The sequence below is a fragment of the Pseudomonas parafulva NBRC 16636 = DSM 17004 genome, from assembly GCF_000730645.1.
GTDB classification, from domain to species: domain Bacteria; phylum Pseudomonadota; class Gammaproteobacteria; order Pseudomonadales; family Pseudomonadaceae; genus Aquipseudomonas; species Aquipseudomonas parafulva.
Map to the genome: position 1 here is coordinate 1 of NZ_BBIU01000039.1, position 57,225 is coordinate 57,225.

Below are 57,225 nucleotides of genomic sequence, written 5' to 3' on the forward strand. Positions count from 1 at the left end.
CCGCAAGTCCTTCGTTCGGCCTCCTGAAGTCGCGAAGATCAAGATCAAGATCTACAGCAACAGCAACAGCAACAGCAACAGCAACAGCAACAGCAACAGCAACAGCAACAGCAACAACAGCAACAACAACAGCAACAGCGAACTTAAATATATCCATGCACTGACTCGACGAACTCGGATGCTAATGCCTCTAAGCGCGCGATAGTTCAGGCAATACAGATTGCGACTTCAGGAGGCCGGAGGACGGGAGCCGGCGGCTTTGGTTACTTGGGCCAAGACCCAAGTAACCCGCCGTAAGGGCGGAAAGGTGACTATGCGCCACCCGCGCAAAAGAATGTCTGCGCGGGATAAGCGCCCCTCCAATCAGTTTGGAAGCTTGTAAGCGATGATGTAGTCACCCATCTTGGTACCCAGCGACCCATGGCCACCCGCAGTCACCAACACATACTGCTTGCCGTCCTTGCCCGTGTAGGTCATCGGCGTTGCCTGACCACCCGCTGGCAGCCGCGCCTTCCACAGCTCCTTGCCATTGTTCACGTCATAGGCACGCAGGTACTGGTCCAGCGTACCGCTGAGGAAGCCAACGCCACCGGCAGTTACGATGGAACCACCCATGCTCGGTACACCAACCGGCAGGCCGATCGGCACAGGAGTGCTGTCACGGGTGGTGCCGTTCTTGTGTTTCCAGACCACCTTGTTGGTGAACAGGTCAATGGCAGCCACATAGCCCCAGGCTGGCGCCTGGCACGGTACACCCAGCGGCGACAGGAACGGGTGCATGGTCACGGCGTAGGGGGCGCCGGCGTTAGGCTGCACGCCGCTGGTTTCGCTTTCGCGCTTGCTGCCCTCGGCCACGTGCTCGCGTGGAATCATCTTCGACACGAACGCCATGTAGTTAGGCGTGGTGAACAGCAGTTGACGTACCGGGTCGACCGACACGCTGCCCCAGTTGAACACACCCACGTTGCCCGGGTAGACCAGGGTGCCCTGCTCGGACGGCGGCGTGTACTGGCCTTCGTAGCGCAGCTCGCGGAACTGGATGCGGCACAGCATCTGGTCGAACGGCGTAGCACCCCACATGGCCTGCTCGGTCAGCTCAGGGCCCAGCAGGTTCAGGTCCGAACGGGCCTGTGTGGGCGAGGTGTGATCGCCCTTCACCGCACCTTGCGGGGTCGGGATCTCACGGATCGGCACAATCGGCGTGCCATCACGGCGGTCCAGCACGTACAGGCTGCCCTGTTTGGTCGGCACAATGATCGCGGGCTTCACGCCATCGTCAGTCTTCAGCTGGACCAGCGTGGGCTGGCTGCCGACGTCCATGTCCCACAGGTCGTGGTGGGTGAACTGGTAGTTCCAGCGCGCCTTGCCGGTGGCGAGGTCCAGGGCGACGACACCGGCGCTGTACTTCTCGGCACCCGGGGTACGGTCCGCGCCCCACTGGTCCGGGGTCTGGTTGCCCAGCGGCAGGTAGATCATGCCCAGGTCTTCGTCGACACTGGCGATCGACCACATGTTGGCCGAGTTGCGGCTGTAGGTCTTGCCCGGTGCCAGTGGCTTGGTGTCGTCCGGGTTGTTGCTGTCCCAGTTCCAGACCAGGTGGCCGTCGTGTACGTCGTAGGCGCGGATCACGCCCGATGGCTCGTCGACCGACTCGTTGTCGGTAACGTGGCCGCCGATGATGACCAGGTCACGGGTAATGGCTGCCGGCGAGGTGGAGTAGTAACCCCCCGCGGTGAACGGCCCGATGCCTTTGGTCAGGTCGATGGTGCCCTGGTTGGCGAAGCCCTCGCACACCTTGCCGTTGTCGGCGTTGATGGCGATCAGGCGGGCATCGGCGGTGGGCAGGTACAGCCGGCGCGGGCAAGCCTGGGCCACGGCCTGGCCGGCGTCGGTGATCTTCGGCGCGGGGCTGCCGTCACGGCTTACGTAGCGGTTTTCGTCGTAGTACGAAACACCGCGGCACGTCATGTGGGCGAAGCCCTTGAAGGTGCCGACCGGGCTCTTGACCTGCGGGTCGAAACGCCAGATTTCTGCGCCGGTGTCCGGGTCCAGCGCCAGCAGGCGGCTGTGTGCGGTGCAGGCATAGAGCATGCCGTTGACCTTCAACGGGGTGTTCTGGTTGGTCAGTTCCACCGGGTCGTTGTCGGTGGGCAGGTCACCCGTGCGAATGCGCCAGGCCTCTTCCAGGCGGTAGGCGTTTTGCGCGGTGATCTGGCGCAGCGGGGAGTACCGGTCGCCGTGCTCGGTGCGCCCGTACGCCTGCCACTCGCCATCGGGCATGGCAGGGGCATCGCTGGCCATTTCACTGCTGTCGCGGCCCAGTTCGCCAAACACTTCACCGGGGTGGGTGAACTGGCTGGCCACGGCGCAGGCACCCGAGGCGATCACGGCAACGCTCAGCAGCGCTGTGTTGGCTTTGCTGGCCGGGCCGATCAGCGGGCGGCGGGCCCAAGGCAGCAGCAGCACCAGGCCGATGGCGAACCACAGCGCCAGGCGCGGCACCAGTTGCCACCAGTCCAGGCCCACTTCCAGCAGCGCCCATACCGTGCTGCCCAGCAGAACCAGGCCATACAGGCCCAGACCGATACGGCGTTGGGCCAGCAGCAGAATGCCCGACAGGGCGAAGCCGATACCGGCAATGAGGTAATACAGCGAACCGCCCACCTGGCTCAGCTTGATGCCGCCGGCCAGCAGCGCCAGCCCCATCAGTAGCAGCAAGACGCCGATCAGGCGGGGTAGCCAGCGGCTTCCACTCTTGGCACCTTCAGTGCTCATCGTATGTTCTCCGTTGAATGAATTAGGGTTAGAACGTGCTCTGGATCTTCAGGCCGCCGACCACCGCATCGTCCACCTGGGACACCCCGCCTGGGTGGCGGATGTACTGCAGGTTGGGACGTACGGTGAGCCAGTCGGCCAAGTGAATGCCGTAATACAGTTCGGCGCTGTATTCAGTGTCTTGTACCGGGAGGAAACCCGGGTTGGCGTAGTCGTCCACCCCTGCGGCCTGGTTGGCCAGGCGGGCATTCTTGCGGTAGGCGGGGTTGACGTGCACGCGGGCCAGGGCGAAGCCGACGTCGTCCTTGGCGCGGGCGTCGAACGGCCCTTTGAATACCAGCCCTGCCTGCACGTAGTTATCGATGGCATTGGTTTTCTTGTCATGCACCGTGGCGTTGGCGAACAGGCTCAGGCCACGGGACTGGTCGCTGGCCAAGGCAGTGACCTGCTGCTGGGCGCCGAGCCAGAACCCGTGTTTGCTTGAGCTGCTGCGGTAGGCGGCCCCACTGAGTGCTGCCGGCCTGCCGTTGTCGTCTTTGTAAACATCCTGTGTATTGGCATTACTGTAGTAGTAGCCAGCGCGATATTCCCCTTTCAAGCCTTGGATACGCGGGCTCCATACCAGTTCGATCGGCATCACGGCGCCCTGGGTGCCGCTGCCGCTGAGCTTGAAACCATTGCCGGATTCGAGGTTGGAAGGGTTTTGTTCGTACACGCCCACCTGGGCGAACAGGGCATCGCCGAGGTTGTAGCGCACACGCAGTGCCCATTGGCTGACCGGCCAGTTGTACCAGATGCCCCCCACCCAGTTACCCACTTGCGAGCCACAGAACGCCAGGTTCTGGAAGTCGCACGGGAAGCTGTTGAAGTCTTCGCCCTCGCCAAAGCGGCCGAATTTCACATCCAGTGCACCGTCGAAGTACTTCTGCCGCAGCCACAACTGCGTGAGGCGCCAGGTTTCCCCACGTCCCCAGACTTCCTGGGCCGACGTGAAGCCACCGACGCGGGGGTCGTTGATGCGGTCATTGCTGATGTTGTCACCGTGGCGCTCGGTGACGGTGAGCTGGAATTCGGCGTCTTTCCAGCCCAGCACCTTGTCCAGGTCCAGGTGGCTACCAAAGGTGAACTGGTCGCTGTAGCGCGCGGTGCGGTCGTGGTCATAGCCGCCGTGCAGGTTGCTGCCCATCTCGCCGGTGTAGCCGAAGGTAAAGTCGTAGCCTTGCTCCAGCAGGGCGCTGCGGGTACCGCCCCAGTCGCCGAACATCCAGGGCGAGTCGCTGGCGAACATATCGCCGGCACAGGCTGGGGATACCGATGCAGCCAGGGCAAGGGCGATGAAGCAGGGTTTTGGCAGTTGAAGCATGGGATAGCGCTGTCTTCTGATTATTGAAAATACGGCAAGCGCATCGATGGCGGTGATCCATCGATGGAAATGGCGTCAGGGAGGTTGGGTGAAGCGATTCAGCTTGCGGCGGGGAGGATATAGAGGAAGCGATCAGAAAAAAAGACAAATTGTCGCAGTGCATTGTTGCCTGCTGGGTAATAGTGGCGTGAGCGGGGCTGCTGGGCAGCCCCTTCTACACTGTCAGTACCGTCAGAACGTGGTCCGTAACCCCACCTCCACACTGCGCCCCGGCGCCGGGGCGATGTCGCGCAGGATCGAACTGGCGTAGCGCACCGTCTGGTCGGTGAGGTTCTCGCCACGCACGAAAGCCAGCCACTGGCTGTGGCCGATATCAAAGCGGTAGCCCACGCTGGCGCCCAAGGTGGTGTAGCCATCGGTGCTGGTTTCGTTGGCCGGTTTACGGTGCTGCGAAGCGGCATGTTGCACGTCCACCCGCGCCTGCCAACGGTCCAGTTCCCACACCAGCCCGCTGTTCAGGCGCAGCGGCGCAATGCGCGGCAATGGCTGACCGCTGTCGAGGTTCTTGGCCCGGGTGTAGTCCCCCGACAGTTCCAGGGCAAAGCTGCCGTAGCGGTTCTGCGCCAGTTGCCAGCGGTCCTGGGCCTCGATGCCGTAGAAGCGCGCGCGTACGCCCTGGTACTCGTACTCCGGGAAGCCGCCGTGGTCATGGTCGTGATCATGGTCATCCTCGCCATGATCATGGTCATGCCCCTCGCGCAGGTTGCCTGTGCCAATCAGGCCGATGTAATTGCGAAAATGGCTGTAGAACACGCCCACGCTGCCCTTGTGCGTGCCGTTGTCGAAGCGCAGCGCCAGGTCGGCTGAAATGGCCTTTTCCCTGTTCAGGCTGGCGTCGCCCACTTCATAGGCGCCGGTGGCAACGTGAGCGCCATTGGCGTACAGCTCGTAGAAGGTCGGTGCCCGTTCGGTGTAGCCGAGGTTGGCCGCCAGCGACCAGATCGGGTCCAACTGGTACACGGCACCGGAAGACAGGCTGAACGCATTGAAGCTGCTGGCGCTGTCGGCGTCGGTGAAGTTCTCGTTCCCTTTGGCATCCGGGTCCACGCGGGTGTGTTCCAGGCGTGCACCCACACTCAGGTCCAGGCGTTCGGTGGCTTGCCATTGCTCCAGCAAGAACACCGCCAGGCTGTCGGTGTTGGTGTGCGGGACGAAGGCTTCCTCGCCCAGTGCCGAAAATTCGTTGCGGCTCACCTGGGCCCCGACCACCCCTTCTACCGGGCCCAACGGCTGATGACGGGCTTCGATACGGGCTTCGTAGCCCTTGTTCTTGAACGTGGTGTGCACTTCACCTTCTTCGATTTCGCGGTGCTGGTAGTCGGTGTAGCCGGCATCGACCTTGACCGAGCTGAACGGGCCTTCCAGGTCGCGCACTTCTGAGGCGAAAGCGTAGTGATCCTGCTGCATGTCCAGGCGCACGCCGGGTTCGGCAACCGACCCGTAGTTGCTGTCATAGCGGCTGTAGGACAGCCCGGCGTAACCGTGGTCCCAGTGGTAGGCACCGCCGAGTGCGCCGCCGTCCTGGCGGCCGTCGCTGTTTTCCAGACGGTGCTTGCTGCCGGGGTCATCGGCATCGCGCACCTTGGCACTGCGGGCGTAGCCCGGAATGCGCAGGTCGTTGAACTGGCGGCTGTTGGCGTCGAGGTGCAGGGCGAAAGCACCGTTCCCGGCCTCCAGCTTGCCGGCGCTGCTGCGGGTGGTGTCTGCACCGCCATAGCGCAGCTCACCGGCCCCCTGGATGCCGTCGATGGGGCTGTCCGGGATCCGGTTGTCGAAGGTGTTCACCACGCCGCCGATGGCGTTGCCGCCATACAGCAGTGCAGCAGGGCCGCGGACGATTTCGATGCGATCGACCGTGACCGGGTCCAGCGGCACGGCATGGTCGTAGGACAGGGAAGAGGCGTCCAGAGCACCCACGCCGTTGCGCAGAATACGGATGCGGTCGCCATCCAGGCCACGGATGACCGGGCGGCTGGCACCTGGCCCGAACCAGGTCGAAGCAACCCCCGGTTGCTTGTTGAGGGTTTCCCCCAGGCTGCCATGCTGCTGTTGCAGCAGGTCGTCGCCTTCGAGCACGGTGCTGGGCGCCGCGAGCTGGCGCTTGCCCAACGGGTTGGCAGTAATGACCTGGGGAGCGAGTTCCACAGCCTGGCTAGGTGACGCGGCTAACCAGAGCGCGACGGCGAGAGGGGAGAGGCGGAGCGGTGAGTACAACATGGGAAAAGAGCGTTCCTTGGCAGAAAGATTGTATTGTTACTATATAACATACGTATTTCAGCACAGAGATTTTGCCAATGGCCAGTGTTTTTCTGCCTTTACTTGCGGCACACCCCACCCTGGGGTGGTGTAAGGTGCGCATCTTTGTACCGGAGCACTGGCATGAGCACGGCCCAACACAACGCGCTGCACGGCAAGACCCTTGAACAGATCCTCACCGAGCTGGTGGCCCACTACCAATGGCAAGGCCTGGCCGAGCGCATCGACGTGCGCTGCTTCAAGAGCAACCCCACGATCAAGTCCAGCCTGACCTTTTTGCGCAAAACCCCCTGGGCTCGGGAAAAGGTCGAGCAGTTGTACGTGAAACTGCAGCGGCAAGCTTGAGGTGCCTCGCCGTCCCTGGTTGACCGGCATCGCGCTGCTCGGGTGGTTCGGCCTGGCCGTGCAGGTATACCTGGTGTTGTGGGGGCGCTGGCAGGCGCAGGCCAGCCTGATCGGCGGGCTGATCAACGTGTTCGGGTATTTCACGGTGCTCACCAACCTGCTGGTGGCCACGGTGCTCAGCTATGCGGCATTTGGCCGTGAGGGGGCATGCAAGCGGTTTTTCCTGTCACCGGTGGTGGCATCGGCGGTTGCGGTCAGCATCCTGCTGGTGGCCTTGGCCTACAGCATCCTGCTGCGCCACCTCTGGCAACCAGAAGGCTGGCAGTGGCTGGCGGATGAGCTGCTGCACGACGTGATGCCCGCGCTGTACACCCTGTACTGGTGGTTCGAGGTGCCCAAAGGCACCTTGCGCGTGAGGCATCTGGCCGCCTGGGCGGTGTACCCGGCCGTGTACTTTGTCTACGCGCTGTGGCGGGGGGGGGAGATCGGGGCTTACGCCTACCCCTTCATCGATGTAGCCAGCCTTGGCTACGGCCAGGTGCTGGTCAACGCTCTTGGCGTGTTGGCGGGGTTCTGGGCGATTGGCCTGGTGCTGCTGGCGCTGGACCGGTGGCGCCAGTGAAGCGCCCGGGCGCGTCAGGCATCGTCCGCAGTGCCGTCGGCGCGCCAGTAGGCAGCCGCTTTGAGCGCATCGTCGGGCACGCCTTTTTCCAGTAATGCCGCCTTTACCTGACGGGTAAGGGCCTTCTCCAGCGCGACCCACGCGTACACGCGGCCCTCGGGCAGTGGCATGTGTTGCACCCGTGCAAGCACGTCGTCCTGCCCGCGAATCAGCCACTGCACGTCTACCTGGGCCTGGCTGGGCAATGGCTGCTGCTCATGGACGTTTTCTACCTGGATGACGGCGACCACGCGACGCCCTGCAGGCAGGCCTTCGAGGCGACGGCCGATGGCAGGCAGGGCGGTCTCGTCGCCAATCAGCAGGTAGCTGTCGAACATATCCGGCACCACCAGCGAGGCACGTGGCCCGGCGATATCCAGGTACTGCCCTGTTGTTGCCTGGGCTGCCCAGGTGGAGGCCGGGCCATCGCCGTGCAGCACGAAGTCGATGTCCAGCTCGTTGGCCACCAGATCGATGCGCCGAGGGGTGTATTCGCGCATGGTTGGCCGGGCGCCGCCATCACGGGCCATTTCGCGGGCTTCCAGCGCCTGCTGCTGTTCGGGTGTTTCGGCAAACAGCAGCTTGATGTGGTCGTCGCTGCCCAGGCTGGTGAACCCCTGCAGTTCTTCACCGCCCAAGGTGATGCGGCGCATCCGCGGGGTGAGTTCGGTCACCCGCAGGACCTGCAGGCGGCGTTGGCGGATTTCGTGGTTGACGCGGTGGATGGTATCACTCATCTGAGGTCTCCCTGGCAAACTCGGTGGGCCCGCTGGCGATGGCCTTGGCGGTGTGGTTGAGCAGGTCGCGGACACGTTCGATTTCATCGGACGTCCAACGGCCATGGTGCATGTGCAGGGCATGGCGCAGGTTGCTGACCGCCTCATGGATTTCGGGCGGTCGGTCATGCCCGCGCAGGGCGCGCTTGCTCACCTCGATGCGCATGCGCACCCCTTCCAGGGCCACGGCCTGCTCGACGAGTGCGTCGCGGCCAGCATCGGTGATGACGTAAAGGCGTTTACTGCCCTGGGGCTGGCCACTGATCAGTTCGGCTTCTTCGAGGAAGTTCAGGGTGGGGTAGATCACCCCCGGGCTGGGCGTGTAGCTGGCGTCGAACAGCTTTTCGATCTGGCGGATCAGGTCGTAGCCATGGCCAGGCTGGTCAGCCAGTAGCGCCAGTAACAGCAGCCTCAGATCGCCGGGTGCGAACACCCGAGGGCCGCGTTCGCCACGGCCGGGTCGTCGGTCGAAAGGATCATGGGCAGGTTCGCGCATGGTCGGGGCTCCCTGTTGAGATATATCTCAAGATAGTACTCAAGATAGATCACAGGCAAACCCTGAATGCTGATGATTATCATCTATTGAATCGATGATTTAGCGTTGGTGGGTAGGTTGGCTGCCAGTTCAGGCGGCTTGCACTCATTGGGGTTACCCGGCTGCAGATAGGGCATGAGGATAGGCGCCATGCCTTTCAATACCTGTACCGGTAGCGCCGAGGTGAACTTGAAGGCCTCTGCCGATCGCCCCGGTACGAACGCCGTCAGGGTACCAAAGTGGTTGTCGCCGAGGAAGAACACGAACGTTGCGGTGCGGTTCAGCGAGCGGGAGCCGATCAGGCGGCCGCCGGCACCGAAGCTTTCGATGCGGTTGTCGCCGGTGCCGGTCTTGCCACCCATCACGAGTGGCGTACCGTCCTGCAGCTTGAAGCTACCCGAGATACGCCGTGCAGTCCCTGCATCCACTACCTGCGACATGGCACCCTTGAGTGCTCGCGCCACTTCCACGGGCAAAATCCGAACCCCACGGTCTGGGTCGCTTAGCAGCTTGGTTTCATAGGGCGTGTTGGCGGCAAAATGCAGCGTATCGATGCGCAGCGTCGGCAGGCGCACGCCGTCGTTCTGGATGATGCCGACCAGTTCGGACAGCGCCGCAGGCCGGTCACCCGAGCTGCCAATGGCGGTAGCCAGGGACGGTACCAGGTGGTCGAACGGGTAACCCACGCGCTTCCAGCGCTGGTGAATGTCGGTGAAGGCTTCGATCTCGACCATGGTTCTGATGCGGCTGTCGCGGGCGCCCTGGTGGCGGCTCTTGAACAGCCAGCCGTACACTTCCTGGCGCTCGAAACGGCTGGCGTTCAGCATCTCGCTCAAGGTCGAACCGGGGTTCTTCAGCAGGTAGCCCAGCAGCCACAAGTCCAGGGGGTGCACCTTGGCGATATAGCCTTGGTCAGGCAGGTCGTACTTGCCAGGCCCATAGCTGTCGTACATCTCGGCCAGCCGGCCGTCGGTAAGCTTGCCGAGGGCTGCCTTGTCGCCCTTCAGGTGGGCCCGTACAAATGCATTGAAGGTTTGCTGGCCGGCTTCGGGGAACAGGTAGCGGTGAACGGCCGCCAGGCGCTGCGGCGTTACGCGCATGCTGTCGAGGAAGGTGTCCAGGCGTTGCTGGGAGGTTTTGCGCTGGTACTTCTTCCAGAAGCGCATCAGGTAGTTGCTGCCTTCCTTGTCGGCAAAGCGGGCCAGGTATTCCTGGCGGCGCGGGTCGGCATCGTCCTTGAGCAACGGCACCCGGTTGTACGGTTGCTGGTAGGTCACATAGCGCACCACGTCGCGCATCAGGCGGATGAACGGCAAGTTGATCGATTCGCGCAGGGCGTCCTTGAGCGTAGGGATCCGGCCGTTGTCTTCCTTGCGGAAGTTGTTGAACACATGCATGCCGCCACCGGTAAAGAAAGCTTCACCGGTACTGGCGGAGTACTTGCGCTCCAGCGCGGCATCGAGCATGGCATCCAGGCTCTGGTTTCTGCTGTTCTGTGCCAGCCAGCCCAGCGACCACCGGCTGATGCTGTCCAGCTCGGCAACGTCCACTTTGTTAAGCGCTGCCACCGGCTTGCCGGCGTACTTGTCATGCAGCTCGGCGATGATCTCCAGATAGGTGGTGAGCACCCGCAACTTGGCGGTGGAACCCAACTCCAGCTTGCTGCCCTCATTGATGTCGAAGGGCTGGTTGGTGCTGTCGGTCTGCACCCGCACCCGTGAACCGTCGGCGGTGCGTTCGAACAGGGTGAAGCTGTAGCTGACCTGGTCGGTGGTCTTTGCGGTGAGCAATCGTTCGCCGATCAGGCCGATCTGCCCGGCGAAGACGGGGTCGGCGAGGTTTTTCAGGTATTGGCTCACCTGGATCTGCAAATCGGCCTGCAAGGTGCTGGTGGCCGACAGGTCCAGGCGGTCAAGGTCGTAGAGCGGGCGGTTGAGCATGGCTGCCAGGCGGTTACGGGCCAGGCTGATGCCCTTGTTGGTGACGATCGGTACGATGGTGGGTTGCGCGACCCAGTCCCGGTAAACCGCCTTGCTGGCCAGTGCCGCATCGGCAAGCGGTTGCTCGATGACGTGGTTGGCTGCCAGTACGCGCACATGGGCATCGGTCAGGTCAGCCAGCTCATTGCGGCCTTTGGACAGGTAATGGGACGGGCGCCGCTGGGCGATCATCAGCGACAGCACCTGGCGCAGGGCCAGGCCACGGGCGGCCAGGCTTTGCGGGTCGGTGGTGGTGGCCGCAAGGGCTTGGTTCACCTGATCGAAATCGGCGCCGTACCACACCCGCAGGCCCTCGGCCATGCCATGCACCTCACCGTGGCCGGGCACTGCGGACAGGGGCACGCTGTTGAGGTAGTCGCGCACGATACGCTGGCGCGCCTCGGTAGTGTCTGGCCCACCTTGGTAGGCGCGTACGCTGGCCGAGATCATCTGGCGGATTTTTTCCGCACCGGACACCGTCAGCCCGTCCGGCGAATGGCGGTACTTTTCCAGCTGGGTGGCCAGGGTACTGCCGCCGGCCGACTGGCCAGGCAGGGCGAGGTAACGGGCGATCTGGCTGTAGGCCGCCTTGGCGAACCGTGGCCAGTCCACCGCCGGGTTATTGCGTGGGTCCTGGGTGTCGAGCAGGTCGCGGTTTTCGATAAACAGCAGGCTGTTGACCATTACCGGTGGAATCGCCGCGAAATCCGGGTACAGGTGTTGGGGGTACTTGTACTCGTAGAGGGTATCGCCCCGGCAGTCGGTGATGGACAACCCTGCCTGGACCTTCTCGATATACGGGGCGAACAAACCGTGGTCAACGTAATTGACAAGGGCCGGCGAGAACCTCACCTGTTCGCTGATCAGGTAGTCACGCTTGAGCAACCGCGGCAAAAACTCGCCCAGGGCGCTGTAGCCCAGGCGCTTGTCGAATGGCCCTTCACCTGGGTAAACGATGGCATCGCTGGGGCCTGGCTGCAGCGAGTAGGTGAGGGTGCTGGCCAGTTTGGAAAACTCGCGCGACTGCCACTCGGAGGTACGGAATTCCACATAGGCGGCGTAGCCGACGGCACCCGCCGCCACCAGCAGGATCAGGATGATCAACCGCCACCACAGCCGGCGCTGACGGGGGGATTTGGGGGGTGGCGTCTCGGCAGGAGGTTGTTCGGGTGCTTCCGTTGTGCTTGGATCCGTTTGCCACAGTGCGCCCATAATCTTCTATCCGGCCAGGTATTTACGTCTTGCTTGACTCAAGCTTAGACGTTGAGCGGGTCATGTGAAAAAAATGTCGATTCGACCTGTACAGCACCCCACCGCACAGGTCGGGGCATTCAGGCCGCCGCTTCGCTGTGAGGTTCGAAACTGTCGGCCCGGGCCAGCTGCCACATGCGCGAATAGAATTCGCCATCGACGTCGCCGGTCAGCAACTGGCCTGGCTTAAGGAAGACATGCATCTGCGAGAACAGTTTGATTTCAGTGGCCGAGATGCGCCGTACCAGGTGCTTGGCCTCCAACTGAGCCGGGTGCTCCAGGCCTGCTGCGGCCAGCATCTCGGCCAGGGCGCGCAGGGTATTGCTGTGGAAGTTGAACACGCGTTGCGCCTTGTCGGGCACCACCAGTGCACGCTGGCGCAGGGCGTCCTGGGTGGCGACGCCGGTGGGGCACTTGTTGGTGTGGCAGCTCTGCGACTGAATGCAGCCGATGGCAAACATGAAGCCGCGTGCGGCATTGGCCCAGTCGGCGCCGATGGCCAGTACGCTGGCGATGTCGAACGCGCTGACGATCTTGCCGCTGGCGCCAAGCTTGATCTTGTCCCGCAGGTTCAGGCCTACCAATGTGTTGTGCACGAACAGCAACCCTTCGCGCAGCGGCACACCGATGTGATCGGTGAACTCCACGGGCGCTGCACCCGTGCCGCCTTCCTTGCCGTCCACCACGATGAAGTCGGGGAGAATGCCGGTTTCCAGCATGGCTTTGGCGATGCCCATGAATTCCCACGGGTGCCCCAGGCACAGCTTGAACCCCACCGGCTTGCCGCCTGACAGCTCGCGCAGTTGGGAAACGAACTGCATCATTTCGATGGGCGTGGAAAACGCACTGTGGCGCGACGGCGAGATGCAGTCCTCACCCAGGGGCACCCCACGGGTTTCGGCGATTTCCTGGGTTACCTTGTGCTTGGGCAAAATACCGCCGTGGCCGGGTTTGGCACCTTGGCTCATCTTGATTTCGATCATGCGCACCTGCGGGCTGCTGGCCTGGGTGGCAAACCGTTGCGGGTCGAAGCGCCCGTCCGGGGTGCGGCAACCGAAGTAGCCACTGCCCAGTTCCCATACCAGGTCGCCACCGTGTTCGCGGTGGTAGGGGCTGATGCTGCCTTCGCCGGTGTCGTGGTGGAAGTTGCCCAGTTTGGCGCCCTGGTTCAGGGCGCGGATAGCATTGGCGCTGAGCGAGCCGAAGCTCATGGCCGAAATGTTGAAGATGGACGCTGAATAGGGCTGGGTGCACTGGGGGCCACCGATGTCGATGCGAAAGCTCGCCGGGTCAGCCAGGGGGGCAGGGCGCATGGAATGGCCGATGAACTCGAAGCCCGAGGCGTACACGTCGATCAGCGTGCCGAACGGTTTGTCCGACGCTTCGTTCTTCGCCCGTGAATACACCAGCGACCGCTGTGCGCGGGAAAACGGCAGGGCGTCGCTGTCGGCTTCCAGCAGGTACTGGCGGATCTCCGGGCGTATGCCTTCCACCAGGTAACGGATGTTGCCCAGGATCGGGTAGTTACGGCGCACCGCATGACGCTTCTGCAGCAAGTCGAACAGCCCGATCAGGCTGAGCACCGCCGTGGTGAGGGTGAAGGGCCACAACCATTCGTGGTGCATGAATGGCAAGCTGGCCAGGGTGAACAGTACGCAGGCGGCAAACACGGCATAGCGGCTGAGAAGTGACAGGCTCATACAGGGTCCTTGTGATGGCGCGGTCAGGCTCAGGGCCTGGGTTCAGCACCGACCATAGCCAACTTGCCCGCCGCTGCAAAGGGCATGTCGCGCAGCAGCAACTGCCGCCAGCCTTCCTGCTGCGCTGCCGGCGCGTCGACCAGGCAGGTGTAGCGCTTGCCCACACGCACCGCCACGGGCACACCGTCGCGGTACAAAAGCCGGTTGCCGCCCACGGCCGGCACCTTGGCGCCGGGCAACAGCGACCCGATCAGGTTCAGCGGGTCACTGGCGCTCACCACCTGCAACGTTCCCTGGGCCTCGCGCCGCCGTACCTGGCGCAGCACTGCCACTGCCTCGGGCAGGGCAAACTGTTCGCCCGCCAGCCCGGCGATAAAACGCCCGCCACGGATCTCGCCACGTGCCTCCAGGCGGTGATAGCAACGCAGCAACTCACGCCAGGGCGGCAGCACATCGCTTTCGCGCTCCAGCAGCCGCCAGCAGATCACCCCATAGCGTTGCAGCAGGGCGCGCGCGATGCTCTCCAGGCGTTGCTGCTGATCGGGCAGGGCATCGCTTCGACGCAGCAGTGCCCAGCGCCCGGCATAGGCCATGCTGGTAGAAACTGGCACGTGGCCGAAACGGGGGCGTCGAGCGCTGCGCCTGGCGGTGGGGGTGATAAGGCTGCGCAGGCCGGTGAAGCTATCAGCGCCCACCAGGCCGGCACCCACCAGTTCCTGCAGCGCTGCTTCCAGTTCGCTGGGCAGTAGGCGCGCCTCTTGGCTGAGTTCGTCGAAAAACAGTGCGCCGTGGGCTTTCAGTGCACCATGCACCTTCTGCGCCCGTAGCCCCAGGTCATCGACGGCGACGGTGGGCGCAAGACTGCGCCAGGTGTTCACCTGCTCGCGCGGCAGCAACACCAATGGCGTGCTGGCAAGGGTGCTGCCCGACACCGTCGCGGCCAACCGGCTCCAGGCAAACTGGCCGCTGCGGCAGGCATCGTCGAGCCAGTGCGGGGTGTAATCCTGGATGCGGGCGGGCAGCACATCGGCTTCCCAGGCTGCAGCGGCACTGGGGAACCCCTGCAGTTGAGCCAGTACCTGGGTGACTGCCTGCGGGCCGCGCAGCCGCTGTTCCGGTGCCAGGTGCTGCCAGTCGAACAGAAAGCGCATGAAGTCCTGCAGGCTGACCGGTTCTATTTCCCGCCGCAGACGCTTGACCGTGTAGCGGTGGATACGGGCCAGCAGGTGGCGTTCGCACCACTGCATGTCATCGGCACCTGGGTTGAAATGCCCACGCAGCACATAGCCTTCGCTCTCCAGGCGGGCCAGCGCCTGTTCCATGTCGCCCGCCGGCTTGCCCAGCGGCGCAGCCAGTTGCGCTGCGGTGCTCGGGCCGTGGCCGCTCAAGCGGGCGCGCAGCAGCTCGCTGAGTGCCTGCTCCGGTGCTACCGGTTCATCGAAACCCGGCAGCACATCGGGTGCAGGGGTGGGTTGGCAGCCTGGGTAGACCGCTTGCAACAGGGCCAGCCGCTCGCGCGCCAACCACAGTGATTGGCCTTCCAGATACAGGGCGCGCCCGGCTTTGGCCAGCTGTGCCAGCAGTGTGCGCCAGCGGGGCTCAGCCTGGGCTTCATTGCAGTGAATGGCACCCAGGCTCATCAGCGCCTCGTGCATTTCATCGGCATTGCCGGGCTGCGGCCACGCCTCGGCGGCGACTGCGGCGATGGCATCGGCGTCCAGCGCGCCCAGGTCGTGCGCGCTGGTCACATCGCTCCAGCGCCGGTTGAGCACGGCCTGGGTGCGTCGCTCCTCCAGTGGGGCGTCATCCAGAAACGCGTAGGGCCGGGCATTGAGGATGGCCGCTGCCAACGGTGACGGGGCGGGCAAGTCGCAGCTCAACAGGCGCACGGCGCCTTGCTCCATGCGCTGCAACAGCGCCAGCCAGCCGTCACTGTCCATGGCCTCGTGCAGGCAGTCGTCCAGGGTTTGCTCGACCAGTGGGTGGTCAGGCACCTGCCGCTCACCGGCCAGGTTTTCCAGGCAGGCGAGCTGGTCGGGGAACACGGCCGCTATCAAGTCCTCGCTCTTCATGCGCTGGACCTGCGGCGCCACCTTGCGCCCCCCTGCAAAGCGCGGGAGCGCCATGGCCACCCCGGCATTCCAGCGCCAGCGCACGCCGAACAGCGGGGCATCGAGCACGGCCTGCACCAGCAGTTGCTCGGCACTGCGGCTGTTGAGGTAGCGCCATACATCGGCCAACTCGAAACTGTGGCCGGCAGACAACGACAGCACAATGGCGTCCTCGCTGGCGGCAGCCTGCAGTTCGAAGTTGAAGGTGCGGCAGAACCGCTTGCGCAGCGCCAGCCCCCAAGCCCGGTTGATGCGGCTGCCGTAGGGCGAGTGGATGATCAGTTGGGTGCCGCCAGACTCGTCAAAAAAGCGCTCCATGATCAGCGTGTCGCGCGATGGCAATGCCCCGAGCACATCCCAGGTGCGGCCGAGGTAGTCCAGTAACTGCTGCGCACAGGCCTCAGCCAGTTCAAAGGTGTGTTGCAGCCAGGCCTGCACAACGAGCGTATCGCCTTCAGCACGCTGCAATTGCTCGTCGATCTGCCCTTGCAGCCTGGCCACCGCTGCGGACAGTTCGTTGCTGCGCCCCGGTGCTTCGCCCAGCCAGAAAGGGATGGTCGGTGGCAGGCCATGGGCATCTTCCACCCTCACGCGCCCGGCCTCGACCCGGAGGATGCGATACGACGCATTGCCCAGCTGGAAGATATCGCCGGCGATGCTCTCGACCGCAAAGTCTTCGTTGACGCTGCCGATGTTCAGCGCCTGGGGTTCGAGCAGCACCGCATAGTCAGCGTTATCGGGGATGGTGCCGCCGCTGGTCAGTGCAGTCAGCTGGCTGCCGCGCCGCCCCCGTAGCATGCCGCTGACCGCGTCACGGTGCAGGTAGGCACTGCGTACCCCCTGGCGGCCGTTGTAGCCCTCGGCCAGCATGCGCAACAGCGCTTGATAGTGGTCGTGGTCAAGGGTGGCGAACGGCATCGCCTGGCGCAGGCAGTCGAACAGGGCCTGCTCATGCCACGCCTGGTTGCTGACTTCGGCAACGATCTGCTGGGCCACCACGTCCAGCGGCGCACGGGGCACATGCAGCTCGTCCAGTTCGCCCCGGCGCACGCAGTCGAGCAGGGCTACGCATTCAATCAGGTCGTCGCGTGAAGTAGCGAACAGGCGGCCCTTGGGCACGCCATCCACCTGGTGGGCCGCACGGCCAACCCGCTGCAGAAACGCGGCGATCGAGCCCGGTGAGGCAATCTGGCAGACCAGGTCGATGTCGCCGATGTCGATGCCCAGTTCCAGCGAGGCAGTGGCGACCAGTACTTGCAGTTGGCCAGCCTTTAGGCGCTGTTCGGCGTCCAGGCGCAGCTCCTTGGACAAGCTGCCATGGTGGGCGGCCACTGCATCCTTGCCCAGCCGGTCGCTGAGGTGGCGGGTGATGCGCTCTGCCAGCCGGCGGGTGTTGACGAACACCAGCGTGGTGCGGTGCTCGCTCGCCAGCGCAGCCAGGCGATCATAGACCAGGCCCCAGGCATCGTTAGCCAGCACGGCACCCAACGGTACCGGCGGGATCTCGATGGCCAGATCGCGCTGGCGCGCATGGCCCACATCGACGATGGCGCAAGTCCGTTGGCTGCCCACCAGAAATTGCGCCACACGTTCAACCGGGCGTTGGGTGGCGGACAGGCCAATGCGGCGCAAGGGGCGGTTGCACAGGGCCTGCAGGCGTTCCAGGGTAAGCGCCAGGTGGCACCCGCGCTTGTTGCCAGCCAGCGCGTGGATTTCGTCGACAATCACCGTGTGCACGCTACGCAGCCCCTCGCGGCCCGATGCCGACCCCATCAGCACGTACAGCGATTCGGGGGTGGTCACCAGAATGTGGGGTGCCTGCCGGCGCATGGCCGCGCGCGCTTTCTGCGGGGTATCGCCGGTGCGCACCGCCGTGGTGATGTGCGGCGGTTGCAGGCCTTGCTCTTCCAGCGCCTGGCGGATGCCTTCCAGAGGCATCTGCAGGTTCAGGCGAATATCGTTGGACAGCGCCTTGAGGGGCGACACGTACACCACCTGGGTACGGGCAGGCAGTTGGCCTTGGTGTTCCAGGCCCTCGCGGAACAGCCCGTCGAGCACCGCCAGAAACGCACTCAAGGTCTTGCCCGAGCCGGTGGGGGCGGCGAGCAGGGTCGACTGCCCGGCGTGGATCAGCGGCCAGGCCTGGGCCTGGGCGCCCGTGACCGTGGCGAACTGGCGACGGAACCAGGTGGCGACAGCCGGGTGGAACAGCTCGAGCGCGGGGTGCTGATGGGCGGGCAGGTTCATAGCGTGGTTATGGCGGGTCGGCGGTCGCTTGGCAAGTAGCCGTTCGTCTGCCCAGCCGGCCTTGTGTGGCTCGGTCACCCATGGGATGCTCCCCCGCCATTTCCACGGAGCCTACCCGCATGCCCAATGTGATCCGCATCGCCGCCGCCCTGCTCATCGACCCCCAGGGCCGTACCTTGCTGGTGCGCAAACGGGGCACGGAGGCCTTCATGCAACCCGGTGGCAAGATCGATGCCGGTGAGACGCCGGTGCAGGCGCTGGTGCGTGAACTGTTCGAGGAGCTGGGCCTGCGCATCGACCCTTCCCAGGCCTTGCACCTGGGCAGGTTCAGCGCACCGGCGGCCAACGAGCCGGGCTTCGAGGTGCAGGCGGAGCTGTTTCGGGTCAATAGCGCTGCACCGGTAGCGCCGGCCGCCGAAATCGAAGAAGTGGTCTGGCTGGGTGCCGATCAGGCCCCGGCCATGGCGTTGGCGCCGCTGACCCGGGACCTGATCCTGCCGCTGTACCGTGAGGCGGTCAGCGCACCGCGCTGACCCCGTCCAGGGTGGCGAACGAGGTGTCCTTGGCCGTCAGCAAAAAGTCGCGCATGTAGGGTGCATCGAGCATGTCGGTGCGCACTGCGGCGTACAGCGTGGCGAACAGGCCTTTTTCGCCCAGCCGCTTGCCCTTCACGTAGCCCCGCGAGCTGTACTCGTGTAGCGCCCAGTGCGGCATACCGCAGACACCACGGCCGCTGGCCACCAACTGCATCATCATGACCGTCAGCTCTGAGGTGCGCACGGCGGCCGGCTCGATGTCTGCCGGCTCCAGGAACCGGGTAAAGATATCCAGGCGGTCACGCTCGACCGGGTAGGTGATCAAGGTCTGGTCAGTGAGATCGTGCGGCACGATGTAGGGCTTGCTGGCCAGCGGGTGCTGGTTGGCGACCGCCAGCATGGCTTCGTAGGTGAACAGGGGCACGTAGGTGATACCGGCCAGGTCCAGTGGGTCGGAGGTGACGACCAGGTCCAGGTCGCCCCGCGCCAGGGCCGGCAGGGGCGCGAAGGCGAAACCCGAGGCCAGGTCCAGCTCCACCTCGGGCCAGGCATCGCGAAACTGGTCGATGGTAGGCATCAGCCACTGGAAGCAGCTGTGGCATTCGATAGCCATGTGCAGGCGCCCGGCCGTGCCGCCTGCCAGGCGTGCGATATCTCGTTCCGCACCGCGCAGCAGCGGCAGGGTGGCATCGGCCAGTTGCAGCAGGCGCAGCCCGGCGCTGGTGAAGCGGATGGGCTTGGTCTTGCGCACGAACAGTGCCATCCCCAGGCGCTCTTCAAGCTCCTTGAACTGGTGCGACAATGCCGACTGCGTCAGGTGCAGCCGTTCGGCAGCCTCCACCAGGCTGTCGGACTCGCGCAGGGCATGAAGGGTTTTCAGGTGGCGGATCTCCAGCACACGTAGCTCCGGTGTATAGACGTAAATGGGTGGCAATGGAGTTGAGTTTCCCTCATGTTGCGCTCGGTGTCGACTGCGCACGGGTGCTACCGTTTGGCGCTGGTCATTAAACTGTCACCGAACTGTGGCAGCGCGCCGCTACGAAATTCATCAGACTCGCGCTTCAGTGGGGATTTGCATTCTGGTGTTTCTTTCATGCGGGCTTTCTGGGTTTTTCTTCTCTTCGTTTTCAGTGTTCCTGCCAGCTTTGCCGCACCGCGTTGTGACGCACAGGTGCCGGTGCAGCGCGCCGAGCTGGGCGCGGTCAGCGTGGTCTATCAGAGTGTTGGGGCACCCAGTGACCCGGCCTTGCTGTTGGTCATGGGCCTGGGCGGGCAACTGATTCATTGGCCCGATGATGTGGTCGAGGCGTTGTGCCGCCAGGGCTTTCGGGTAATTCGGTATGACAACCGTGACGTGGGCCTGTCGCGCTGGAACCAGCTACCGCCGTCGGCAAACCTGACGGTAGAACTGTTGCGCTACAAACTGGGCCTGCCGGTGGCCGCGCCCTATACGCTGACCGATATGGCGGATGACGGCTTGCGCCTGATGGACGCCCTGGGTGTGCGTGAGTTTCATGTGCTGGGTGTGAGCATGGGCGGCATGATCGCCCAGCACCTGGCTGCGATGGCCCCCGAACGTGTACGCAGCCTGACGCTGGTCATGTCCAGCTCGGGCGCCGCGGGGCTGCCGGGGCCCGATCCAGCGCTGGTGCAGTTGTTGGCCCGGCGCAGCGCGCCAAGTCGGGCAGTGGCCATTGAACAGCAGGCTGACCTGTTGGCTGCGCTGGGCAGCCCCGAGGTACGTGACGACCGTGCGGTGCTGTTGCACCAGGCCGCGTTGGCCTATGACCGTGCATTCAACCCGGACGGGGCCAAGCGCCAGATCATGGCAATATTGGCCGAGCCGAGCCGCGTGGAATTACTGAACCGGCTTCGGGTGCCAACGCTGGTGGTGCATGGTACGGCTGACCGGCTGTTGCCGGTGATGCATGGCGTGCACCTGGCGGCGCACATACAGGGCAGCCAGTTGCGCCTTATTCCCGGGCTGGCGCACCGCTTTCAGGAGCCCTTCAAGGCGCCGCTACTGGGTGCGGTACTGCCGTATCTGCGAGCGCATCGTCAGGATGTGACGCATATCGCCGGGTTGTGAACCCGGTAAGAGGCGGTCGTCGGCCATGTTCAGTGCATCCGCACCCACAGCGTGACCAGTACCGTAGCGGCCATCAGCCAGGCCACGGTCGCCAGTGCCAGCGAAGCTTCCAGCCGCAGCCGGTCGACCAGTACATACAAGGTGGCCAGGTACACGAAATACGGAATGATCGACCACATGCCAAACAGGATGGTGGTCTTGAGGTCGGCGATGCTGCGGCCTTTGCCGACGATGTAATGGGCAATCAGGGCAAAGGTCGGAAACAGCGGTACCAACCCGGCAATGTAGTAATTACGGGTTTTCGACAGCATTGCCAGCAGCACGACCACGCCAGCCCCCAGCGCAGCTTTGAATACCAGGTCCACGTTGTATTTCCTGATCGGGTTGAAGGTCAGCCGAGGCCGTATTTTTTCACTTTGTCGAACAGCGTGGTCTTTGCCATGCCCAGCTCCTGGCTGGCCTGGCTCAGGTTGCCCCCGGTGCGTTGCAGGGCATCGCTGAGCAGGTTGCGTTCGAACGCCTCCACCGCCTCGGCAAAACCCAGGCCCTGGCTGGCGCCACCGCTCGGGCCCTTCTTGAATGCCGGAAGCCCCAGCGCGTACCGCTCTGCCACGTTGCGCAGCTCCCGCACATTGCCCGGCCAGTCATGGGACATCAAGCGTGAAAGCGTCTGGCTGTCCAGTACGGGTGTTTCACGGTCGAAGCGCAGTGCCGATTGATGAAGGAAGTGCTCGAACAACTGCAGGATGTCCTCACGGCGCTCACGCAAGGGTGGCAGCTCGAGGGTCACCACGTTCAGCCGGTAGTACAGGTCGCTGCGAAATTGCCCGCTCTGCCCCAAGGTGTCGAGGTCGGCCTTGGTGGCGGCGATTACCCGGCAATCCACGGCAATGCTCTGGTTCGACCCCAACCGCTCCAGGGTGCGCTCCTGTAACACGCGCAGCAGTTTGATCTGCAAATTGATCGGCATGCTCTCCACTTCATCGAGGAACAGCGTGCCGCCGTTGGCGTGTTCAATCTTGCCGATGCGGCGTTTGCCGGCACCGGTGAAGGCATTGGCCTCATGGCCGAAGATCTCGCTTTCGAACAAGTTCTCCGGCAGGCCTCCACAGTTCAGGGCGACGAACGGCTGGCCCTGGCGGCGGCTGAAGTCGTGCAGGCAGCGGGCGACCAGCTCTTTGCCAGTGCCCGTTTCGCCCTCGATCAGCACATTTGCCGAGGTGTCGGCGACGTTGGCGATCAGCTCGCGCAGGTGCTCCATGGCCGGCGAGCGGCCGATGATGCGGCCCTCCAGGCTGCTTTGCCCGGCCAGTTGGCGGCGCAAGGCCGATACCTCGCGGGACAGGCCGCGCTGCTCCAGCGCGCGGCGTACCACGCCCACCAGCCGCTCCGGTGAAAAGGGTTTTTCCATGAAGTCATAGGCGCCATTGCGCATGGCGCCGACAGCCATGTCGATATCACCGTGCCCGGTGATCAGCACCACGGGCAGGCTGCGGTCGCGCGCTTTCAGGCGGGTGAGCAATTCCAGGCCATCGATACCCGGCAGGCGGATGTCACTGACCACGATGCCGGCAAAGTCATCACCGATGCGCTCCAGTGCCTGCTCGGCGCTGCCCACGCCCTCGCAGGCGATGTCCTCCAGCGCCAGAGCCTGTTGGCAGCCAAGCAGCACATGCGGGTCGTCTTCGACGATCAGGACGGAAAGAGGTGCTGGGTTCATGTGTGCTCTGCCAATTCGCTGGGGGGAGAAGCCAATGGCAGGGTCAGCACGAATGCCGTGCCGCCAGTGGCGGGGTGCTCGACGTTGAGGCTGCCTTTGGCCGCGGCGGCTAGGCTCGCTGATAAGGTCAGGCCCAGGCCCAGGCCATGTTCGCCTGGTTTTGTGGTGAAGAAGGGTTCGAAGAGGTGCTTGCGGGCTTCGGCGTCGATACCGTGGCCATTGTCACGCACCTGCAGGCGGTATTTGTCGCCCTGCAGTTCACCGTCCAGCCACAGCGCCGGCAGCGGCTGGGCGGCCATTGCATCCAGGGCATTGCCAATCAGGTTCACCAGAATCTGCTCAAGGCGGGTCTGGTCGATCGCCAGCAGCGTATCCTCGAACTGCCGATGCAACTGCAAGTGGCAACTGCTCATGCGGTCGGCCAGCACTTGCAGGCTGGCATCGACAGCGCTGGCCAGGGACGCGGGGCCATTGTCATCGGCGCGCCGGGCGAACGAGCGCAGGCTGGCAGTGATGCGCCCCATGCGGTCGACCAGGTCATTGATAGTGCGCAAATTGGCACTGGCAGTTTCCAGCGCGCCGCGTTCGATGAAGCGCACCGTGTTGCCAGACAACGTGCGCAGCGCTGCCAGGGGCTGGTTGAGCTCGTGGGCGATGCTGGTGGACATCTGCCCGATCGCCGCCAGCTTGCCGGCCTGCACCAGTTCGTCCTGGGCATGACGCAGGGTCTGTTCGGCGTGCCGGCGTTCGCGTATCTGCCCCTTGAGGCGCTCGTTGCTGGCGCGCAGGTCGGCGGTGCGTTCGGCGATGCGCCGTTCCAGCTGGCTGTTGGCTTCTTCAAGCGCCTCGCGGGCGGCCAGGCGGGTGGCGATGACCTTGCGCCGTTCGTTCCAGGCGATGCCCAGAATGGCCAGCAGGGCGAACGCGACAGCCACCAGTATGCCCTGCACCATGGACTCGCGGCGCAGGTCCTGCAAAGGGGTCAACAGGGTGAAGTGCCAGGGGGTGTCCGCCAGGCGCCTGGTCTGGGCCAGGTATGCCACTTCGTGAGGCTTGCCCTGAGCGGTTTCGCTGTTGGCCGGGAAGGTGAGTTTTTCTACGCCATCGGCCAGGGTTTCACGGCCCAGCGGTTGCAGCTCGTTCAGCGGCCACCAGTAATATTGCAGGCTGCGGGCCAGCCGCTCCTTGATCTGGGGCGTCAGTGGGCGCACCGACTTCAAGCGCCGCGCCGGGTCGCTGGACAAAATGATGATGCCGTTCTCGTCACTGACGAACGCCTCCAGGCGGGCCCGTTGCCAGCGTTCTTCGAGGGTATCCAGGCGCACCTTTATCACGGCCACGCCAATGACCTTGCCGTGCTCTTCCAGGCCATGGGCCAGGTAGTAGCCGGCTTCACCGGTGGTGCTGCCGATGCCATAGAAGCGCCCGGGCTCCCCGCGCACGGCAGTCTGGAAGTAGGCGCGGAACGACAGGTCTTCGCCAAGGAACGAGTCGGCGTCGCGCCAGTTGCTGGTGGCCTGTACCCGGCCATTGGTGTCCAGGACGAAGATCGCGCGGCTGCGGCTACGCCGGTTCAGGCCTTCGAGGTACTCGTTGACGGTTTGCCGCGATTCGCCGTCAGGGTCGGTCAGCAGGTGCGAGACGCTGTCTTCCAGCTCCAGCAGGCTCGGCAGGTAGGTGTACTTGCTGATCTCGCTTTCCACGGTGCGCGCGTGCAGCTCCAGCTGGCGCTCGCCGGTTTCGCTGAGGGTGCGGATGCCGTTGTTTTCGCTGATCACAAAACCAGCCATCCCCAGGCCGACCATCAGCAGGATGATCAGGGGCGGCAGCAGCAATTGACGAAGGAGACGGGCGTTCACGGCAGGCTTGGCAGGGAGAAGAAGCGAGGGGTCGCATTTCATCACAGTGGCCCTGTCACGGCCAGCACCGCTGCCCGAATGCGCAGCGGTGCCGGCCGGTTCGATGGGGCAAAATCAGTGTTGCAGGATCTTGCTGAGGAAGTGCTGGGTACGTTCGTGGCGGCCGCTTGGGTTACCGAAGAAGTCTTCCTTCTGGCAATCCTCGATGATGTGGCCTTTGTCCATGAAGATGACGCGGTTGGCCACTTTGCGGGCGAAGCCCATTTCGTGGGTCACGCACATCATGGTCATGCCTTCGTGGGCCAGTTCCACCATCACATCCAGCACTTCGTTGACCATCTCTGGGTCCAGTGCGGAGGTCGGTTCGTCGAACAGCATGACGATCGGGTCCATCGACAGCGCACGGGCGATGGCTACGCGCTGCTGCTGGCCACCAGACAACTGCCCCGGGTGCTTCTTGGCGTGGGCGCTGAGGCCAACGCGCTCGAGCAGCGCCAGGCCCTTCTTGGTGGCCTCCGCCTCGCTGCGGCCCAGTACCTTGCGCTGGGCAATGGTGAGGTTTTCGGTGATGGTCAGGTGTGGGAACAGTTCGAAGTGCTGGAATACCATGCCCACCCGCGAGCGCAGTTTCGGCAAGTTGGTCTTGGCGTCGGCGATTGAAGTGCCATCCACCACGATGTCGCCCTTCTGGAACGGCTCCAGGGCGTTGACGCATTTGATCAGGGTGGACTTGCCCGAGCCGGACGGCCCGCAGACCACGACCACTTCACCTTTCTTGACGTCGGTGCTGCAGTCGGTCAGTACCTGGAAGTCCCCGTACCACTTGTTGACGTTCTTGATGGAAATCATACGGTGATCCTTTTTTGCAGGCGCTTGACCAGCCACGAAGCGGAGAAGCTGATGATGAAGTACACGACACCGGCGAAGATCAGGAACTCATGGGAGCGCCCGATGATGTCGCCGTTGGAGCGTGCCGAGTTGAGGAAGTCCACCAGGCCCACGGTGTAGACCAGCGAGGTGTCCTGGAACAGGATGATGCTCTGTTGCAGCAGCAGCGGGGTCATCTTGCGAAACGCCTGGGGCAGGATGATCAGCCGCATGGTCTGGCTGTAGGTCATGCCCAGCGCCTGCGCGGCGCCCATCTGGCCCTTGGAGATCGACTGCACGCCAGCCCGGACGATCTCACAGAAGTAAGCGGCCTCGAACATCATGAAGGCGACCACGCAGGAGGTGAATGCACCGATCGGGGTGTCTTCGCCGGTGATCCAGCGCAGCACGAACGGTACCGCCAGGTAGAACCAGGTGATCACCAGCAGCAGCGGGATGGAGCGGAAGTAGTTGACGTAGGCCCCGGCCACGTTGGCCAGCAGCTTGTTGGACGACAGGCGCATCAGGGCCAGCAGGGTGCCCAGCACGATACCGCCTACAACGCCCATGACCATCAGTTCGAGAGTCATGGCCATGCCGTCCCACAGGGCAGGCAGGGCAGGGATGATGCCGCTGAAATCCATGTCCATTTATTTACCCCCCACGGAGATCAGGCCAGGCACGGCGACTTTCTTCTCGACCAGACGCATCAGCAGCATCAGGCCCATGTTCAAGGTGAAGTAGATCAGGGTGGCCAGGGTGAACGCTTCGAACAGGTTGGCCGAGAATTCGGCGGTTTGCTTGGTCTGCGCCAGCAGCTCCATCAGGCCGATCAGCGAGGCCACGGAAGAGTTCTTGAACACGTTCAGGAATTCCGAGGTGAGCGGCGGGATGATGATGCGGTAGGCCTGGGGCAGCAACACATTGGTGTAGATCTGCGACAGGCTGAAACCCATGGCCCGGGCTGCGGATTCCTGGCCCCGTGGCAACGCCTGAATGCCCGTGCGAACCTGCTCGCACACCCGTGCGGCGGTGAACAGGCCCAGGCACACGATCACGCTGATGAGCGCGGAGGTGGTGGGGTTAAGGTCCTGCTTGAACCATTCCTGCAAGCCCTCGGGCAGCAGGTCAGGTACCAGGAAGTACCAGATGAACAGCTGCACCAGCAAAGGCACATTGCGGAACAGCTCGACATAGGCGGTGGCAATGCCGGACACCAGGCGGTTCGGCACGGTACGCATGACACCCAACACCGACCCCAGCAGCAAGGCGATGATCCAGGCAGAAATGGCGATGGCGATGGTCCACCCCAGGCCGGTGATGTACCAGTCCAGGTAGGTTTCGCTGCCCACGCCGGTGGACTTGAAGAATACGCCCCAGTCCCAGTTGTAATTCATCGGGATTTCCCCTCAGACGGTTGTTTCACGGGCACCTTCCAGCATCCGAGAGCGCAGGGCCCTCGGATGAAAGGTTAGACACTAACGGGGGGCCTGCAGGTTTAATTGGCGCTGTGCAGCGCTGCAGGCCCCAGGCTGGGGGTCAGGACTGTTTGTCGTCGGCCGCTTTGTCAGTAGGCTCGGCGATCAGTTTTTTCAGCTCATCGCTCATCGGGAACTGCAGGTTCAGGCCCTTCGGCGGGATCGGCTGTTGGAACCACTTGTCGTAGCTCTTGTTGACTTCGCCCGACTTGAAGTAGCCCACGATGGCGTCGTCGACTGCTTTCTTGAAGGCCGCGTCATCCTTGCGCACCATGCAACCGTAGATTTCGTACGACTGCGGGGTACCGGTGATCACCCAGTCTTTAGGATTGCGGGCCTTTGCCATTTCACCGGCGAGCAGGGCGTCGTCCATCATGAAGGCCACCGCACGGCCGCTTTCGAGCATGTTGAAGGCTTCACCGTGGTCCTTGGCGGAAATCACGTTCATCTTCATCTGCTTGTCGGCGTTCATGGCCTTGAGCAGGCGCTCGGACGTGGTGCCAGCGGTGGTCACCACGTTCTTGCCCGCCAGGTCCGGGAAGTCTTTGTAGGCAGGTTGACCGTCTTTCACCTTGGTCAGCAGGCGCGTGCCCACTTCGAAGATGCCCACGGTAAAGCCGACTTGCTGCTGGCGTTCGACGTTGTTGGTGGTGGAGCCGCATTCCAGGTCGACGGTGCCGTTCTGCACCAGCGGGATACGGGTCTGGGAGGTGACCAGGTTGTACTTGACCTTGATGTCCGTACCCAGTTGCTTTTTCAGGGCATCGACAACGGCCAGCTGGATGTCATGGGAATAGCCCACCGGCTCGGGCTTGCCAGCCAGGTAGGAAAACGGGATGGAGGAGTCGCGGTGGCCCAGGGTGATGGTGCCCGAATCCTTGATCTTCTTCAGGGTGCCGGTCAGCTCCTCAGCCATGGCTGGCGAAGCGATCACAGCGGCCGCGATGGCGGCGCCCAGCAATTGACGAACGATACGCATCAAATTTTCCTCGACGTGTTTGTTTTTTTTATGGAGCCGTTGGCGGACTCTTTCGTTCAACGAATACAGCAGCTGCGCGTGCATCCGGTGAACAGAACAGAGCATGAGTCGTGCCAAGCCCCCCAACCGATGGTAGCCCCGCGAAAACGCTGGGCGTAACCCCCACAGGCAGGTTTTCTGCTGATAAAGGTTGATCGGTAATTCGAATGGTTACCCCGTTTTGCGTTCGGTAACCCGAACGAGTGCCTGTGAGTGATGCGTGTTCACCACCTAGCCATAAGTAACACCTGGTGGTGACAACTGCATGTTGTGCTCGGCGTTTTTCTGCGAGGAGCTTACGCCGTGGCCGATACCCTGATCCCTTCCGACTCTGTCGATGCCCTGGTGGCGCGCCAGTTGCCCTCCTGGCTGCGCGGTGTCGATATCGACCTGCTACTGACCTTTCAACGTGCACTGCGCTACCAGCAGGCTGCAGCGGATAGCGTGCGCAAACGGCTCGACGGCCTGCCTGGGCTGGACGCCTTTGCCCGGCCGCTGCTGGAGGCGGCCCTGAGCGCACAGGGGTTGCCCGGGATCGATGTGCTGGCTGCCCGCGTGGTCATCGAGCAGAAAGTGGCGTTGCCCAGTGCGGCTCCACGCCTGCATGAGGCCATGCAGACGCTGCACAGTAGCCAGTCACTGCTGGCGGCTGCGCTACACAACTTTCACGAAAGTGAAACCTTTGCCGCGCTGCACCGCCGTGCGCACCTGCTCGATGCCCAGGGCCAGGTGCTGGCGCTGCCCTTCGAGGCGTTCGCACGCCTGTGCCGGCAGCTTGACCTGGGTGGCCAGTATCAGCAACTGCTGCGGGCGCGGTTGTTCCCTAAAAGTCGACCCCCCGCCTCTGCAGACTTCGCTCAGGCGGCGGTCCGCCGGTCATTTGAAGAGCATCAGCGGGCCGGCTTGGAGGTGGCCGTGCGAATGGCCAGGATCAGGGGCCAGCTGGATGAAGCGCCATACCTGCGCCTGCTACCGCTGATCGCCCGGCAACCCGTCACTGCTGCGGGGCCAGGGACTGTGATGCCGCGCCAGTTGTACCTGCTGGGCAAGTGCGTGGAAGGGGGGCTTGTACTGGAGCTGCGCGAAACGGCCGAAGGCCCTCTGCAGAACCTGGTCTGCTGGCTGCCGGCAGACCCGGTGCGGGCGATAACCCAGCACACCTGCTGGGACGCGTTGTTCGATGATATGGGCGTGCGCCTGCGCAAGCCCGGGTATGCCCGCTATTTCGCGCGCTTCATTACCGAGCGGGACCGACCTGCATTCACCACCCAGTTGGAGCGCTTGATCAAGACGGGCAACAGCCACCGGCCGCTTGAGCTCGACGGGCGGCACTTTGCAATCGAGGAGCCCGTCTTCGCCTACCTGCGGGGGCGGCTGATGCAGAAAATGCTGGACGATGCCCGTGTGCTGGCTGTGCCTACCGTGGATCAGACCATTCTGGAGCGGCATCAGCGCCTCGAAGCCCTCAAAGGTGCAGGGCTCGAGCTCGTCAACCTGGCAGCGCTGTTCATCCCCGGGCTGGGCGAAGCGATGCTGGTTGCGGCGGCTGTGGACATCGCCGGTGAGGTATATGGCGGCTATGCGGCCTGGCGGCTTGGTGATCGGCAAGGGGCGCTGGACCATTTGTTCAATGTGGCGCAGACCTTTGCCATCGGCGCGTTGCAGGGGGGGGGCCAGGCTGGGGCGGGTTACGCCCTCGAGCGCTTCGGTTTCGTTGATGCCTTGACCCCGGTGTACGAAGGCCAGTGCCGTTTTCGCTTGCGACAGCTGCCCGAGCCGCCCCATTACCTGGATGATGCAGGCGTTCTGGTTCGCAGGTTCGCAGGCGCACTGGCCGACACCTCCGACGATGCCGCCAATGCGTTGCTGCACATCACCGGCCTGACGTGCGAGGGGTTGAGGGGCCTGCACCTGCAGGGCGAGCCGGCACCCGCCCGGTTGGTTGATGCCCATGCACGCAACCAGCTTCACTCCCTTGAACCCCTGCTGCGGCCCGCCGCCGTTGAGCGTGCCCTGATGGCGCAGACGCAGGCGCCCAGCCCTGCGGCTGCACAGTTGATGCACACGTTCACCGGGCTGACGGTGCAGGTTGCCGAAGAGATCCTGCACCATGCCACGGGCGAGCAAGTTGCCCGGCTGGGCAGCGGCAAGGTGCCGCTCGCCTTGGCCGAGCGGGCCCGCTGGGCGGTGCGGGAAAGCCGGCTGGACCGCGCGCTCATGGGGCTCCAGCACGCTACGGCCGTCAATGAGGACACCCTGCGCCTGGCGCTGGCGCTGCTGGATCAGATCGCCCCATGGATGGAAAGCGTGCGGGTGGAAGTGCGCCAAGGCGAGCCCCAAGGGCGTGTGCTGGCATGCAGAGGGGCGCCGGGTAGCCTGCCCACGTGGGTGATCGTACGGACCAGCGACGGCTTCCATCTTGAAGGGGGAGGTCCCCAGGCCACGGACCAGACCTTGTTGGACTGCCTGCTGATGACGCTGGACGCCCCTCAGAAAAACGCCTTTGGTGGCGCCCAGGCAACTGCGGGCCACCTGGGGGATGGTTTGCTGCGCCAGGCCTCGGTAGACCGGGCCGCGGCTGCACAGGCGATGGGGCTGGCTGCCTTTGGCGGACGTTTCAGGCCACCCCGGCGGCTGCAGGACGGGCGTGTGGGTTATCCGTTGAGCGGAAGGGGGGAGAGCAGCCGACAAGCCCTGCGCTACGGTATCCGTGCCATTTACCCAATGCTCAGTGATGCCCAGCTGGATGCCTATATCCAGCGGCTTATCGACCAGGGGATTGGCTTGTGGGACCATCTTGGTGAGTTGGAACTGCGTCTTCATGGCTTGCGGCAGGCCCTGGAAGCTTGGGAACGTCAGCGCATCAGCTTTCTCGATGGGCGCCGCCGCCGTCGGGTTGCCACACAGATTCGACGGGCCTGGCGACGCAAGACCGGGGAGGGCGAGCGCGGGGACTACGTGCTGCATGTGGTGGACGAACGCGTAGGCAGCCTGCCCAGTTTGCCCGCAGATATCGACTTTCAGCACGTTCGCCGCCTGACGCTACGCAACCTTGGGCTGGAGCAGATTCGCGCGGAGTTTCTGTTGCGCTTCCCGCAGTTGCACGAGCTCGACTTGCGCGAGAACCAGCTCACCCAGTTACCTGCGGGCCTCGAACTGCTCGGGCAGTTGCGCGTTCTGCGGTTGGGGCGCAATCGCATCGCACTAGGCCCCCGTGCCACTGAGACGCTGGGCAGGCTAGCCCAGCTGGAAGTCCTGGACCTCAGTAGCAACCCCTTGGGTTTGATGCCCGACTTGTCCGGTTTGCGCGGCCTGCGGGAAGTGTACTTGCGCGGCACTGGGCTGCAGGACCTGGGCGACGGTGCACAGTTGCCGTGGCGCGGGCTGGCGGACTTCCGGGAAAACCAGATCCGTGAGGTCAGCGCGCAGCTACAGACGCTGGGTGGCCGGCTGCAGCAACTGTATTTGCATGACAACCCGCTGGATGAGGTCAGCCGACGGTTGCTCAATGAAGCCAGCGGTATGGGGGAGGGTGCCGGTCGCGCGTCACCGGTGCACATGATCGCTGACAACGAACTGCGTGATCGCTGGATCGGCCAAGCCACGGCCGAGGTGAGCAGTCGGTATAGGCAGATCTGGGCAGATTTGATCGAGGAACGCGAATCTGCAGACCTGTTCAGGTTCCTCGCCGATTTTGCCGAGTCCGAAGATTTCAACGAACGCGCGCATTACTACCGCGCCAGGATCTGGCGCATCCTCGAGTTGTGCAGCGAAAACACCGATGTGCGTGAGGCCGTGTTCCTGCAGGTGCAGGGCCCACAAACCTGCGATGATCGCTTGCTGTTACTGCTGAGCCAGCTTGAGCTGAGATTGCACATTGCCCTGCACACGGCGGGTATCGGCGAAGCGCAGACTGAATCCGCGCTGGTGCGCTTGGGGCGCTCACTGTACAGGCTGGATGAAGTTGACCGTATCGCTGCGGTGCATATCCGGCAGATGCGCCGGGACCCCTACGCCTTGGTGGATGATATTGAAGTCTACCTCGCCTATCGGGTGAACCTCGCCCAACGCCTTGGCCTTCCTGTGCAACCGGCCTACATGAATTTTCCCGAGTTCAGTGGCGTCAGCAGCCGGCAAATCCGGCTGGCCGGTGACACGGTTCTGGCGGAGGAAAGCCGCTCAGCGCTCAGTGCTGCGCTGGCGCAGCGAGAATTCTGGCAGGCGTTCGTCCGCACCCGTTATCGAGAGCGTTTCGAGGCGCTGGCAGCGCCCTTTCACGAGAGGCTGGAGGCCTGCGAGCAACAAACGGCGCAAACGGGCGAACAGGCGTATCTGGACCAGGCCGCGACCTTGATGGCTGAACTCAATGCCCAGGAGCAGGCGCTGTACCTTGCCCTGGCCACCCAGGCGAACGAGCGGGGGTAGAGCAAGGGCGGCCGCGACCGGGCCGCCCGAGGCGTCAGGCTGCGTTGCTGTGCAGCTTGACCTGCTGCAGGTAGTCCGCCAGGGCATGCTGCTCGGCCTGGGTGGTGAACAGGCCAAGCTTGGTCCGGCGCCACAGGATGTCGTCGGCGTTGACGGCCCATTCGTGTTCGCGCAGGTAATCCACCTCACGGGTAAACAACCCTGCACCAATCGGCTGGCCCAGGTCCTGCGGGCCCTCGGCGCCCTCCAGCAGCGACCAGGCACGGCTGCCATAAGTCAGCGCCCAACGTTTGGCAATGGCCGGAGCCAGCCAGCCATGCCGGGCCAGCAGTGCTTGCTCCAGTGCGTGCGGGGTGGTCATGCTTTCGCCGCCTGGCAAGGTAGCACTGGCGGTCCAGCTGCCGCGCATGGCACTGAAGAAAGGCTTGAGCTCGGCCATGGCCGATTCGGCCAGCTTGCGGTAGGTAGTGAGCTTGCCGCCGAACACGGACAACAACGGGGCTTCGCCGGCGGTGCCCGACAGGGCCAAGGTGTAGTCCCGGGTCACGGCCGACGGGTTATCCGACTCGTCGTTGCACAGTGGCCTCACCCCAGCATAGGTGCTGTAGATGTCGCTACGGCTGAGCTGATGGTTGAAGTGGGCATTGACGACGTTCAGCAGGTAGTCGGTTTCCTGCTCGGTAATGGCGACTTTTGACGGGTCGCCGCTGTATTCCCGGTCGGTGGTGCCAATCAGCGTGAAACGGTCCAGGTAGGGGATGCAGAACACGATGCGCTTGTCTTCGTTCTGCAGAATGTAGGCCTGCTCACCTTCGTACAGGCGGGGCACGATCAGGTGGCTGCCCTGGATCAGGCGAATGCCGTAGGGGGCATCCAGCTTGAGGTCGTTCTTGATGAACTTCGCGACCCACGGCCCTGCGGCATTCACCAGCGCCCGCGCACGCACCTTGTGCACGCTGCCGTCGGCATGCTGAACATCCACTTCCCACACACCCTCTACACGCTTGGCGCCAAGGCACAGGGTGCGGGTATGGATGTGTGCACCCTGCTCCCGCGCGGCCATGGCATTGAGTACCACCAGGCGGGCGTCGTCGACCCAGCAGTCGGCATATTCAAAGCCCCGCGTGATGGCTGGCTTCAACGGATAGCCAGGGCCAAAGCGCAGGCTGCGCGAAGCACCCAGGCGTTTGCGTTTACCCAGGTGGTCATACAGAAACAACCCGGCGCGGATCATCCAGGCGGGGCGCAGGTGCGGGCGGTGCGGCAGTACGAAGCGCATCGGCTTGACGATGTGGGGCGCCTTGGCCAGCAACACTTCGCGCTCGGCCAAGGCCTCGCGCACCAGGCGGAACTCGTAGTGTTCCAGATAGCGCAAGCCACCGTGAATCAGCTTGCTGCTGGCCGAGGAGGTGTGCTGGGCAAGGTCGTCCTTTTCGCAAAGGAACACCTTGAGGCCACGCCCGGCAGCGTCGGCGGCAATACCGACACCATTGATGCCGCCGCCGATCACAACCAGGTCATAGCAGTCGGGCAGCGAGGGGCGGGTCGAATCGGGCTGGGACACGGGCAAGGCCTCCTGAAGCAGTTTGCATCGAATATGAACATTAATGTTCGTTTCCGAAAATACTAGCGCAACCGCAGCGCACCCGCCAGTGAGTCTTTATAGAAAAAACTGATCGGATTACAAGAATATGAACATTTACGAACATGCACCGCCACGTGGCGCCTGGGAGGGTTGGCGCCACATTGGCGTGATCGCAGCACAACGGTCGGTGCTACACCACTTCGAGGCGTATCTTGTTCTGATTGAGTAGCTGGGTGAGGGCTGGGGTGGGCGGCTGGTCGGTGACCAGGCAATCCACCAGCCCGATCGAGCCCAGGCGCACCATGGCATTGCGCCCGAACTTGCTGGAGTCGGCGGCCAGCACTACCTGGCGTGCGTTGGCGATGATCGCCTGGGAGACCCGCACCTCTTGGTAATCGAAGTCCAGCAGGCTGCCGTCTTCATCAATGCCGCTGATGCCCACCAGCGCAAAATCGACCTTGAACTGGTTGATGAAGTCGACGCTGGCCTGGCCGACCACGCCACCGTCGCGGCGTACCGTGCCACCGGCCACCAGCACTTCGAAATCGTCCTTCGCAGCCAGAATGGACGCCACGTGCAGGTTATTGGTGATGATCTTCAGGTGGTTGTGGTTGAGCAGGGCGCGTGCAATCGATTCGGTGGTTGTACCGATATTGATGAACAGTGAGGCGTGGTCGGGAATCTGCCGGGCCACTGCGTCGGCGATGCGCTGCTTTTCGTCACGCATCTGGTCGGCACGCATGGCGTAGGCGGTGTTTTCGATACTGGAATCGTAGGCCGCTCCGCCGTGGTAGCGCCGCAGCAGGTCGAGTTCGGCAAGCTGGTTGATGTCGCGGCGAATGGTCTGGGGGGTGACGACGAACAACTGCGCCATTTCTTCGATACTGACGTAACCGCGCTCGCGCACCAGTTCGAGGATTTGTTGTTGGCGGGGGGGCAGATTCATGGGCGGTCCTTTGGGGCTGCCTGACAAATGCTGCAATGATGCCGTAGGAAAGGGACGACAGCCAGCGGACTATCGGCAAGAGGATTCATCGAGGGTGTAGAGGGGGCGGCCACAGGCCGCCCCCCGTGCGAGGTCAGGCGTCGTGGTCTTCCCAGTCGCGGGTGCGGTCCACGGCTTTCTGCCAGCCGGCATACAGCTTTTCTTTCTGGGCTTCGTCCAGTTGGGGGCTGAACTCGCGTTCGATGATCGCCTTGTCGCGCAACTCGTCAAGGCCGCTCCAGAAGCCACAGGCCAGGCCAGCCAAGTAGGCCGCGCCCAGGGCAGTGGTTTCACGCATTTTCGGCCGCTCCACGCAGGTGCCCAGAATGTCGGCCTGGAACTGCATGAGGAAGTTGTTGGCTACTGCGCCGCCATCCACCCGCAATTCAGACAGGCGCTTGCCGCTGTCCTGTTGCATGGCATCGAGCACGTCGCGGGTCTGGTAGGCGATGGATTCCAGCGCAGCGCGGATGATGTGGTCCACCTTGACCCCGCGGGTCAGGCCTAACAAGGCACCCCGTGCATACGGGTCCCAATAGGGTGCGCCCAGCCCGGTGAATGCCGGCACCAGGTACACGCCGTTGCTGTCCTTGACCTTGCTGGCGAAGTATTCGGTGTCCAGCGCATCGTTGACGATCTTCAGTTCATCACGCAGCCATTGCACGGTGGAACCACCATTGAACACCGCACCCTCAAGTGCGTAAGCCACCTCGCCGCGTGGGCCGCAGGCGATGGTGGTGAGCAGGCCGTGGGATGACTTGACCGCCTGGTCACCGGTGTTCATCAGCAGGAAACACCCGGTGCCGTAGGTGTTCTTGGCCTGGCCCGGCTCCACGCACATTTGCCCGAACAGCGCCGATTGCTGGTCACCGGCAATGCCGGCGATGGCGATACCGCTCTTGGTGTGGCCGTACACCTGCGACGACGGTTTGACCTGCGGCAGCATCTGGGCGGGGATACCCAGGATTTGCAGCAGTTTCTCGTCCCACTGCAGGGTATGGATGTTGAACATCAGCGTGCGCGAGGCGTTGGTGTAGTCGGTGACATGCACCTTGCCACCGGAGAACTTCCAGATCAGCCAGGTATCGATGGTGCCGAACAACAGCTCACCGCGCTCGGCCCGCTCCCGCACGCCTTCGACGTTATCCAGGATCCATTTCAGCTTTGTGCCGGAGAAGTATGGGTCTGTGACCAGGCCGGTGGTGTCACGGATGTAGGCTTCGTGGCCGTCGCGCTTGAGCTGGGCGCAGATCTCGGTGCTGCGCCGGCACTGCCAGACAATGGCATTGTAGACCGGGCGCCCGGTTTCCTTGTCCCATACCACGGTGGTCTCACGCTGGTTGGTGATACCCAGTGCGGCCACCTGGGCGTGGCTGATGCCGGCCTGGGCCAAGGCTTCGACCATGGTCGCGCTCTGGGTGGCGAAGATTTCCATCGGGTCGTGTTCTACCCAGCCCGCTTGCGGGTAATGCTGTGCGAACTCGCGCTGTGAGGTACCTACCACGTTCGCATCGCGGTCGAAGATGATGGCGCGCGAACTGGTGGTGCCCTGGTCCAGGGCGATGATGTAGTGCTTGTCCTGGGTATCTGTCATGGTCTTAGGCCTTGCAAAAATAGGGGTCTGGGCTGGAAGCCGCCATCAATTGACTTGGGTGTCGCCTTGGCGATCATCGCCCGTGCGGGTGTTGGCAGCAGGTACCTCCGGCAGGTGGCGGGCAATCAGCCCGCGATACGCCGCAGCACCCAGGCAGGCGCCGATGATAGGCCCGAATACCGGCACCAGGAAGTAAGGCACATCACGGCCGCCGGTAAAGGCGATTTCGCCCCAGCCTGCGAGGAAGGTCATCACCTTGGGCCCCAGGTCCCGGGCCGGGTTCATGGCAAAGCCGGTCAGTGGGCCCATGGCACTGCCAATCACGGCGATCAGGAGCCCGATCAGCAGCGGCGCCATGGCGCCACGGGGCAGGCCGTTGTTGTCATCGGTCAGTGCCATGATCACGGCCATCAGGATGGCTGTGATGATCACCTCCACCAACAGCGCCTGGCCAGTGGACAGCGCCGGGTGCGGGTAGGTGGAGAACACTGCGGCCAGCTCCAGGCTGGCTTCGCTACCGCGCAGCATGGCGTGCGCCTGTTCGAAATCGAAGAACAGGGCGCTATACAAGGTGTATACCAATGCAGCGCCGCAAAAGGCGCCGCACACCTGGGCCAGCATGTAGAAGGGCAGCTTGCATTTGTCGAAGCCAGCGAACAGGGCAAGGGCGATGCTCACGGCCGGGTTCAGGTGCGCACCTGATATGCCGGCGGTGAGGTAGATACTCATGCTGACGCCTACGCCCCAGATGATGCTGATTTCCCACAGCCCGAAGCTGGCGCCCGCCACCTTGAGCGCGGCAACGCAGCCGGTCCCGAAAAAGATCAGCAACGCAGTGCCGAGAAACTCGGCCAGGCATTGGCTGGGCAGGGTGGGTTGGCCTTGAGCAATTGTCATGTATGACCTCATTGTTTTTGTTGTGAGTCGCGTGGCGCTCGACAGCAAAAGCCCGGCGCCTATCCCCATCGACCCCGGGCACCTCTATGAAATGCACCGTAAAAGTGCACCCTTTATTCAGAAACGAAAAAATATAGACAAGAAACGCTGATGTCAAAGGTCGAAAGTGAACGGTCAGTCACGTTTTGGGCAGTTAATATGGGCGCGACTGCGCGAGCTAGAGCGGCGCCATTGCGCCGTGCTGGCTGGGATGTGGGAATTGTCCTAAAGTAGCCGCCGATTCGTCTTACACCGGAGCCCCTGCATGACACCTGCCCTGGACTTGTTGAAGAAGCACCGCGCCGAGCACCGTGTGCACAGTTACGAACACGACCCCAAATCGGCGTCATATGGGCTCGAGGCTGCAGAGAAGCTGGGGCTGGACCCGCAACAGGTGTTCAAGACCTTGCTGGCCAGCAGCGAGAAGGGCGAGTTGCTGGTCGCGGTAGTGCCGGTGGTGGGTTCACTGGACCTCAAGGCCCTGGCGCATGCTGCCGGGGTGAAGAAGTGCGAAATGGCAGACCCTGCCCAGGCGCAAAGGGCTACAGGCTACCTGGTGGGGGGGATCAGCCCGCTGGGGCAGAAAAAGCGGCTGCGCACTTTTATCGACGACTCATCGCAGAATTTTGCCAGCATCCATGTCAGTGCCGGGCGCAGGGGGCTGGAAGTGGAGTTGGCGGCAGCGGTGCTGGCCGAATATACCCAAGGCATATTTGCGCCGATCGGCAGGGGGTAGGGAGGCCGCCAGGCGACCTCCTGCAGCGTCCTCAGTGCGCGGAGCTGTGACGGCGCACGCCGCTGTGCTGCTGCAACGCCTGTGCTGCCACGCTGCCGGGGACAGCGAACAGCACCAGGTGATCGGCTTTCACTGCAATGCCTACGTCCGCCCCAAGCTGATGATCGACATGGCTCGGGAAGATTGCCTCCAGTTGGCTGCCGGTGGGCAGTTGCAGGCGATATAAGGTGGAGGCCCCCAGGAAACTCTTGCCCACGATGCTGGCCCGCAACGGGCTGTCGGGTGCGTGCACGATATCATCGGGACGTAGCAGCACATCCACCGAGCTGCCCGAGGTCATGGTGTAGGCACGGTTGCCACGCAGCTCACCCAGTTCGGTACTGACCGCTTCGTGGCTGATCATCTGCCCGCGAATGAAGTACCCCTGGCCGATGAAGCTGGCCACGAAAGGGGTCTGCGGTTCGTGGTAAAGGTTGTAGGGGGTGTCCCACTGCTCCAGCCGGCCTTCCTTGAACACGCCCACCTGGTCGCTGACCGCAAAGGCCTCTTCCTGGTCATGGGTGACCAGGATGGCGCTGGTGCCACGGCTTTTTAGGATGTCCCGCACCTCATGGCTCAGGCGCCTGCGCAGCTCCACATCCAGGTTGGAGAACGGCTCGTCGAGCAACAGCAACTGAGGTTCAGGTGCCAGCGCCCGGGCCAGGGCTACACGTTGCTGCTGGCCGCCAGACAGCTCGTGCGGGTATCGCCCGCCCAGGCCGCCAAGCTTGACCAGCTCCAGCATTTCTTCGATCACCGCCGCCTGGCGGGGATGCTTGGCAATGCCGAAGGCAATGTTCTGCGCAACGGTCAGGTGCGGAAACAGGGCGTAGTCCTGAAACACCATGCCAATACGGCGCTTTTCCGGCGCCAAGGTGAAGCCGGCCCGGGAGATGACCTCGCCTGCAAGCTGGATTTCACCGTCATGCACCGGTTCGAAACCTGCGATGGCGCGCAGGGTGGTGGTTTTGCCGCAACCGGACGCACCCAGCAGGCAACCGATGTCGCCGGCATTGAGGTGCAGGTTGAGGTTCTGGACGATGCGCTGATCGCCATAGCCGCAGGCGAGGTTGCGCAGGTTGAGCAGTAGAGGTTGACTCATGCGTGGTGGTAAGCCGGTTCGACAAGGAATTCGAGAAGGGCCTTCTGTGCATGCAGGCGGTTTTCAGCCTGGTCCCAGGCGACCGAACGTGGGTCGTCAAGCAGGTCATGGCTGATTTCCTCGCCACGGTGGGCGGGCAGGCAATGCATGAACAGGGCGTCGGGTGCCGCCAGGTCAAGCATTTGCCGGGTGACCTGGTAGGGCGCGAAATGCGCCAGGCGACGAGCAGTTTCCTCTTCCTGGCCCATGGAAGTCCAGACATCTGTGGTCACCAGGTGAGCACCCTGCACGGCCAGCAGTGGGTCGCGCACGAGCTGCACGTGGTCGCCGCCGATGGCCATGAAACGCGTATCGGGTTCGTAACCTTCGGGGCAGGCGATGCGCAGCTGGAAGCCGAACTGGCGCGCCGCTTCGATGTAGGAGTTGCACATGTTGAAGCCGTCACCGATCCAGGCAACCGTCTTGCCCTGGATGGGCCCACGGTGCTCCAGGAAGGTCTGCATGTCGGCCAGCAACTGGCAAGGGTGGGATTCGTCCGACAGCGCATTGATGACCGGCACGCGGGACTTGGCGGCGAACTCGGTGAGCGTGCTGTGGGCGTGGGTGCGGATCATCACCACGTCGAGCATGCTCGACAACACGATGGCACTGTCGCCAATGGGCTCGCCACGGCCCAGTTGCGTGTCACGCGGGGACAGGAAGATCGCCTGGCCGCCGAGCTGGATCATGCCGGCCTCGAACGAGACCCGGGTGCGGGTGGAGGACTTTTCGAAGATCATCCCCAGCACGCGGTTTTTCAGGGGCTCGAACAGCACGCCTCGCTTGCGCAGGTCCTTCAGCTCGATGCCGCGGCGGATCACCCCGAGCAATTCGTCGGTGGTGAAGTCCAGCAGGGAGAGAAAGTGCCTAGCGCTCATGATTGACTACCTTATCTGCAACAGTATGCAGGCCCACCGTGTGGTTTTTTTTAACAACGGGAGTGACCTGCGGCGTAAGCCGCACGGGGCGGACGAAATGGGGAAAGGCGCAATACTATAATTAAATGTCGCCTGAAACCAAGGGGGGAAACAACGGCCACCTGAGCAGGGTGTTGCAAAGGGTGTCGGCGTTGCCCCTGTAGCTGTTTTTTATTTGCTACAGGGGTTTTGTACACGGCTTGCTGGCGATTTGGCAAACCACTGTCGTGAATCGTGCGCCTGATGTCGCTGGATTCACGCCACGAAGCACGCTGGCCCGGGCGGCGACGCGGCGCCATAGTCTTGGCTTCTTCCCTGACCCAGGCAAAAGCGGCCATGAACAAGACCCTGCACCACCGTGCCTGCCACCTGTGCGAAGCCATTTGCGGCTTGAGCATCGAATTGAGCCACGGCGCTGATGGCACGGCGCAGATCAGTTCGATCAAGGGCGACCCGCTGGACCCCTTCAGCCGCGGCCACATATGCCCCAAGGCGGTGGCCTTGCAGGACATCCAGAACGACCCCGATCGGCTGCGCCGGCCACACCGCAGGGTTGGGCAACAGTGGCAGGCGATCAGCTGGGATGAAGCCTTCGCCCTGGCAGCCGAGCGCCTCTGGGCGGTGCAGCAGGCTCACGGGCGCAATGCCGTGGCGGTGTATCAGGGTAACCCGAGCGTGCATAACTATGGCTTGATGACCCACAGCAACTACTTTCTTGGCCTGCTCAAAACCCGTAACCGGTTTTCTGCCACCTCGGTAGATCAATTGCCCCAGCACCTGGTCAGCCACCTGATGTACGGCCACGGGCTGCTGCTGCCGGTTCCCGACATCGACCATACCGACTTCATGCTGATTCTCGGTGGCAACCCGCTGGCCTCCAACGGCAGCATCATGACCGTGCCGGATGTGGAAAAGCGCTTCAAGGCCCTGCGCGCACGGGGAGGGCGCCTGGTGGTGGTGGACCCGCGGCGCAGTGAAACGGCGGCGATAGCCGACACCCATCTGTTCATTCGCCCCGGCGGCGACGCCGCGCTGTTGTGCGGCCTGCTCAACACCCTGTTCGAAGAAGGCCTGGCCAGAGGCACACACCTGCCTGTGAGCGGCGTGCCGGCCGTGCAGGCGGCGATAGCCCCTATGACGGCCGAGGCCATGAGCCCGCTTTGTGGCATCCCTGCAGCAGGTATCCGCCAGCTCGCACGTGACTTCGCGGCTGCCGACACGGCCGTTTGCTATGGCCGCATGGGCGTGTCCACCCAAGTGTTCGGCACGCTCTGCCACTGGCTGGTGCAGTTGATCAACCTGGTCACTGGTAACCTCGACCGCCCAGGCGGCGCATTGTGCACCGAGCCTGCCGTCGACCTGGTGGCGGCCACCTCGGGTGGTCACTTCAATGCGTGGCAAAGCCGGGTGTCAGGGCTGCCCGAATATGGCGGCGAGTTGCCGGTTGCCGCCTTGGCCGAGGAAATGCTCACGCCGGGTGAGGGGCAGGTGCGCGCACTGGTGACGGTGGCCGGCAACCCGGTACTGTCAACGCCTAACGGTCGGCAACTGGACGGCGCCTTGGCGGGGCTGGAGTTCATGCTCAGCATCGACCTGTACATCAACGAAACCACGCGCCATGCCGACCTGATCCTGCCGTCGACGTCGGCCCTGGAAAACGACCATTACGACAGCACGTTCAACTTGCTGGCCGTCCGCAACGTCACCCGCTTCAACCGCGCCATTCTCCCCAAGCCCGAAGGGGCGCTGCACGACTGGGAAATCTTCGTAGGCCTTGCCCAGGCGTTTGCCGCGCGTGCACAGCAGCCGCTGAAACCCACCGCGCCGCCCGCGCACATGATCGACCTGGCGTTGCGCAGTGGCCGCTATGGCCATGACACCCCCTGGAAGCTGTCACTGGAGGCGTTGGACTCCCACCCTCATGGCCTCGACCTCGGCCCGCTGCAGCGCAACCTGGGCGCGCGCCTGGCGACGGCCGGAAACACCGTCCAGGCGGCACCCCAGGTGTTGCTACAGGACTTGCAGCGCCTGGCCCTGCAGGCCCTTCCGGCGCCAGGCCAACTGCTGCTGATCGGCCGTCGGCATGTGCGCAGCAACAATTCGTGGATGCACAACTACCACAGGCTGGTCAAAGGCAAGCCACGGCATCAGTTGCTGATGCACCCTGATGACATGCAGCACAGGTGCTTGCAGGATGGCCAGCGGGTTCGGGTGAGTTCCCGCACCGGCACCGTGGAAGTTGAGGTGCAGGGTTGCCACAACATGATGCCCGGCGTGGTCAGCCTGCCTCACGGTTATGGTCATGGGTTGAAGGGTGTGCACATGCAGGTAGCCCAGCGCCAGCCAGGTGCCAGCGCCAACGACCTGACCGACGAACGCCTGCGTGACCCGGTATCGGGCAACGCAGCGCTCAATGGCGTCCCCGTGCAGGTAGAGGCCGCCTGAGGGCACGAGCATGCCGCTCGGCTTTCCGTTACAATGCCTCACCGTGCCGACGACGACGTCGCAAAGTTAAGCCGAGGTGCTACATGGATATCATCGAAACGATCAAAGAGCAGATTGCCAACAACACCATTCTGCTCTACATGAAGGGCTCGCCGAATGCACCGCAATGCGGTTTTTCTGCGCGTGCTTCCCAGGCGGTCATGGGTTGCGGCGAGAAGTTCGCCTACGTCGACATCCTGCAGAACCCGGAAATCCGCGCCAACCTGCCTAAATATGCCAACTGGCCAACCTTCCCCCAGCTCTGGGTGGGTGGCGAGCTGGTTGGCGGCAGCGACATCGTGCTGGAAATGTTCGAAAACGGTGAGCTGCAGACGCTCATCAAGGATGCCGCCGCCAAGGCCAAGGCTGCCGAAGCCTGATAGGCAGCGAGCCACAAAAAAAACCCGCCAATGGCGGGTTTTTTTATGGCGTTGGGATCATTCCTCGCCCATCTGCGACTGCAGGTAGTTCTCGATGCCGATCTTGTCGATGAGGCTCAGCTGGGTTTCCAGCCAGTCGATGTGCTCTTCCTCGGATTCGAGGATGTCTTCGAGCATGTCACGCGAACCGAAGTCCCCGGCCGTTTCGCAGTGGGCGATGGCGGCTTTCAGGTCCAGCAGGCCTTTCTGCTCGATCTTCAGGTCGCATTCGAGCATTTCCTTGGTGTGCTCGCCGATCAGCAACTTGCCCAGGTCCTGAACGTTGGGAATGCCTTCGAGGAACAGAATACGCTTGATCAGTTTGTCAGCGTGCTTCATCTCGTCGATGGACTCTTTGTACTCGTGCTTGCCGAGTTTGTTCAGGCCCCAGTCTTCGTACATGCGGGCATGCAGGAAGTACTGGTTGATGGCGACCAGCTCGTTTCCGAGGATCTTGTTGAGATGCTGGATGACGCTGATGTCGCCTTTCATGGGTGTTCCTGCCCTGTCGAAGTGTGCCAATACTGCGAAGTTTGAGCTGGATGCCCGGGCCTGTCAAACCTAAGTTATTGAATAATAAATGAAAATTAATAGGAATAAGAATGTTTGTGAACCGCGTTGGAGCCCTAACTTATTGAATTATGAGCATAAAAAAACCGGACACGAGGTCCGGTTTCGGGAAACGGTGGTATTCAGGCAGTGGTAAATTCCACGGGGTAGGGCAGCGCCGCCTGGCTGACCTGGAGGTCGGTCAGCGTTTCGCGCACCACCTGCTTGGCCAGGCACGCACATTTGCCACATTGGCTGGCGACATTGGTCGCGGCACGGACTTCCTTGTAGCTGCAGCATCCTTCATAGATCGCATCGCGGATCTGTCCGTCGGTGACGCCGACACAAAGACACACATACATAAGGGCTGACCATCGCTGGCGGGATCGATGGGGTGGAGCTTAATGTGAATGAGAATGCTTGTCAAAGTGGTTTCAGAAGGCATTTACCGAAGGCGACCGACGGTCGCTCATCACCGGAGTCGGCCTGTCATGAGAAGCCGTGTATGATGGTCAACCTTTGCTGGATGTCGGGCAGGGCCCGGCAACAGGTTATTCACCCTCATCAGGAGATTACAATGAGCGTACTCGTTGGCAAGAAAGCCCCCGATTTCACTGTACCGGCCGTGCTGGGCAATGGCGAGATCGTCGACAGCTTCAACCTGGCCTCGGCCATCAAGGGCAAGTACGGCCTGGTGTTCTTCTACCCGCTGGACTTCACCTTTGTCTGCCCGTCCGAGCTGATCGCGCTGGACAACCGCATCCCAGACTTCCAGGCCCGCAACGTGGAAGTGATCGGCGTCTCGATCGACTCGCACTTCACCCACAATGCCTGGCGTAACACCCCGGTCAACAATGGCGGTATCGGCCAGGTGAAGTACACCCTGGCTGCCGACATGACCCACGAAATCTGCAAGGCCTACGACGTTGAGTCCGAAGGCGGCGTGGCGTTCCGTGGCGCGTTCCTGATCGACACCAACGGTGTGGTTCGCTCGCAGATCATCAACGACCTGCCGCTGGGCCGTAACATGGACGAGCTGCTGCGTCTGGTCGATGCCCTGCAGTTCCACGAAGAGCACGGCGAAGTCTGCCCTGCCAACTGGAAAAAAGGCGACAAGGGCATGAACGCTTCGCCAGAAGGCGTTGCTGCCTACCTGAGCGAGAACGCCGGCAAGCTGTAATGCCAGCCATTTGCCCAAGGGCTTGAACCTGCCCTGGGGGCATAAAAAAACCGATGCTCGCGAACGGGCATCGGTTTTTTTTTGCCGCAGGGTCGGCGGTACTGGGGATCAACCCTGGCGCCAGCCGCCCATGTCCTTCCAGCGGTTGACGATGCCGCAGAACAGTTCGGCGGTTTTCTCCGTGTCGTAGCGGGCCGAGTGGGCCTCGCGACCGTCGAAATCGATGTCGGCGCTTTGGCAGGCACGGGCCAGCACCGTTTGACCGTAGGCCAGGCCCGCCAGGGTGGCGGTATCGAAGCTGGAGAAGGGGTGGAACGGGTTGCGCTTGAGGTCGTTGCGCGCTACTGCAGCGTTAAGGAAGCCCAGGTCGAAGCTGCTGTTGTGGCCGACCAGAATGGCACGCTTGCAACCGTTGGCCTTCAGCGCCTTGCGGATGCCGCGGAAGATGTCGGTGAGTGCCGCTTCTTCGCTGACCGCCATGCGCAATGGGTGGTCCAGTTTGATGCCGGTGAACTCGAGTGCCGCTGCCTCGATGTTGGCACCCTCGAACGGTTCCACGCGGTGGAAGTAGGTGTGCTCCGGGAACAGGAAGCCTTTTTCGTCCATGCCGATGGTGACGGCTGCAATTTCCAGCAGGGCGTCGGTGGCGCTGTTGAAGCCGCCTGTTTCCACATCCACCACTACGGGCAGGTAACCGCGGAAGCGCTCGGCCATGGGGTGGCGTGAGCCCGTGTTGCCCTGGGTGTCCAGGTCGTCTTCGTACAGGTCCTCGCTCACGCGCGTTCCTCCAGCAGGCGCCAGCGCAGCTTTTCTCCGGCGCGTAGCGGAATCACGGTCTGCTCGCCAAACGGCAGGCTGTCAGGGGCGGTCCATTCGTCACGCACCAGGGTGATGGTGTCGGTGTTCGCCGGCAGGCCATAGAACGCCGGGCCATGAAGGCTGGCAAAGCCTTCGAGCTTGTCCAGTGCGTTGCGCTGCTCGAACGCCTCGGCATACAGCTCGATGGCGGCATAAGCGGTGTAGCAGCCAGCACAACCGCAGGCGGCTTCCTTGGCATGGCGGGCATGGGGCGCCGAGTCGGTACCCAGGAAGAACTTTGGGTTGCCGCTGGTTGCAGCATCCAGCAACGCCACTTGGTGGGTATTGCGCTTGAGGATGGGCAGGCAGTAGAAGTGCGGGCGGATACCGCCAACCAGCATGTGGTTGCGGTTGTACAGCAAATGCTGCGCGGTGATGGTGGCGCCGACGTTGGCCGAGGCCTCGGTGACGAACTGGGCGGCATCCGCGGTGGTGATGTGCTCGAACACCACCTTCAAGGTAGGGAAGCGCTCGACCAGACGGCGCATGTGCTCGTCGATGAAACGCTTCTCGCGGTCGAACACGTCAATTTCGCTGCGGGTGACTTCACCGTGCACCAGCAGCGGCATGCCGACGTCTGCCAGCGCCTCGATGGCCGGGAAGATGTTGTCGATGCTGGTCACGCCCGAATCGGAGTTGGTGGTGGCGCCTGCCGGGTACAGCTTGGCCGCATGCACGAAGCCGCTGGTCTTGGCGGCCCGGATGTCCTCGGGGCTGGTGCGGTCGGTGAGGTACAGCACCATCAGGGGCTCGAACCGGCTGCCGGCCGGCCGCGCCGCCAGGATGCGTTCACGGTAGGCTTGGGCTTCAGCGGCATTGCGCACCGGTGGTACCAGGTTGGGCATGATGATGGCGCGGGCGAAGGTACGCGCCACATCACCAACGGTGTGGGGCAGGACGGCACCATCACGCAGATGGATGTGCCAGTCGTCGGGGCGCAGGAGGGTCAGGCGATCGGACATTGAGGATTCCAGGCGGGTCGAACTCAAGGCGCAATGCTACCGGAAAACCCCCGGGCGAGCACGGGTATCAAGTTTTCCGCGTGCTGTCCGATAGCCTGAAAGTAAGTTGTCGAACTCTGTGGAGCCACCCGTGCGCCAGCGTTACCTAGCCCTGTTCACCTTGTGCGCCAGCCTGCCGGCCGGCGCGCTGACATTCCAGACGCGCATGGAGAATATTGCCTGGAAGGTCGAAGGTGACCTGTTCGAATGCCGGCTCATCCAGCCCATCGAGGGTTTCGGCAGTGGCGAGTTCGTGCGCCGTGCCGGCGAACAACCGGTCTTCCAGTTGCGCTCGGACAGCAACGCATTGGGCGCCGGCGGCGCCAGCCTGCTGGCAGCGGCGGCGCCGTGGCAGCCCGGGCGGGGTGACATCAACCTGGGCAATGTGCGGCTGGCGCGCACAGGGCTGTTGTTCAGCTCGTCCCAAGGCCAGGCCAGCCGCTTGATAAACGGCCTGCTGGACGGGCGCAGCACCGTGGTGCGCAACTTTACCGGCGAGGGCGGCAGGCCGATGGAGGTGCGCGTGTTGCCGGTCAGTTTCGCCAAGGCCTACGGCGATTACCAAGTGTGTGCGGCCAAGCTGCTGCCGGTCAATTACGACCAGGTGCGCCAGACCCAGGTCGGCTTCCCAGGCGGGGGTATCGACCTGGACCAGAACGCCAAGGCGCGCCTGAACGTGATCCTGGACTACATGAAGGCCGACCCCACGGTCAACCAGGTGGAACTCAATGGCCACTCGGACAACAGCGGCAACCGCCTGACCAACCGCGACCTGTCGCGCCGTCGTGCCTTGGCCGTGGCAGATTACCTGATTGCTCACGGCGTGCCGGAGGAACACATCACGGTGCGCTTCCACGGCGAACGTTATCCGCTGGCGAAGAACTCCACGGCCGCGAACCGAGCACGCAATCGACGCGTCAGTATCGAACTGGAGCGCGTTGCCGTGGCTGAAAAGCCGGCTGAGAAACCCGCGCAGCAGGTGGCACCTGCTGCGACGGGCGCTGGCGCTGCAGCACCGGCCCAGGCACCGGCTGCCAAGGCACCCTGAGGCCTGAAACTCCGTCGCGCCGCCATAATTTCTTGTCGCTTTGTCGTCAGAAGCTGTCGCGCCACTGTAAATCCGCACGCAACGCCGTTAGAATCGGGCCTTTTCCGTACAACCCCGTGGAGTGATGGCATGGCGGACGTAAAAAAGGTCGTACTGGCGTATTCCGGCGGCCTTGATACTTCGGTGATTCTCAAGTGGCTGCAAGATACCTACAACTGCGAAGTGGTGACCTTCACCGCTGACCTGGGGCAGGGCGAAGAGGTCGAGCCGGCGCGCGCCAAAGCTCAGGCGATGGGCGTCAAGGAGATCTACATCGACGACCTGCGCGAAGAATTCGTTCGCGACTTCGTGTTCCCGATGTTCCGTGCCAACACCGTCTACGAGGGTGAGTACCTGCTGGGTACTTCCATCGCCCGTCCGCTGATCGCCAAGCGCCTGATCGAGATCGCCAACGAAACCGGCGCCGATGCCATTTCCCACGGTGCTACCGGCAAAGGCAACGACCAGGTTCGCTTCGAACTGGGTGCCTATGCCCTCAAGCCAGGCGTGAAGGTGATTGCGCCATGGCGTGAGTGGGACCTGCTGTCCCGCGAGAAGCTGATGGACTACGCCGAAAAGCACGGCATCCCGATCGAGCGCCATGGCAAGAAGAAGTCGCCTTACTCGATGGACGCCAACCTGCTGCACATCTCCTATGAGGGCGGTGTGCTGGAAGACACCTGGACCGAGCACGAAGAAGACATGTGGCGTTGGAGCGTGTCCCCGGAGAGTGCCCCGGACCAGGCGACCTACATCGAACTCACCTACCGCAACGGTGACATCGTCGCCATCGACGGTGTAGAGAAAACCCCTGCGACCGTGCTGGCCGACCTCAACCGCATCGGCGGCGCCAACGGTATCGGCCGTCTGGATATCGTCGAGAACCGTTACGTGGGCATGAAGTCGCGCGGCTGCTACGAGACCCCTGGCGGCACCATCATGCTCAAGGCACACCGTGCCATCGAGTCGATCACCCTGGACCGTGAAGTGGCTCACCTCAAGGATGAGCTGATGCCCAAGTACGCCAGCCTGATCTACACCGGCTACTGGTGGAGCCCAGAGCGCCTGATGCTGCAGAAAATGATCGATGCTTCGCAGGTGAACGTGAATGGCGTGGTTCGCCTGAAGCTGTACAAGGGCAACGTGACCGTGGTTGGCCGCAAATCGGACGACTCGCTGTTCGATGCCAACATCGCGACGTTCGAAGAAGACGGGGGCGCCTACAACCAGGAGGACGCTGCCGGCTTCATCAAGCTCAATGCGCTGCGCATGCGCATTGCGGCGAACAAAGGTCGCTCGATGCTCTAAGCGTCAACGGCTGCCTGAAGAACCCCCGCCCTGTGCGGGGGTTTTTTGTGCGCGAAAGCCAAGCGCTCAGCTCGCCACAGCGGGGCTCGGCGTGTTCATCGGGCTGATGGAAAGGCGAATGCGTTGGCATGTTTGCAGGTTGCAGAATTGCCAGGTGCGTGCCGGTTCCGCGGGCTCGGCCAACGTGAGCAGCAGTTGCTTTTCCAGTAATTGGCAGGCATCTGGCCCGGAAAACATGAAGGTCACCTGCTCGGCGTTTATCGGTTCATTGTTCAATGCTGCCGTTTTTGAATCCGTATCGCGTGTGGGTGCCCCATCAGCCGATACCGCCCGGGGAAGGGCGGGGCTGTAGAACGACTTGTAATTGAAGTTCAGCGTCAAGAAGAACAATGCCGTTAGAAAAAACGGGAAGCCGACCAGGAACCACGTGTAGAGCTTCTGGCTGGCCTCGCTCAAGAACGGCAGTGTGGCGAGCGCGGAGGCTTCGATAATGCCGGCGAAGATGGCGATGATGGTCAGCGGGGCAACTGGTTGTACTTGTGGCATGGGGCCGTCTCCTGCGGAGTGGACCCATGATTACCCTACACGGCTGCTCACGTAGAAGCCTGCACTGTTTCCCCGGCTGGGAAATATCCCCTGATTTGCCCGATGAACCTCATTTTCGGCTTTATAGTTTCCACTATCGCCCAAGCTATTGTTACTTATTCCAATCGTATCGAGTGGGTGGCGCTGTTACGCTTACTTGCAGGTATAGATAATAGTCTTGTTACAACTATAATTATTAGTTGTAGGAAATTTCTGTAAGTGCTGTAAGGCCCTTCTGTTCATCTATTTCCAAGATAAAACCCCGCGCCATCCTTACTTCTGTCGGTTATCGTGGCGCACTAACGCAACAGCAATGAATGGATATCGCATGAACAAAGTGCTTATCGTGGACGATCATCCGGTGATACGTCTGGCCGTACGCATGCTGATGGAGCGACATGGGTATGACGTCGTCGCAGAGACCGACAACGGGGTGGCGGCCCTGCAGCTCACCCGGCAGCATCTCCCGGACATCGTGGTACTGGACATTGGTATCCCCAAGCTCGATGGCCTTGAGGTAATCGCGCGCATGGCCAGCTCCAGCCCGGGCAGCAAGGTGCTGGTGCTGACCTCCCAGGCGCCGGGTAACTTCTCCATGCGCTGCATGCAGGCGGGGGCGGCAGGCTATGTGTGCAAGCAGCAGGAACTCACCGAGTTGCTCAGCGCCATCAAGGCTGTACTGTCGGGCTACAGCTATTTCCCCAACCAGGCACTGCATGCCTCGCGTGGCAGGTGCGGGGGTAGCGAAACAGAGATGGTCAACCGCCTCTCGGCGCGCGAGATGACGGTATTGCAGCAACTGGCAAGGGGGCGGTCCAACAAGGAAATAGCCGACAGCATGTACCTGAGCAACAAAACGGTCAGTACCTACAAGTCTCGGCTGCTGCTCAAGCTCAATGCACGTTCCCTGGTGGACCTTATCGAACTGGCGCAGCGGCAAGGGCTGAACTGATCCCCATGGGTAAAGCCTCCTGCAGGGAGGCTTTGCGAAGGCTAGAAGTCGTAGTCGAAATCAGCCAACTGCTTCTGCAGGCGGCGTTCCTCAAGCAGGTTATCGATGGTGCGACGTTTGCTCAGGTTGGTCTTTGCCGGTTCCACTTGAGGCTCTGCATCCTCCTCAGTGGCAACAAAATCATCTTCGATCGACAGGTCGTCTTTGTCGGTACTCATGCGTCGCTCCAAGCCAAGGGGCCGATGGCCGACCTTATAACCAGAAAGCGCACGCTGGTAAAAAAGATTTTTTCAATCGAGACGGGCAGTTTTCAGCTATCGGTTCAATCGTCACTGGTTTTGTGCTTGTATTCGCACAAGTCCTCGATACGGCAGCTTCCACAGCGCGGCTTGCGGGCCTGGCAGACGTAGCGCCCGTGCAGGATCAACCAGTGGTGGGCGTCGAGCAGGTAGTCCTTGGGCACGAACTTGACCAGTTTCTTTTCCACTTCCAGTACGGTCTTGCCCGGTGCGATGCCGGTGCGGTTGCTGACCCGAAAGATATGGGTGTCTACGGCCATCGTCGGTTGGCGGAAGGCCGTGTTCAGTACCACGTTGGCCGTCTTGCGCCCGACACCGGGCAAGGCCTCCAGGGCTTCGCGGGTTTCTGGCACCTGGCCGCCATGACGCTCGATCAACAGGCGGCACGCCTCGATCACATTCTTGGCCTTGCTGTTGTACAGGCCGATGGTCTTGATGTACTGGCTAAGGCCATCCACGCCGAGGGCATGGATGGCCTCGGGGGTGTTGGCCACTGGAAACAGGCGCGCGGTGGCCTTGTTGACCCCCACGTCGGTGGACTGGGCCGACAGGGTTACCGCCACCAGCAGCTCGAACGGCGTGGTGTAGGCGAGCTCGGTCTTTGGGTCGGGGTTGTCTTCGTGCAGCCGGCGGAAGATTTCCAGGCGTTTGGCGGCATTCATGGAGTCGAGGTGTTCCTGGAAGGCGTTGATGGGCAGATGAGCCAGGCATCAGCCACGTAATGCGTGATGGCGGGCAGCGCCCCTGGCCACTGCCCGCTGTTCGAGAGTGGGGCCGCATCAGCGGCCCCGGTCGACAGTTACTTGATGCGCTGGCCTGGCTTGGCGCCGCTGTCGGGGCTCAGCAGGTAGATCTCTTCACCGCCAGGGCCGGCAGCCATGACCATGCCTTCAGACACCCCAAAGCGCATTTTGCGGGGTTTGAGGTTGGCCACCATCATGGTCAGGCGGCCTTCGAGCTTGGACGGGTCTGGGTAAGCCGACTTGATACCCGAGAACACGTTGCGGCGCTCGTCGCCGATATCCAGGGTCAGTTGCAGCAGCTTGTCGGCGCCGGCAACCGCCTCGGCTTTGACGATGAGCGCCACGCGCAGGTCGACGGCGGCAAAGGTATCGAATTCGATCTCGGCGGCCAACGGGTCCTTGGCCAGCTCGCCATTACCGACCGTAACCTTGGCCTCGGCGGCCAGCAGGTCTTCCTTGCTGGCTGCGACCATGGCTTCGACCTTGGCAGGTTCGATGCGGCTCATCAGCGCCTTGAACGGGTTCAGCGTGTGGTTTTCCAGGCGCGTTGCATGGTCGCCCCAGGCCAGAGGTGGCACGTTGAGGAAGGCCTCGGCGTCCGCCGCCAGCACCGGCAGTACCGGTTTCAGGAAAATCACCAGCTGGCGGAACAGGTTCACGCCCTGGGCGCAAATAGCCTGCACTTCGTCCTGCTTGCCTTCCTGCTTGGCCAGCGACCAGGGGGCCTTGTCGGCGATCCAGGCGTTGGCGCGGTCGGCCAGGGCCATGATTTCGCGCATGGCGCGGCCGAAGTCGCGGCCCTCGTAGGCTTCGGCGATGGACGGGGCTGCCGCCAGGAAGGCCTGCGTGAGCTCGGGCGCCGCATCGCCGGCCACCATCACACCGGCGTTGCCTTTGTGAATGAACCCGGCGCAGCGGCTGGCAATGTTGACCACCTTGCCCACCAGGTCGGAGTTCACCTTCTGCACGAAGTCTTCGAGGTTGAGGTCTAGGTCGTCGACGCCACGGCCCAGCTTGGCTGCGTAGTAGTAGCGCAGGTACTCGGGCTGCAGGTGATCGAGGTAGGTACGGGCCTTGATGAAGGTACCGCGCGACTTGGACATCTTGGCGCCGTTGACGGTGAGGTAGCCATGCACGTTCACTGCCGTGGGCTTGCGCAGGCCCGCACCCTCAAGCATGGCTGGCCAGAACAGGGCGTGGAAGTTGACGATGTCCTTGCCGATGAAGTGGTACAGCTCGGCCTTGGAGCCCTGGCTCCAGAACGCGTCGAAATCCAGCTCCGGGCGGCGGGCGCACAGGTTCTTGAAGCTGGCCATGTAGCCGATCGGTGCGTCCAGCCACACGTAGAAGTACTTGCCTGGCTCCCCTGGGATCTCGAAGCCGAAATACGGCGCGTCACGGGAGATATCCCACTCCTGCAAGCCGGCATCCAGCCACTCGGCCAGTTTGTTGGCGACGGCGTCCTGCAGTGTGCCGCTGCGGGTCCACTGCTGCAGCATGGCCTGGAAATCAGGCAGCTTGAAGAAGAAATGCTGGGAATCGCGCAGCACCGGGGTGGCCCCGGAAATAGCAGATTTAGGGTCTTTCAGTTCGGTAGGCGCATAGGTAGCGCCGCACTTTTCACAGTTGTCGCCGTACTGGTCCTCGGCCGCACATTTGGGGCAGGTGCCCTTGATGAAGCGGTCGGCCAGGAACATGCCTTTTTCTGGGTCGAAGTACTGGGTCACCGAACGGGTGGCAATGTGACCGGCTTCGCGCAGGCGGGTGTAGATCAGGCTCGACAGCTCGCGATTCTCTTCGCTGTGGGTCGAGTGGAAGTTGTCGAAATCCACCAGGAAGTCGGCAAAATCGGCGCTGTGCTCGGCCTGCACATTGGCGATCAACTGCTCCGGGGTAATGCCTTCCTTTTCGGCACGCAGCATGATTGCCGAGCCGTGGGCATCGTCAGCGCAGACGTAGATGCACTGGTTGCCGCGCATTTTCTGGAAGCGAACCCACATGTCTGTCTGGATGTACTCGAGCATATGGCCAAGGTGGATCGATCCATTGGCATAGGGCAAGGCGCTGGTGACGAGAATCTGACGTGGCTCGGACATGGTGGCTCGGCTACTTTCCTGGCGACGGGGTGAAAATGAGGATGATCGGCCACTATAAAGGGCTGGCGAAGATATTTCACCCCGCGCACGCATCTGTTGACGATTGACGGGTTAGGATAGGCGCCTGTTTTACATTCAGTTTGCCAATGGGAGTGTCCATGAGTGCCGTCACCCGCGCCGCCGTCGAAGGCGTGCTTCGCCAGTACACCGACCCCTACCTCAACCAGGACCCGGTCAGCGCCGGCTGTGTGCGTGCCATCGAGATCGACGGCGGGCAGGTCAACGTGCAGTTGCAACTGGGCTACGCCGCCGGGCTGTTCAAGCAGGGCTGGGCTCAGGTGCTGCAGACCGCCATCGGCAACCTTGAGGGGGTTGCCGGCGCCCAGGTTGCCATCGATTGCGTGATCGCCCCGCACAAGGGCCAGGCCCAGGTGCCCGCGATGGCCAACGTCAAGAACATCATTGCCGTTGCGTCGGGCAAGGGGGGGGTGGGCAAGTCCACCACAGCGGCCAACCTTGCCTTGGCGCTGGCCCGCGAAGGCGCGCGCGTGGGTATTCTGGATGCCGATATCTACGGCCCCAGCCAGGGTGTGATGTTCGGCATCGCCGAGGGCACCCGCCCACAGATTCGCGAGCAGAAGTGGTTCGTGCCGATCAAGGCCCATGGCGTCGAAGTGATGTCCATGGCCTTCCTGACCGATGACAACACGCCCATGGTGTGGCGTGGCCCGATGGTGTCGGGCGCGCTGTTGCAACTGGTCACGCAGACCGCCTGGGACGACCTGGACTACCTGGTCATCGACATGCCACCGGGCACCGGCGACATTCAGCTGACGCTGGCGCAGAAGGTGCCGGTGGCAGGTTCGGTGATCGTCACTACCCCGCAGGACCTGGCACTGCTGGATGCGCGTAAAGGTGTGGAGATGTTCCGCAAGGTCAACATCCCGGTGCTGGGTGTGGTCGAGAACATGGCTGTGCACATCTGCTCGAACTGTGGCCATGCCGAGCACCTGTTCGGTGAGGGCGGCGGTGAAAAACTGGCAGCCCAGTACGGCGTCGACCTGCTGGCTTCGTTGCCCTTGTCGATGCTGATTCGCGAGCAGGCTGACAACGGCAAGCCGACGGCGATTGCCGAGCCGGAGAGCCAGATCGCCATGATCTACCAGGAACTGGCCCGGCAGGTAGGTGCGCGCATCGTGCTGCGTGAAGCCACAGCCCCTGCCATGCCGAGCATCACCGTTAGCGACGACTGAGCCACCTGCGCCGCGCCAGCGGCGCCACACCCTCAAATGCCAGGCATGAAAAAACCCGCCATGAGGCGGGTTTTTTTGAAGGCAGGGAAGCTAGATCGACTTAGGCGATCTGAACTTCTTCAGCCTGCATGCCTTTCTGGCCGCGGGTAGCGACGAAAGTAACAGCCTGGCCTTCTTTCAGGGTTTTGAAGCCGTCAGCTTGGATGGCTTTGAAGTGCACGAACAGGTCGTCGCCCGACTGAGGGGTGATGAAGCCGTAGCCTTTCTCATCGTTGAACCACTTGACAACACCGGATTGACGGTTGGACATTTTTCTGTCTCCTTGGACAATTTAATTACGGTCAGGAAAAACCCTGCCCGGGACTGAGCGCAAAGAGAGCAGAAAATTCAGCGATGGGCCGATCAGGATCGTGCATCAAACTAGAGATTCTCGGTGTCACGTGCAGCACAGTGGCGCCACCTTACCCCACTTTCTGCAACCTGCCAATGGTCAGAAGCGGCTTTACCCAAATTCAGATCGGTGGCAGCTGCAAGCCCCGGCCTGCGTGGATTGCAGCCCTGATACGGATGAAACTTTGAAGACCGGGCCAGGACCGGTAAGATGCGCGTCTGTATTTTTACCTTGCACCTTCTTTCAGGACAGCCCGCCATGAGCATCAAATCGGACAAGTGGATTCGCCGCATGGCGCAGGAACACGGCATGATCGAGCCGTTCGTCGAACGCCAGGTCCGCGGCGAGCAAGACAGCCGGGTCATCTCGTTCGGCGTGTCCAGCTACGGCTACGACGTTCGCTGCGCCGACGAATTCAAGGTGTTCACCAACATCAACTCGGCCACCGTCGACCCGAAGAATTTCGATGAGGGCAGCTTCGTCGACATCAAGAGCGACGTGTGCATCATCCCCCCCAACTCGTTCGCCCTGGCCCGCACCGTGGAGTACTTCCGCATCCCCCGCGACGTGCTGACCATCTGCCTGGGCAAGAGCACCTATGCCCGGTGCGGCATCATCGTCAACGTGACGCCGCTCGAACCCGAGTGGGAAGGCCACGTGACCCTGGAGTTCTCTAACACCACCACGCTCCCGGCGAAGATCTACGCCAACGAAGGCGTGGCCCAGATGCTGTTCCTGCAGTCGGACGAAGAGTGCGAAGTGTCCTACAAAGACCGCGGCGGCAAGTACCAGGGCCAGCGCGGTGTGACCCTGCCGCGCACCTGACCCGACCGGCGCGGGGAATTTCACGCGCCTTTGGCACTCCAACCTGTAACCGTGCCGGTATGCATGACGCTTATCGGCTGATGTCAGGAGGTGCCAATGAAACTCCATCCCACCATCAGTGCAAAGCTGGCAGGCCTGCAGCCCAATCACATCGGATTGCTGTCGTGGTCGCTGCTGGCTCAGCCCTTGCCCATGCATGCCGGGGGCGTGCCGGGTCAGCCCGACCCGGATACACCCCAGCCGGGTCAGCCTGGCGATACGCCGCCCATGGAACCCGGCGAGCCAACCTTGCCGGACGAGGCGCCACCCGCCCCCGTGGCCTGACGGCTGCTACAGCGGCCAGACGCGCCCTGCGCCAGCCAGATAAATACGGCTGGCCTGGGTAGGCTCAATTTCCCAGCCCCCGGTAAACTCGCCGAAGGCCGGCAGCAGGCACACCTCGTTGTCGATCACGAAACAGGGCAGGCGCAGGCGCTGGCGCGCTTTGCCACGCAGTACGAATGCGGGGTGCACGTGGCCTGCCAGCACGGTATGCGTAGGGTGCGCTTCGGGCTCGTGTTGCAGCGCAAAGGGCCCCATTATCCAAGGCTCATCAACCACATCGATCCCCAGTGAAACGGGTGGGTCCCCAGCATGGCGGTCGTGGTTGCCGCGGATCAGCACGATGCTTAGCTGTGGATGGCGTTCTCGCCACGCCTGCACCAGCGCCAGCGTGGCAGGCGCGCGCGCCGTACGCGCATGCAGAAAGTCCCCTAACACGATGAGCAGCTCGCATTCATGCTCAGCCAGCAAGGTATCGAGCCTGGCCAGGGTGGCCTGGGTGGTGCCCCGTGGCACGGGTTGGTGCAGGGCGCGATAACTGGCGGCCTTGCCGATATGCACGTCGGCTACCAACAGCGCCCGGCGGGCGGGCCAGTAAATCGCCTTGTCCGGCAGCAACCAAAGTTTCTGGCCGCACAACTCGATTGCACAATGGGTGGTCATGGCCGCCTCCTTGGCCGCCGGCCCGTGTACGTCACAGACCGTAGAACCCGACACCGCGTGATATTCGTCAATTGCCTCAACCTGCTGCACTCTCCAGTTCGGCGACCATCCGCGCGATGCGGTCCGCCAGCTTTTCGGTAGAAAGGGTTTCGCGCATGCCTTCCACCAGCAACGCGAAGGCCAGCGGCCCGGTGCGTTTCAGTACCTGCAGGTCCAGCTTCAGGCCT

Annotated in this window: 50 protein-coding genes (1 of these 50 only partly in view); 17 read left to right on the plus strand and 33 right to left on the minus strand. The window is 62.8% G+C overall.

Annotated elements, in window-relative coordinates; all coding sequences use genetic code 11:
- Positions 1–205 (plus strand): hypothetical protein (locus PPA02S_RS23710; RefSeq protein WP_245614754.1); only part of this gene is annotated, 205 nt, incomplete at its 5' end.
- 158 nt (positions 206–363) lie between these two features.
- On the opposite strand, the gene PPA02S_RS19975 is transcribed toward PPA02S_RS23710, so the two are convergent.
- The 3 genes from PPA02S_RS19975 to PPA02S_RS19985 all read right to left on the minus strand — a co-directional run bounded on the left by PPA02S_RS19975 (position 364) and on the right by PPA02S_RS19985 (position 6,415).
- Complete coding sequence (locus PPA02S_RS19975) at positions 364–2,775, minus strand: glucose/quinate/shikimate family membrane-bound PQQ-dependent dehydrogenase (protein ID WP_028633273.1); 2,412 nt, start codon at positions 2,773–2,775, stop codon at positions 364–366.
- Between the two features lie 28 nt (positions 2,776–2,803).
- Positions 2,804–4,138, minus strand: coding sequence for a carbohydrate porin (locus PPA02S_RS19980; RefSeq protein WP_028633272.1), 1,335 nt, complete (start codon positions 4,136–4,138; stop codon positions 2,804–2,806).
- A 231-nt stretch (positions 4,139–4,369) separates the two neighbouring features.
- Complete coding sequence (locus PPA02S_RS19985; RefSeq protein ID WP_028633271.1) at positions 4,370–6,415, minus strand: TonB-dependent receptor; 2,046 nt, start codon at positions 6,413–6,415, stop codon at positions 4,370–4,372.
- Between the two features lie 162 nt (positions 6,416–6,577).
- On the opposite strand from PPA02S_RS19985, the gene PPA02S_RS19990 reads away from it, so the two are divergent.
- Entirely contained in the window at positions 6,578–6,799 is a 222-nt protein-coding gene (locus PPA02S_RS19990) for a VF530 family protein (RefSeq protein ID WP_003252112.1), read from the plus strand.
- A gap of 1 nt (position 6,800) precedes the next feature.
- Positions 6,801–7,421 carry a Pr6Pr family membrane protein gene (locus PPA02S_RS19995; RefSeq protein WP_028633270.1) on the plus strand — a complete coding sequence of 207 codons (621 nt, stop codon included), beginning with the start codon at positions 6,801–6,803 and terminating at the stop codon, positions 7,419–7,421.
- 14 nt (positions 7,422–7,435) lie between these two features.
- Here PPA02S_RS19995 and PPA02S_RS20000 read toward each other — a convergent pair whose 3' ends face one another.
- From PPA02S_RS20000 to PPA02S_RS20020, 5 genes are all read right to left on the minus strand, one after another.
- Positions 7,436–8,197 (minus strand): siderophore-interacting protein, encoded by a 762-nt coding sequence (locus tag PPA02S_RS20000; protein WP_028633269.1) that lies wholly within the window; start codon positions 8,195–8,197, stop codon positions 7,436–7,438.
- The gene (locus PPA02S_RS20005) at positions 8,190–8,732 is read right to left on the minus strand and encodes a PadR family transcriptional regulator (RefSeq protein ID WP_028633268.1); all 543 of its coding nucleotides are present in this window, start codon (positions 8,730–8,732) and stop codon (positions 8,190–8,192) included. Before PPA02S_RS20005 ends, PPA02S_RS20000 begins: the two co-directional genes overlap by 8 nt.
- 83 nt (positions 8,733–8,815) lie before the next feature.
- On the minus strand, positions 8,816–11,962 hold the full coding sequence (locus PPA02S_RS20010; RefSeq protein WP_028633267.1) for a transglycosylase domain-containing protein: 3,147 nt from the start codon (positions 11,960–11,962) through the stop codon (positions 8,816–8,818).
- A gap of 119 nt (positions 11,963–12,081) precedes the next feature.
- A complete protein-coding gene (locus PPA02S_RS20015) occupies positions 12,082–13,701 on the minus strand; it encodes an FMN-binding glutamate synthase family protein (protein ID WP_028633266.1) in 1,620 nt (539 codons plus the stop codon).
- A 29-nt stretch (positions 13,702–13,730) separates the two neighbouring features.
- Positions 13,731–18,059 (minus strand): DEAD/DEAH box helicase, encoded by a 4,329-nt coding sequence (locus PPA02S_RS20020; protein WP_042141856.1) that lies wholly within the window; start codon positions 18,057–18,059, stop codon positions 13,731–13,733.
- Positions 18,060–18,178: 119 nt separating this feature from the next.
- On the opposite strand from PPA02S_RS20020, the gene PPA02S_RS20025 reads away from it, so the two are divergent.
- Entirely contained in the window at positions 18,179–18,592 is a 414-nt protein-coding gene (locus PPA02S_RS20025; protein WP_028633265.1) for an NUDIX hydrolase, read from the plus strand.
- Here the strand turns inward: PPA02S_RS20025 and metR are convergent.
- A complete protein-coding gene (metR, locus tag PPA02S_RS20030; RefSeq protein WP_028633264.1) occupies positions 18,576–19,493 on the minus strand; it encodes a transcriptional regulator MetR in 918 nt (305 codons plus the stop codon). The genes PPA02S_RS20025 and metR overlap by 17 nt on opposite strands.
- Positions 19,494–19,688: 195 nt before the next feature.
- Here metR and PPA02S_RS20035 point away from each other — a divergent pair, with 195 nt between their 5' ends.
- On the plus strand, positions 19,689–20,684 hold the full coding sequence (locus PPA02S_RS20035; RefSeq protein ID WP_028633263.1) for an alpha/beta fold hydrolase: 996 nt from the start codon (positions 19,689–19,691) through the stop codon (positions 20,682–20,684).
- Between the two features lie 29 nt (positions 20,685–20,713).
- Here the strand turns inward: PPA02S_RS20035 and PPA02S_RS20040 are convergent, their stop codons facing one another.
- From PPA02S_RS20040 to PPA02S_RS20070, 7 genes are all read right to left on the minus strand, one after another.
- Positions 20,714–21,049, minus strand: coding sequence for a GlpM family protein (locus PPA02S_RS20040; protein ID WP_028633262.1), 336 nt, complete (start codon positions 21,047–21,049; stop codon positions 20,714–20,716).
- 26 nt (positions 21,050–21,075) lie between these two features.
- A complete protein-coding gene (gene aauR / locus PPA02S_RS20045) occupies positions 21,076–22,404 on the minus strand; it encodes a two-component response regulator AauR (RefSeq protein ID WP_028633261.1) in 1,329 nt (442 codons plus the stop codon).
- Positions 22,401–24,305: a two-component sensor histidine kinase AauS gene (gene aauS / locus PPA02S_RS20050; RefSeq protein ID WP_028633260.1), complete on the minus strand. Its 1,905-nt coding sequence runs from the start codon at positions 24,303–24,305 to the stop codon at positions 22,401–22,403. Before aauS ends, aauR begins: the two co-directional genes overlap by 4 nt.
- Before the next feature lie 72 nt (positions 24,306–24,377).
- Complete coding sequence (locus PPA02S_RS20055; RefSeq protein WP_028633259.1) at positions 24,378–25,112, minus strand: amino acid ABC transporter ATP-binding protein; 735 nt, start codon at positions 25,110–25,112, stop codon at positions 24,378–24,380.
- Positions 25,109–25,780 carry an amino acid ABC transporter permease gene (locus tag PPA02S_RS20060; RefSeq protein WP_033727986.1) on the minus strand — a complete coding sequence of 224 codons (672 nt, stop codon included), beginning with the start codon at positions 25,778–25,780 and terminating at the stop codon, positions 25,109–25,111. The genes PPA02S_RS20055 and PPA02S_RS20060 overlap by 4 nt, the downstream gene beginning before the upstream one ends.
- Entirely contained in the window at positions 25,781–26,527 is a 747-nt protein-coding gene (locus PPA02S_RS20065; RefSeq protein WP_028633257.1) for an amino acid ABC transporter permease, read from the minus strand. It abuts the gene before it with no gap.
- Between the two features lie 142 nt (positions 26,528–26,669).
- Positions 26,670–27,587 (minus strand): glutamate/aspartate ABC transporter substrate-binding protein, encoded by a 918-nt coding sequence (locus tag PPA02S_RS20070; RefSeq protein ID WP_028633256.1) that lies wholly within the window; start codon positions 27,585–27,587, stop codon positions 26,670–26,672.
- A 342-nt stretch (positions 27,588–27,929) separates the two neighbouring features.
- Between PPA02S_RS20070 and PPA02S_RS20075 the strand changes: the two genes are divergently transcribed.
- A complete protein-coding gene (locus PPA02S_RS20075; RefSeq protein ID WP_028633255.1) occupies positions 27,930–32,051 on the plus strand; it encodes an NEL-type E3 ubiquitin ligase domain-containing protein in 4,122 nt (1,373 codons plus the stop codon).
- A gap of 34 nt (positions 32,052–32,085) precedes the next feature.
- Here PPA02S_RS20075 and glpD read toward each other — a convergent pair whose 3' ends face one another.
- From glpD to PPA02S_RS20095, 4 genes are all read right to left on the minus strand, one after another.
- Positions 32,086–33,615, minus strand: a complete 1,530-nt coding sequence (gene glpD, locus PPA02S_RS20080; RefSeq protein WP_028633254.1) for a glycerol-3-phosphate dehydrogenase — start codon at positions 33,613–33,615, stop codon at positions 32,086–32,088.
- A 211-nt stretch (positions 33,616–33,826) separates the two neighbouring features.
- On the minus strand, positions 33,827–34,582 hold the full coding sequence (gene glpR, locus PPA02S_RS20085; protein ID WP_028633253.1) for a DNA-binding transcriptional repressor GlpR: 756 nt from the start codon (positions 34,580–34,582) through the stop codon (positions 33,827–33,829).
- A 133-nt stretch (positions 34,583–34,715) separates the two neighbouring features.
- Positions 34,716–36,215, minus strand: a complete 1,500-nt coding sequence (gene glpK, locus PPA02S_RS20090) for a glycerol kinase GlpK (protein ID WP_028633252.1) — start codon at positions 36,213–36,215, stop codon at positions 34,716–34,718.
- A 45-nt stretch (positions 36,216–36,260) separates the two neighbouring features.
- Positions 36,261–37,112 (minus strand): MIP/aquaporin family protein, encoded by an 852-nt coding sequence (locus tag PPA02S_RS20095; protein WP_028633251.1) that lies wholly within the window; start codon positions 37,110–37,112, stop codon positions 36,261–36,263.
- On the opposite strand from PPA02S_RS20095, the gene PPA02S_RS23110 reads away from it, so the two are divergent.
- Complete coding sequence (locus tag PPA02S_RS23110) at positions 37,111–37,263, plus strand: hypothetical protein (RefSeq protein ID WP_154660062.1); 153 nt, start codon at positions 37,111–37,113, stop codon at positions 37,261–37,263. The two genes, PPA02S_RS20095 and PPA02S_RS23110, sit on opposite strands and share 2 nt — an antisense overlap.
- Positions 37,264–37,416: 153 nt before the next feature.
- Positions 37,417–37,887 carry a Cys-tRNA(Pro) deacylase gene (gene ybaK / locus PPA02S_RS20100; RefSeq protein ID WP_028633250.1) on the plus strand — a complete coding sequence of 157 codons (471 nt, stop codon included), beginning with the start codon at positions 37,417–37,419 and terminating at the stop codon, positions 37,885–37,887.
- A gap of 31 nt (positions 37,888–37,918) precedes the next feature.
- Here ybaK and PPA02S_RS20105 read toward each other — a convergent pair whose 3' ends face one another.
- Together PPA02S_RS20105 and argF are read right to left on the minus strand one after the other, a co-directional pair.
- On the minus strand, positions 37,919–39,028 hold the full coding sequence (locus PPA02S_RS20105) for an ABC transporter ATP-binding protein (protein WP_028633249.1): 1,110 nt from the start codon (positions 39,026–39,028) through the stop codon (positions 37,919–37,921).
- Positions 39,025–39,945 (minus strand): ornithine carbamoyltransferase, encoded by a 921-nt coding sequence (gene argF / locus PPA02S_RS20110; protein ID WP_028633248.1) that lies wholly within the window; start codon positions 39,943–39,945, stop codon positions 39,025–39,027. Before argF ends, PPA02S_RS20105 begins: the two co-directional genes overlap by 4 nt.
- A 375-nt stretch (positions 39,946–40,320) precedes the next feature.
- Here argF and PPA02S_RS20115 point away from each other — a divergent pair, with 375 nt between their 5' ends.
- Complete coding sequence (locus tag PPA02S_RS20115) at positions 40,321–42,429, plus strand: molybdopterin oxidoreductase family protein (protein ID WP_028633247.1); 2,109 nt, start codon at positions 40,321–40,323, stop codon at positions 42,427–42,429.
- A gap of 83 nt (positions 42,430–42,512) precedes the next feature.
- Entirely contained in the window at positions 42,513–42,848 is a 336-nt protein-coding gene (gene grxD / locus PPA02S_RS20120; protein WP_028633246.1) for a Grx4 family monothiol glutaredoxin, read from the plus strand.
- A gap of 57 nt (positions 42,849–42,905) precedes the next feature.
- Here the strand turns inward: grxD and bfr are convergent, their stop codons facing one another.
- Positions 42,906–43,379: a bacterioferritin gene (bfr, locus tag PPA02S_RS20125; protein WP_028633245.1), complete on the minus strand. Its 474-nt coding sequence runs from the start codon at positions 43,377–43,379 to the stop codon at positions 42,906–42,908.
- A gap of 200 nt (positions 43,380–43,579) precedes the next feature.
- Positions 43,580–43,798, minus strand: coding sequence for a bacterioferritin-associated ferredoxin (locus PPA02S_RS20130; protein WP_028633244.1), 219 nt, complete (start codon positions 43,796–43,798; stop codon positions 43,580–43,582).
- 215 nt (positions 43,799–44,013) lie between these two features.
- On the opposite strand from PPA02S_RS20130, the gene PPA02S_RS20135 reads away from it, so the two are divergent.
- Complete coding sequence (locus PPA02S_RS20135; RefSeq protein ID WP_012273884.1) at positions 44,014–44,616, plus strand: peroxiredoxin; 603 nt, start codon at positions 44,014–44,016, stop codon at positions 44,614–44,616.
- Positions 44,617–44,724: 108 nt separating this feature from the next.
- Here PPA02S_RS20135 and rnt read toward each other — a convergent pair whose 3' ends face one another.
- Together rnt and pyrC are read right to left on the minus strand one after the other, a co-directional pair.
- Complete coding sequence (gene rnt, locus PPA02S_RS20140; RefSeq protein ID WP_236403960.1) at positions 44,725–45,330, minus strand: ribonuclease T; 606 nt, start codon at positions 45,328–45,330, stop codon at positions 44,725–44,727.
- A 59-nt stretch (positions 45,331–45,389) separates the two neighbouring features.
- On the minus strand, positions 45,390–46,436 hold the full coding sequence (gene pyrC / locus PPA02S_RS20145) for a dihydroorotase (protein ID WP_028633242.1): 1,047 nt from the start codon (positions 46,434–46,436) through the stop codon (positions 45,390–45,392).
- A gap of 130 nt (positions 46,437–46,566) precedes the next feature.
- Between pyrC and PPA02S_RS20150 the strand changes: the two genes are divergently transcribed.
- Both PPA02S_RS20150 and PPA02S_RS20155 read left to right on the plus strand, forming a co-directional pair.
- Positions 46,567–47,523 (plus strand): flagellar protein MotY, encoded by a 957-nt coding sequence (locus tag PPA02S_RS20150; RefSeq protein WP_028633241.1) that lies wholly within the window; start codon positions 46,567–46,569, stop codon positions 47,521–47,523.
- Between the two features lie 129 nt (positions 47,524–47,652).
- Positions 47,653–48,870, plus strand: coding sequence for an argininosuccinate synthase (locus PPA02S_RS20155; protein ID WP_028633240.1), 1,218 nt, complete (start codon positions 47,653–47,655; stop codon positions 48,868–48,870).
- Positions 48,871–48,936: 66 nt separating this feature from the next.
- On the opposite strand, the gene PPA02S_RS20160 is transcribed toward PPA02S_RS20155, so the two are convergent.
- The gene (locus PPA02S_RS20160; protein WP_028633239.1) at positions 48,937–49,416 is read right to left on the minus strand and encodes a hypothetical protein; all 480 of its coding nucleotides are present in this window, start codon (positions 49,414–49,416) and stop codon (positions 48,937–48,939) included.
- A gap of 367 nt (positions 49,417–49,783) precedes the next feature.
- Between PPA02S_RS20160 and PPA02S_RS20165 the strand changes: the two genes are divergently transcribed.
- Positions 49,784–50,407, plus strand: a complete 624-nt coding sequence (locus tag PPA02S_RS20165; protein WP_028633238.1) for a response regulator transcription factor — start codon at positions 49,784–49,786, stop codon at positions 50,405–50,407.
- A 41-nt stretch (positions 50,408–50,448) separates the two neighbouring features.
- On the opposite strand, the gene PPA02S_RS23225 is transcribed toward PPA02S_RS20165, so the two are convergent.
- The 3 genes from PPA02S_RS23225 to metG all read right to left on the minus strand — a co-directional run bounded on the left by PPA02S_RS23225 (position 50,449) and on the right by metG (position 53,545).
- Entirely contained in the window at positions 50,449–50,625 is a 177-nt protein-coding gene (locus PPA02S_RS23225) for a PA3496 family putative envelope integrity protein (protein WP_028633237.1), read from the minus strand.
- A 104-nt stretch (positions 50,626–50,729) separates the two neighbouring features.
- Entirely contained in the window at positions 50,730–51,368 is a 639-nt protein-coding gene (nth, locus tag PPA02S_RS20175) for an endonuclease III (RefSeq protein ID WP_028633236.1), read from the minus strand.
- Between the two features lie 137 nt (positions 51,369–51,505).
- A complete protein-coding gene (gene metG / locus PPA02S_RS20180; RefSeq protein ID WP_028633235.1) occupies positions 51,506–53,545 on the minus strand; it encodes a methionine--tRNA ligase in 2,040 nt (679 codons plus the stop codon).
- Between the two features lie 158 nt (positions 53,546–53,703).
- On the opposite strand from metG, the gene apbC reads away from it, so the two are divergent.
- Positions 53,704–54,798: an iron-sulfur cluster carrier protein ApbC gene (gene apbC, locus PPA02S_RS20185; protein ID WP_028633234.1), complete on the plus strand. Its 1,095-nt coding sequence runs from the start codon at positions 53,704–53,706 to the stop codon at positions 54,796–54,798.
- 100 nt (positions 54,799–54,898) lie between these two features.
- On the opposite strand, the gene PPA02S_RS20190 is transcribed toward apbC, so the two are convergent.
- Positions 54,899–55,108 carry a cold-shock protein gene (locus PPA02S_RS20190; protein ID WP_003254922.1) on the minus strand — a complete coding sequence of 70 codons (210 nt, stop codon included), beginning with the start codon at positions 55,106–55,108 and terminating at the stop codon, positions 54,899–54,901.
- A 339-nt stretch (positions 55,109–55,447) separates the two neighbouring features.
- On the opposite strand from PPA02S_RS20190, the gene dcd reads away from it, so the two are divergent.
- Together dcd and PPA02S_RS20200 are read left to right on the plus strand one after the other, a co-directional pair.
- Positions 55,448–56,014, plus strand: coding sequence for a dCTP deaminase (dcd, locus tag PPA02S_RS20195; protein ID WP_028633233.1), 567 nt, complete (start codon positions 55,448–55,450; stop codon positions 56,012–56,014).
- A 96-nt stretch (positions 56,015–56,110) separates the two neighbouring features.
- Positions 56,111–56,338 carry a hypothetical protein gene (locus PPA02S_RS20200; RefSeq protein WP_028633232.1) on the plus strand — a complete coding sequence of 76 codons (228 nt, stop codon included), beginning with the start codon at positions 56,111–56,113 and terminating at the stop codon, positions 56,336–56,338.
- 6 nt (positions 56,339–56,344) lie between these two features.
- Here the strand turns inward: PPA02S_RS20200 and pdeM are convergent, their stop codons facing one another.
- Both pdeM and PPA02S_RS20210 read right to left on the minus strand, forming a co-directional pair.
- Complete coding sequence (pdeM, locus tag PPA02S_RS20205) at positions 56,345–56,998, minus strand: ligase-associated DNA damage response endonuclease PdeM (RefSeq protein WP_028633231.1); 654 nt, start codon at positions 56,996–56,998, stop codon at positions 56,345–56,347.
- Positions 56,999–57,074: 76 nt separating this feature from the next.
- Positions 57,075–57,225, minus strand: partial view of a ligase-associated DNA damage response DEXH box helicase gene (locus PPA02S_RS20210; protein ID WP_028633230.1) — the final stretch only. Its footprint extends 2,294 nt past the window's final position; 151 of the gene's 2,445 nt are visible here — the last part of the coding sequence; its start codon lies off the right edge, out of view — the gene reads right to left on this strand; its stop codon occupies positions 57,075–57,077.

Coding starts and splice junctions, on each gene's coding strand:
- PPA02S_RS19975 (WP_028633273.1), bottom strand. CDS start 2,775: ATGAGCACTGAAGGTGCCAAGAGTGGAAGCCGCTGGCTACCCCGCCTG.
- PPA02S_RS19980 (WP_028633272.1), bottom strand. CDS start 4,138: ATGCTTCAACTGCCAAAACCCTGCTTCATCGCCCTTGCCCTGGCTGCA.
- PPA02S_RS19985 (WP_028633271.1), bottom strand. CDS start 6,415: ATGTTGTACTCACCGCTCCGCCTCTCCCCTCTCGCCGTCGCGCTCTGG.
- PPA02S_RS19990 (WP_003252112.1), top strand. CDS start 6,578: ATGAGCACGGCCCAACACAACGCGCTGCACGGCAAGACCCTTGAACAG.
- PPA02S_RS20000 (WP_028633269.1), bottom strand. CDS start 8,197: ATGAGTGATACCATCCACCGCGTCAACCACGAAATCCGCCAACGCCGC.
- PPA02S_RS20005 (WP_028633268.1), bottom strand. CDS start 8,732: ATGCGCGAACCTGCCCATGATCCTTTCGACCGACGACCCGGCCGTGGC.
- PPA02S_RS20010 (WP_028633267.1), bottom strand. CDS start 11,962: ATGGGCGCACTGTGGCAAACGGATCCAAGCACAACGGAAGCACCCGAA.
- PPA02S_RS20015 (WP_028633266.1), bottom strand. CDS start 13,701: ATGAGCCTGTCACTTCTCAGCCGCTATGCCGTGTTTGCCGCCTGCGTA.
- PPA02S_RS20020 (WP_042141856.1), bottom strand. CDS start 18,059: ATGAACCTGCCCGCCCATCAGCACCCCGCGCTCGAGCTGTTCCACCCG.
- PPA02S_RS20025 (WP_028633265.1), top strand. CDS start 18,179: ATGCCCAATGTGATCCGCATCGCCGCCGCCCTGCTCATCGACCCCCAG.
- PPA02S_RS20035 (WP_028633263.1), top strand. CDS start 19,689: ATGCGGGCTTTCTGGGTTTTTCTTCTCTTCGTTTTCAGTGTTCCTGCC.
- aauR (WP_028633261.1), bottom strand. CDS start 22,404: ATGAACCCAGCACCTCTTTCCGTCCTGATCGTCGAAGACGACCCGCAT.
- aauS (WP_028633260.1), bottom strand. CDS start 24,305: ATGAAATGCGACCCCTCGCTTCTTCTCCCTGCCAAGCCTGCCGTGAAC.
- PPA02S_RS20055 (WP_028633259.1), bottom strand. CDS start 25,112: ATGATTTCCATCAAGAACGTCAACAAGTGGTACGGGGACTTCCAGGTA.
- PPA02S_RS20060 (WP_033727986.1), bottom strand. CDS start 25,780: ATGGACATGGATTTCAGCGGCATCATCCCTGCCCTGCCTGCCCTGTGG.
- PPA02S_RS20065 (WP_028633257.1), bottom strand. CDS start 26,527: ATGAATTACAACTGGGACTGGGGCGTATTCTTCAAGTCCACCGGCGTG.
- PPA02S_RS20070 (WP_028633256.1), bottom strand. CDS start 27,587: ATGCGTATCGTTCGTCAATTGCTGGGCGCCGCCATCGCGGCCGCTGTG.
- glpR (WP_028633253.1), bottom strand. CDS start 34,582: ATGAATCTGCCCCCCCGCCAACAACAAATCCTCGAACTGGTGCGCGAG.
- glpK (WP_028633252.1), bottom strand. CDS start 36,215: ATGACAGATACCCAGGACAAGCACTACATCATCGCCCTGGACCAGGGC.
- PPA02S_RS23110 (WP_154660062.1), top strand. CDS start 37,111: ATGTATGACCTCATTGTTTTTGTTGTGAGTCGCGTGGCGCTCGACAGC.
- PPA02S_RS20095 (WP_028633251.1), bottom strand. CDS start 37,112: ATGACAATTGCTCAAGGCCAACCCACCCTGCCCAGCCAATGCCTGGCC.
- ybaK (WP_028633250.1), top strand. CDS start 37,417: ATGACACCTGCCCTGGACTTGTTGAAGAAGCACCGCGCCGAGCACCGT.
- PPA02S_RS20105 (WP_028633249.1), bottom strand. CDS start 39,028: ATGAGTCAACCTCTACTGCTCAACCTGCGCAACCTCGCCTGCGGCTAT.
- argF (WP_028633248.1), bottom strand. CDS start 39,945: ATGAGCGCTAGGCACTTTCTCTCCCTGCTGGACTTCACCACCGACGAA.
- PPA02S_RS20115 (WP_028633247.1), top strand. CDS start 40,321: ATGAACAAGACCCTGCACCACCGTGCCTGCCACCTGTGCGAAGCCATT.
- grxD (WP_028633246.1), top strand. CDS start 42,513: ATGGATATCATCGAAACGATCAAAGAGCAGATTGCCAACAACACCATT.
- bfr (WP_028633245.1), bottom strand. CDS start 43,379: ATGAAAGGCGACATCAGCGTCATCCAGCATCTCAACAAGATCCTCGGA.
- PPA02S_RS20130 (WP_028633244.1), bottom strand. CDS start 43,798: ATGTATGTGTGTCTTTGTGTCGGCGTCACCGACGGACAGATCCGCGAT.
- PPA02S_RS20135 (WP_012273884.1), top strand. CDS start 44,014: ATGAGCGTACTCGTTGGCAAGAAAGCCCCCGATTTCACTGTACCGGCC.
- rnt (WP_236403960.1), bottom strand. CDS start 45,330: ATGGCCGAGCGCTTCCGCGGTTACCTGCCCGTAGTGGTGGATGTGGAA.
- pyrC (WP_028633242.1), bottom strand. CDS start 46,436: ATGTCCGATCGCCTGACCCTCCTGCGCCCCGACGACTGGCACATCCAT.
- PPA02S_RS20155 (WP_028633240.1), top strand. CDS start 47,653: ATGGCGGACGTAAAAAAGGTCGTACTGGCGTATTCCGGCGGCCTTGAT.
- PPA02S_RS20160 (WP_028633239.1), bottom strand. CDS start 49,416: ATGCCACAAGTACAACCAGTTGCCCCGCTGACCATCATCGCCATCTTC.
- PPA02S_RS20165 (WP_028633238.1), top strand. CDS start 49,784: ATGAACAAAGTGCTTATCGTGGACGATCATCCGGTGATACGTCTGGCC.
- PPA02S_RS23225 (WP_028633237.1), bottom strand. CDS start 50,625: ATGAGTACCGACAAAGACGACCTGTCGATCGAAGATGATTTTGTTGCC.
- nth (WP_028633236.1), bottom strand. CDS start 51,368: ATGAATGCCGCCAAACGCCTGGAAATCTTCCGCCGGCTGCACGAAGAC.
- metG (WP_028633235.1), bottom strand. CDS start 53,545: ATGTCCGAGCCACGTCAGATTCTCGTCACCAGCGCCTTGCCCTATGCC.
- apbC (WP_028633234.1), top strand. CDS start 53,704: ATGAGTGCCGTCACCCGCGCCGCCGTCGAAGGCGTGCTTCGCCAGTAC.
- PPA02S_RS20190 (WP_003254922.1), bottom strand. CDS start 55,108: ATGTCCAACCGTCAATCCGGTGTTGTCAAGTGGTTCAACGATGAGAAA.
- dcd (WP_028633233.1), top strand. CDS start 55,448: ATGAGCATCAAATCGGACAAGTGGATTCGCCGCATGGCGCAGGAACAC.
- PPA02S_RS20200 (WP_028633232.1), top strand. CDS start 56,111: ATGAAACTCCATCCCACCATCAGTGCAAAGCTGGCAGGCCTGCAGCCC.
- pdeM (WP_028633231.1), bottom strand. CDS start 56,998: ATGACCACCCATTGTGCAATCGAGTTGTGCGGCCAGAAACTTTGGTTG.